Origin of the sequence: Nonomuraea deserti (assembly GCF_004348685.1) — a bacterium.
GTDB lineage: Bacteria > Actinomycetota > Actinomycetes > Streptosporangiales > Streptosporangiaceae > Nonomuraea > Nonomuraea deserti.
In genome coordinates, this window is record NZ_SMKO01000050.1 from 1 (window position 1) to 51,740 (window position 51,740).

49 protein-coding genes are annotated in these 51,740 nt (G+C 71.4%); 25 read left to right on the forward strand and 24 right to left on the reverse strand.

Annotated features, from left to right (window positions below; translation table 11 throughout):
* The 5 genes from E1292_RS19915 to murQ all read right to left on the reverse strand — a co-directional run.
* The coding region (locus tag E1292_RS19915) for a non-ribosomal peptide synthetase (protein ID WP_220446951.1) at positions 1 to 1,878 on the reverse strand (1,878 nt) is incomplete at its 3' end.
* A 32-nt stretch (positions 1,879 to 1,910) separates the two neighbouring features.
* Positions 1,911 to 2,114, reverse strand: a complete 204-nt coding sequence (locus tag E1292_RS19920) for an MbtH family protein (RefSeq protein ID WP_132596735.1) — start codon at positions 2,112 to 2,114, stop codon at positions 1,911 to 1,913.
* A gap of 2 nt (positions 2,115 to 2,116) precedes the next feature.
* On the reverse strand, positions 2,117 to 3,418 hold the full coding sequence (locus E1292_RS19925) for an MFS transporter (RefSeq protein ID WP_165974639.1): 1,302 nt from the start codon (positions 3,416 to 3,418) through the stop codon (positions 2,117 to 2,119).
* A 195-nt stretch (positions 3,419 to 3,613) separates the two neighbouring features.
* Positions 3,614 to 4,720: a serine hydrolase domain-containing protein gene (locus E1292_RS19930; protein WP_132596737.1), complete on the reverse strand. Its 1,107-nt coding sequence runs from the start codon at positions 4,718 to 4,720 to the stop codon at positions 3,614 to 3,616.
* A 46-nt stretch (positions 4,721 to 4,766) separates the two neighbouring features.
* Positions 4,767 to 5,666 (reverse strand): N-acetylmuramic acid 6-phosphate etherase, encoded by a 900-nt coding sequence (gene murQ, locus E1292_RS19935; protein ID WP_132596738.1) that lies wholly within the window; start codon positions 5,664 to 5,666, stop codon positions 4,767 to 4,769.
* Between the two features lie 57 nt (positions 5,667 to 5,723).
* On the opposite strand from murQ, the gene E1292_RS19940 reads away from it, so the two are divergent.
* Positions 5,724 to 6,851: an exo-beta-N-acetylmuramidase NamZ family protein gene (locus E1292_RS19940; RefSeq protein WP_132596739.1), complete on the forward strand. Its 1,128-nt coding sequence runs from the start codon at positions 5,724 to 5,726 to the stop codon at positions 6,849 to 6,851.
* 68 nt (positions 6,852 to 6,919) lie between these two features.
* On the opposite strand, the gene E1292_RS19945 is transcribed toward E1292_RS19940, so the two are convergent.
* The 8 genes from E1292_RS19945 to E1292_RS19980 all read right to left on the reverse strand — a co-directional run bounded on the left by E1292_RS19945 (position 6,920) and on the right by E1292_RS19980 (position 15,896).
* The gene (locus E1292_RS19945; protein ID WP_132596778.1) at positions 6,920 to 7,822 is read right to left on the reverse strand and encodes a GNAT family N-acetyltransferase; all 903 of its coding nucleotides are present in this window, start codon (positions 7,820 to 7,822) and stop codon (positions 6,920 to 6,922) included.
* Positions 7,822 to 8,832 (reverse strand): ABC transporter ATP-binding protein, encoded by a 1,011-nt coding sequence (locus E1292_RS19950; RefSeq protein WP_132596740.1) that lies wholly within the window; start codon positions 8,830 to 8,832, stop codon positions 7,822 to 7,824. Before E1292_RS19950 ends, E1292_RS19945 begins: the two co-directional genes overlap by 1 nt.
* On the reverse strand, positions 8,829 to 9,827 hold the full coding sequence (locus E1292_RS19955; protein ID WP_246090214.1) for an ABC transporter ATP-binding protein: 999 nt from the start codon (positions 9,825 to 9,827) through the stop codon (positions 8,829 to 8,831). Before E1292_RS19955 ends, E1292_RS19950 begins: the two co-directional genes overlap by 4 nt.
* Before the next feature lie 2 nt (positions 9,828 to 9,829).
* Complete coding sequence (locus E1292_RS19960) at positions 9,830 to 10,729, reverse strand: ABC transporter permease (protein WP_132596741.1); 900 nt, start codon at positions 10,727 to 10,729, stop codon at positions 9,830 to 9,832.
* A complete protein-coding gene (locus tag E1292_RS19965) occupies positions 10,726 to 11,736 on the reverse strand; it encodes an ABC transporter permease (RefSeq protein WP_132596742.1) in 1,011 nt (336 codons plus the stop codon). The genes E1292_RS19960 and E1292_RS19965 overlap by 4 nt, the downstream gene beginning before the upstream one ends.
* Before the next feature lie 11 nt (positions 11,737 to 11,747).
* Positions 11,748 to 13,568 carry an ABC transporter substrate-binding protein gene (locus tag E1292_RS19970; protein WP_165974640.1) on the reverse strand — a complete coding sequence of 607 codons (1,821 nt, stop codon included), beginning with the start codon at positions 13,566 to 13,568 and terminating at the stop codon, positions 11,748 to 11,750.
* Positions 13,569 to 13,729: 161 nt separating this feature from the next.
* On the reverse strand, positions 13,730 to 14,698 hold the full coding sequence (locus E1292_RS19975; RefSeq protein WP_132596743.1) for a zinc-dependent alcohol dehydrogenase family protein: 969 nt from the start codon (positions 14,696 to 14,698) through the stop codon (positions 13,730 to 13,732).
* 1 nt (position 14,699) lies between these two features.
* Positions 14,700 to 15,896 (reverse strand): M20 metallopeptidase family protein, encoded by a 1,197-nt coding sequence (locus E1292_RS19980; RefSeq protein ID WP_132596744.1) that lies wholly within the window; start codon positions 15,894 to 15,896, stop codon positions 14,700 to 14,702.
* A 110-nt stretch (positions 15,897 to 16,006) separates the two neighbouring features.
* On the opposite strand from E1292_RS19980, the gene E1292_RS19985 reads away from it, so the two are divergent.
* The 3 genes from E1292_RS19985 to E1292_RS19995 all read left to right on the forward strand — a co-directional run bounded on the left by E1292_RS19985 (position 16,007) and on the right by E1292_RS19995 (position 18,134).
* Positions 16,007 to 16,786 (forward strand): HAD-IIA family hydrolase, encoded by a 780-nt coding sequence (locus E1292_RS19985; protein ID WP_132596745.1) that lies wholly within the window; start codon positions 16,007 to 16,009, stop codon positions 16,784 to 16,786.
* 43 nt (positions 16,787 to 16,829) lie between these two features.
* The gene (locus E1292_RS19990; protein ID WP_132596746.1) at positions 16,830 to 17,453 is read left to right on the forward strand and encodes a hypothetical protein; all 624 of its coding nucleotides are present in this window, start codon (positions 16,830 to 16,832) and stop codon (positions 17,451 to 17,453) included.
* A 261-nt stretch (positions 17,454 to 17,714) separates the two neighbouring features.
* A complete protein-coding gene (locus tag E1292_RS19995) occupies positions 17,715 to 18,134 on the forward strand; it encodes a hypothetical protein (RefSeq protein WP_132596747.1) in 420 nt (139 codons plus the stop codon).
* Positions 18,135 to 18,157: 23 nt separating this feature from the next.
* On the opposite strand, the gene E1292_RS20000 is transcribed toward E1292_RS19995, so the two are convergent.
* Positions 18,158 to 18,607, reverse strand: coding sequence for an NUDIX hydrolase (locus E1292_RS20000; RefSeq protein WP_132596748.1), 450 nt, complete (start codon positions 18,605 to 18,607; stop codon positions 18,158 to 18,160).
* 77 nt (positions 18,608 to 18,684) lie between these two features.
* Here E1292_RS20000 and E1292_RS20005 point away from each other — a divergent pair, with 77 nt between their 5' ends.
* The 3 genes from E1292_RS20005 (at position 18,685) to E1292_RS20015 (ending at position 22,309) form a co-directional block, all read left to right on the forward strand.
* Positions 18,685 to 19,614: an acyl-ACP desaturase gene (locus E1292_RS20005; RefSeq protein WP_132596749.1), complete on the forward strand. Its 930-nt coding sequence runs from the start codon at positions 18,685 to 18,687 to the stop codon at positions 19,612 to 19,614.
* 85 nt (positions 19,615 to 19,699) lie between these two features.
* Positions 19,700 to 21,664, forward strand: a complete 1,965-nt coding sequence (locus E1292_RS20010) for an ABC1 kinase family protein (protein WP_132596750.1) — start codon at positions 19,700 to 19,702, stop codon at positions 21,662 to 21,664.
* A gap of 105 nt (positions 21,665 to 21,769) precedes the next feature.
* Positions 21,770 to 22,309 carry an NADPH-dependent FMN reductase gene (locus tag E1292_RS20015; RefSeq protein ID WP_165974641.1) on the forward strand — a complete coding sequence of 180 codons (540 nt, stop codon included), beginning with the start codon at positions 21,770 to 21,772 and terminating at the stop codon, positions 22,307 to 22,309.
* Between the two features lie 108 nt (positions 22,310 to 22,417).
* Here E1292_RS20015 and arfB read toward each other — a convergent pair whose 3' ends face one another.
* The gene (arfB, locus tag E1292_RS20020) at positions 22,418 to 22,828 is read right to left on the reverse strand and encodes an alternative ribosome rescue aminoacyl-tRNA hydrolase ArfB (RefSeq protein WP_132596752.1); all 411 of its coding nucleotides are present in this window, start codon (positions 22,826 to 22,828) and stop codon (positions 22,418 to 22,420) included.
* A gap of 169 nt (positions 22,829 to 22,997) precedes the next feature.
* On the opposite strand from arfB, the gene E1292_RS20025 reads away from it, so the two are divergent.
* The 3 genes from E1292_RS20025 to E1292_RS20035 all read left to right on the forward strand — a co-directional run bounded on the left by E1292_RS20025 (position 22,998) and on the right by E1292_RS20035 (position 26,034).
* Complete coding sequence (locus tag E1292_RS20025) at positions 22,998 to 23,831, forward strand: hypothetical protein (RefSeq protein WP_132596753.1); 834 nt, start codon at positions 22,998 to 23,000, stop codon at positions 23,829 to 23,831.
* Positions 23,828 to 24,418, forward strand: coding sequence for an HAD family hydrolase (locus tag E1292_RS20030; RefSeq protein ID WP_132596754.1), 591 nt, complete (start codon positions 23,828 to 23,830; stop codon positions 24,416 to 24,418). Before E1292_RS20025 ends, E1292_RS20030 begins: the two co-directional genes overlap by 4 nt.
* 65 nt (positions 24,419 to 24,483) lie before the next feature.
* A complete protein-coding gene (locus E1292_RS20035; RefSeq protein WP_132596755.1) occupies positions 24,484 to 26,034 on the forward strand; it encodes an alkaline phosphatase D family protein in 1,551 nt (516 codons plus the stop codon).
* A 248-nt stretch (positions 26,035 to 26,282) separates the two neighbouring features.
* Here E1292_RS20035 and E1292_RS20040 read toward each other — a convergent pair whose 3' ends face one another.
* Positions 26,283 to 27,662 carry an FG-GAP and VCBS repeat-containing protein gene (locus tag E1292_RS20040; protein ID WP_132596756.1) on the reverse strand — a complete coding sequence of 460 codons (1,380 nt, stop codon included), beginning with the start codon at positions 27,660 to 27,662 and terminating at the stop codon, positions 26,283 to 26,285.
* 155 nt (positions 27,663 to 27,817) lie between these two features.
* Between E1292_RS20040 and E1292_RS20045 the strand changes: the two genes are divergently transcribed.
* Entirely contained in the window at positions 27,818 to 29,050 is a 1,233-nt protein-coding gene (locus E1292_RS20045) for a cytochrome P450 (RefSeq protein ID WP_132596757.1), read from the forward strand.
* A 6-nt stretch (positions 29,051 to 29,056) separates the two neighbouring features.
* Here E1292_RS20045 and E1292_RS20050 read toward each other — a convergent pair whose 3' ends face one another.
* Complete coding sequence (locus E1292_RS20050) at positions 29,057 to 30,469, reverse strand: MFS transporter (RefSeq protein ID WP_132596758.1); 1,413 nt, start codon at positions 30,467 to 30,469, stop codon at positions 29,057 to 29,059.
* A gap of 13 nt (positions 30,470 to 30,482) precedes the next feature.
* Positions 30,483 to 31,091: a TetR/AcrR family transcriptional regulator gene (locus E1292_RS20055; RefSeq protein WP_132596759.1), complete on the reverse strand. Its 609-nt coding sequence runs from the start codon at positions 31,089 to 31,091 to the stop codon at positions 30,483 to 30,485.
* Between the two features lie 110 nt (positions 31,092 to 31,201).
* On the opposite strand from E1292_RS20055, the gene E1292_RS20060 reads away from it, so the two are divergent.
* Positions 31,202 to 32,341 (forward strand): Fic family protein, encoded by a 1,140-nt coding sequence (locus E1292_RS20060; protein ID WP_132596760.1) that lies wholly within the window; start codon positions 31,202 to 31,204, stop codon positions 32,339 to 32,341.
* Between the two features lie 9 nt (positions 32,342 to 32,350).
* Here the strand turns inward: E1292_RS20060 and E1292_RS20065 are convergent, their stop codons facing one another.
* The gene (locus E1292_RS20065; RefSeq protein ID WP_132596761.1) at positions 32,351 to 32,995 is read right to left on the reverse strand and encodes a biliverdin-producing heme oxygenase; all 645 of its coding nucleotides are present in this window, start codon (positions 32,993 to 32,995) and stop codon (positions 32,351 to 32,353) included.
* A gap of 116 nt (positions 32,996 to 33,111) precedes the next feature.
* A complete protein-coding gene (locus tag E1292_RS20070) occupies positions 33,112 to 33,891 on the reverse strand; it encodes an alpha/beta hydrolase (RefSeq protein ID WP_132596762.1) in 780 nt (259 codons plus the stop codon).
* A 159-nt stretch (positions 33,892 to 34,050) separates the two neighbouring features.
* On the opposite strand from E1292_RS20070, the gene E1292_RS20075 reads away from it, so the two are divergent.
* From E1292_RS20075 to E1292_RS20100, 6 genes are all read left to right on the forward strand, one after another.
* Positions 34,051 to 34,866, forward strand: a complete 816-nt coding sequence (locus tag E1292_RS20075) for an STAS domain-containing protein (RefSeq protein WP_246090215.1) — start codon at positions 34,051 to 34,053, stop codon at positions 34,864 to 34,866.
* Positions 34,866 to 35,231, forward strand: coding sequence for an STAS domain-containing protein (locus E1292_RS20080; protein WP_132596763.1), 366 nt, complete (start codon positions 34,866 to 34,868; stop codon positions 35,229 to 35,231). Before E1292_RS20075 ends, E1292_RS20080 begins: the two co-directional genes overlap by 1 nt.
* On the forward strand, positions 35,228 to 35,629 hold the full coding sequence (locus tag E1292_RS20085; protein WP_132596764.1) for an ATP-binding protein: 402 nt from the start codon (positions 35,228 to 35,230) through the stop codon (positions 35,627 to 35,629). The genes E1292_RS20080 and E1292_RS20085 overlap by 4 nt, the downstream gene beginning before the upstream one ends.
* 76 nt (positions 35,630 to 35,705) lie before the next feature.
* Positions 35,706 to 36,758: an ATP-binding SpoIIE family protein phosphatase gene (locus tag E1292_RS20090; RefSeq protein WP_246090217.1), complete on the forward strand. Its 1,053-nt coding sequence runs from the start codon at positions 35,706 to 35,708 to the stop codon at positions 36,756 to 36,758.
* Positions 36,755 to 38,410 carry an ATP-binding response regulator gene (locus E1292_RS20095; protein WP_132596765.1) on the forward strand — a complete coding sequence of 552 codons (1,656 nt, stop codon included), beginning with the start codon at positions 36,755 to 36,757 and terminating at the stop codon, positions 38,408 to 38,410. The genes E1292_RS20090 and E1292_RS20095 overlap by 4 nt, the downstream gene beginning before the upstream one ends.
* Entirely contained in the window at positions 38,407 to 40,005 is a 1,599-nt protein-coding gene (locus E1292_RS20100) for a fused response regulator/phosphatase (RefSeq protein ID WP_132596766.1), read from the forward strand. Before E1292_RS20095 ends, E1292_RS20100 begins: the two co-directional genes overlap by 4 nt.
* 50 nt (positions 40,006 to 40,055) lie before the next feature.
* On the opposite strand, the gene E1292_RS20105 is transcribed toward E1292_RS20100, so the two are convergent.
* Together E1292_RS20105 and E1292_RS20110 are read right to left on the reverse strand one after the other, a co-directional pair.
* Positions 40,056 to 41,087, reverse strand: a complete 1,032-nt coding sequence (locus E1292_RS20105) for an ABC transporter ATP-binding protein (RefSeq protein WP_132596767.1) — start codon at positions 41,085 to 41,087, stop codon at positions 40,056 to 40,058.
* Complete coding sequence (locus E1292_RS20110; protein ID WP_132596768.1) at positions 41,071 to 42,072, reverse strand: ABC transporter ATP-binding protein; 1,002 nt, start codon at positions 42,070 to 42,072, stop codon at positions 41,071 to 41,073. Before E1292_RS20110 ends, E1292_RS20105 begins: the two co-directional genes overlap by 17 nt.
* A 128-nt stretch (positions 42,073 to 42,200) precedes the next feature.
* Here E1292_RS20110 and E1292_RS20115 point away from each other — a divergent pair, with 128 nt between their 5' ends.
* The 7 genes from E1292_RS20115 to E1292_RS20145 are packed head-to-tail and all read left to right on the forward strand — an operon-like array spanning position 42,201 to position 49,823.
* Complete coding sequence (locus tag E1292_RS20115; RefSeq protein WP_132596769.1) at positions 42,201 to 43,409, forward strand: dipeptidase; 1,209 nt, start codon at positions 42,201 to 42,203, stop codon at positions 43,407 to 43,409.
* A complete protein-coding gene (locus tag E1292_RS20120) occupies positions 43,409 to 44,992 on the forward strand; it encodes an ABC transporter substrate-binding protein (RefSeq protein WP_132596770.1) in 1,584 nt (527 codons plus the stop codon). The genes E1292_RS20115 and E1292_RS20120 overlap by 1 nt, the downstream gene beginning before the upstream one ends.
* A 4-nt stretch (positions 44,993 to 44,996) precedes the next feature.
* Positions 44,997 to 45,950: an ABC transporter permease gene (locus tag E1292_RS20125; RefSeq protein WP_132596771.1), complete on the forward strand. Its 954-nt coding sequence runs from the start codon at positions 44,997 to 44,999 to the stop codon at positions 45,948 to 45,950.
* Positions 45,947 to 46,795, forward strand: coding sequence for an ABC transporter permease (locus E1292_RS20130; RefSeq protein WP_132596772.1), 849 nt, complete (start codon positions 45,947 to 45,949; stop codon positions 46,793 to 46,795). Before E1292_RS20125 ends, E1292_RS20130 begins: the two co-directional genes overlap by 4 nt.
* Entirely contained in the window at positions 46,792 to 47,961 is a 1,170-nt protein-coding gene (locus E1292_RS20135) for a M24 family metallopeptidase (protein ID WP_132596773.1), read from the forward strand. Before E1292_RS20130 ends, E1292_RS20135 begins: the two co-directional genes overlap by 4 nt.
* 10 nt (positions 47,962 to 47,971) lie before the next feature.
* On the forward strand, positions 47,972 to 48,811 hold the full coding sequence (locus E1292_RS20140) for an alpha/beta fold hydrolase (protein ID WP_132596774.1): 840 nt from the start codon (positions 47,972 to 47,974) through the stop codon (positions 48,809 to 48,811).
* Between the two features lie 19 nt (positions 48,812 to 48,830).
* The gene (locus E1292_RS20145) at positions 48,831 to 49,823 is read left to right on the forward strand and encodes an Lrp/AsnC family transcriptional regulator (RefSeq protein ID WP_165974642.1); all 993 of its coding nucleotides are present in this window, start codon (positions 48,831 to 48,833) and stop codon (positions 49,821 to 49,823) included.
* Here E1292_RS20145 and E1292_RS20150 read toward each other — a convergent pair.
* Entirely contained in the window at positions 49,820 to 51,181 is a 1,362-nt protein-coding gene (locus E1292_RS20150) for a phenylacetate--CoA ligase family protein (RefSeq protein ID WP_132596776.1), read from the reverse strand. The genes E1292_RS20145 and E1292_RS20150 overlap by 4 nt on opposite strands.
* A gap of 279 nt (positions 51,182 to 51,460) precedes the next feature.
* On the reverse strand, positions 51,461 to 51,740 hold a 280-nt coding region (locus E1292_RS20155; RefSeq protein WP_132596777.1), incomplete at its 5' end, for a response regulator transcription factor.

Sequence of the window (51,740 nt, forward strand, 5' to 3'; positions counted from 1 at the left end):
GTTCCCGGCACTCCCCGCACGCCCGTTCCCGGCGCCGCCCGCCGCGGCGATCTGGGAACGGGCCGCCACGGCGTTCCCTGAGCTGCTCGCCGGGCTGTCCGCGGAGCCATCCGCCACGAAGTTCCCTGAGCCGTCTGGGAGGCGGTTGCCTGAAGTACCCGCCACTCCCATGGCGCCCGGCAGACCGTTCCCGGAGGCGCCCGACGGACCGTTTCCGGGGCCGTTCGCCAGGTGGTGGCGGAGGTCCGGGACGTGGGCGGCGACCGCGGCCACCGTCGGCCCTTCGAACAGGGTTCTGACGCCCACCTCCACGCCCAGCTCCGCGTGGATCCTGCTGAGGAGCCTGGCCACCGTCAGCGAGTCGCCGCCCAGTCTGAAGAAGTCGTCGCCCACCCCCACCTCCGGCACCCCGAGGACCTCGGCGAACAGCTCGCACAGCCGCCGCTCCACCTCGTCGCGCGGCCCCTCGGAGCCGCCCGGCTCGTACGAGGGCGCGGGCAGCGCGGCCCGGTCCAGCTTGCCGGTGGCGGTCAGCGGCAACGCCTCCAGGACCACGAACGCCGACGGCACCATGAAGGAGGGCAGCGCGGCCGCAGCGTGGGCCCGCAGCGTCTCCCCGTCCACCGCGTGCCCGGGGCGCGGCACCACGTACGCGACCAGCCGCCGCTCGCCGGGCTTGTCCTCCCTGGCCACCACGCTCACCCGGCCGGCGGCCGGGTGAGCGGCCAGCACGGCGGCCACCTCGTCCGGCTCGATCCTGAACCCGCGGATCTTGACCTGTTCGTCGGCCCGCCCGACGAACTCCAGCGTTCCGGCGCGGCGCCGTACCAGGTCGCCCGTGCGGTACATGCGCTCGCCCGGCGCGCCGAACGGGTCGGCCACGAACCGTTCGGCCGTCGCCCACGGCCGCCCGAGATAGCCCAGGGCCAGCCCCTCGCCGGCCGCGTACAGCTCGCCGACCTCCCCGTCCGCCACCGGCCGCAGCCGCGCGTCCAGGACGTGCACCCGCTTGCCCCGCAGCGGCGTGCCGATGGGCACGGGCCCGTCGCCGGCGGTGATCGGGTGCGTGGTCATGAAGATCATGCCTTCGACCGGCCCGTAGCCGTTGCTCACCCGCAGTCCGGGATGGCGTTCGAGGGCGCGCCCGACGTGTACGGGGGACGGCGCCTCGCCGCCGACGATCAGGTGCCGTACGCCGGCGAGCGCGCCGGGGTACTCGTCCACGATCACGTTGAACAGGCTGCTCGACAGGTACATGCAGGTGACCTTGTGTCCGGCGGCCAGCCGCGCCATCACCATCGGGTCGGGCCGCTGCCCTGGATGCAGCACGCAGGTGCCGCCGGACAGCAGCGGCCCCCACAACTCCAGGGCGAACGCGTCCCACGACACCGGCGAGCACTGCAGCCACACCGCGTCGAAGGGCGCGTAGTCCTGGCCCGTCACCGTGGCCACGATCGCCCGGTGCGGAGCGGCGACGCCCTTGGGCCTGCCGGTGGAGCCCGAGGTGTACATCACGCAGGCCACGCCGTCGTGGCGGGCGTCGTACGGCAGGGGTTCGAGCCCTCCGGAGGTGAGGACGGCGGCGGCGCCCGCGTCGGCCACCACGGCGCGCAGCCGTTCCTCGGGGAAGTCCGGATCGAGCACCAGGTATCCGGCGCCGGCCTTCAGCACGGCCAGGAGCGCGACGACGAACTCGGCGCCGCGTTCCATGCGCACCCCGACCAGGCGGCCGGGGCGCACGCCCGGTTCCGCCGCGAGCCGCGCGGCGAGCGCCGAGGCTTGCGCGTCCAGCTCGGCGTAGGTGAGCCGCTCGCCCTCGCAGATGAGCGCCGTCCTGCCGGGGGTCCGCGCCGCTTGTTGCGCGAAGACCTCGTGCACACCGCCTGGGGATCCGTTCGGTACGCCCATCGTCACGACCTGGTGAGGCTCGCCGGGCGCATGTCCGTCCAGTGCGTCTCGATGTAGGACAGGCACGCGGCCCGCGGGCTCTCCTCCAGCACCACCCGCCAGCCCGCGGGCACGTCGATGCCGGCCGGCCAGAGCGAGTGCTGGTTCTCGTCGTTCACCAGCACCAGGTAGGAGCCGTTCTCGTCCTCGAAGGGGTTGGTGGTCATGGTCAGCCTCCCGCGGGTTGCTTCTCGAGGTCGGGGGTCAGGACGTCGATGTGGCGTACGGCGCGGCGGGCCAGCCCCCACAGGGCGGCGCCCGCCCCGAGCAGGCCGGCGATGAACAACATCGCCGCCATGCCGCTGCCTGGCCCGGTCCCGACGAGGGGCCGCAGCAGCCCGGCCAGGCCGGTGCCGGTCGCGGCCTGCGGTTCGAAGACCTGGTCGGCGAGCGGCCCGGAGAAGGCCATCGCGACCGGCGAGGAGATCTGCGAGACGAACATGACGGCGCCGAACACCCGCCCCTGCCGGTCCTTCGGCACCTTGGTCTGGATGATCGACTGCATCGAGCCGTTGACGATCGGCATGATCATCGCGCCGACGAGCATGGCCGCGGTCCAGGCGACGACGCCGTGCACGACGGCGGTCGCGATCTGCGCGCTCACGCACATGCCGACGACGCCGAGCATCATGCCGAGGACCCGGTTCTTCGGCCCGCCCCAGGCGGCCAGCAGCAGGCCGCCCGCGATGCCCCCGGCGCCGATGCCGGCGTTCACGCTGGCCAGCGCGGAGACGTCGCTGCCGGTCCTGGCCAGGATCATCGGCTGCACCACGGCGAAGCCGAAGACCATCACCAGGTTGACCGTGAAGAACACCAGGATGAGCCCGCGCAGGCTGGGCTGGGCGAACAGGTAGCGCAGCCCCTCCAGCGAGTCGGCGCCGAGGCGCTTGCGCGTCCCTGCCTCGCCGGGCTCGTCGCCGTCCATGCGCACCAGGCGTACGGTGAGCAGCGCGACCGCGAAGCTCAGCAGGTCGATCCAGAGCACCACGCCGAGGCCGCCGGTGACCACGAGCAGCCCGGCCAGCGCGGGCCCGCCCACGTCGGCGACGCTCTTGGCGGTGGCGAGCAGGCCGTTGGCCCGCTGCAGCTGCTCCTTGCCGACCAGCAGCGGCACGGCCGACGACAGGGCGGGAAACTGGAAGGCGGCGGCGGCGCCGAGCAGCGCGACGGTGACGTAGACCTGCCACAGGTGCAGGTCGCCGAGGAAATAGACGGCCGTCATGGCGGCGACGGCCACGAGCCCGCCGAGGTCGGCCAGCTGCAGGGCGGTGCGTTTGCGGAAACGGTCGACGATGGCGCCCGCGGTGGGGCTCAGCAGCATCTGGGGCAGCAGCGCGCAGAGCGACAGCGCCACCACCTGGGTGACCTGGTGGTCGACCGTCCATGCCTGGATGACCAGGGAGAAGCGGAGAACGGAATTCCCGATGAGGGTGACGACCTGGCCACACCAAACCAGGCTGAATCTACCCATTCCAGAAAATCGCTGGATAAATCGGTTCTGTTGCGACGGTTGTTTGGACGATGGAGGTCCACCCATGTGTGCCCGAGGCCCTTCTGATGAAAGGAACCCTGAGGAGGCCTACCGTTCACAGCCACCTCACCAGTACCCTCACACACCGTTTTGGGCGGAGCAATACGCTCTTTGTGGTTTTGTAATTACGTCCTGTCAAAGGTCGAGGTCAGCCGCACGGAGCGCTTCGGCGGCGACCGCATGACGCATTTCGCGGATGCCGTCGCGGCCCCGCACCGGATGCACGGCATTCGTCAGCAGCACCACCGTCAGCCGGCGATCGGGATCGACGACGAGCGAGGTGCCGGTGAAGCCCGAATGCCCGTACGCGCCGTCCAGCGGCCCCACGATGGACGGGTCGCCGAGCCGCACCCCCAGCCCGTGGCGGAAGGGGGCGCCCTCCGCGCCCTGGTCACGCGTCATCTCCGCCACGCTCTCCCGGGTCAGCATCGGGCCGCCGCCGCGCCGCAGCGCCTCGCCGAAGGCGAGCACGTCCCCGGCCGTCGCGAACACCCCCGCGTGCCCCGCCACACCGCCCAGCGCGTAGGCGGTCTCGTCGTGCACCTCCCCGCGCACACAGCCGGGCACACAGCCGGGCACACAGCCGGGCACACCGCCGGGCACACCGCGCTCCGGGTCCGGGCGCTCCGGCTTCCACTCGGTCGCGGCCACGCGCGCGGGCGACGCGGGCCGGTAGCCGGTGTCGGCCAGGCCGAGCACCTCGGTGACCCGGGCGCGGACCAGCGCGTCCAGCGGCGCGCCGCCGGCCAGCTCCGCGATCCGGCCCGCCATGACCATGCCGACGTCGCTGTAGAGGTAGGGCCCGCCGACCGGGTGGACGGTCGGCGTCTCCAGCATCGCGGCCATCCGCGCGGCGGCGTCCGCGCCGGGCAGTTCCAGGTCGATGCGGCGGGTCGGCGGCAGGCCCGCCGTGTGGGTGAGCAGGTGGCGCAGGGTGATCCGCCCGTCGCGCACGGGGATCCGGCGCGCCACGGGCTCGTCCAGGTCCAGCCGGCCCTCCTCGGCCAGCGAGAGCAGCACGACCGTGGTGAACAGCTTGCTGATCGAGGCCAGGTCGAAGATCGAGTCCCGGCGTGCCGGCGGGCGTTCCGCGGCCGGCGTCCCGTCCGCGTCCGCGTACCGTACGAGCTCGCCGGCCGCCGAGGCGGCGAACACGGAGCCGTCCACGGCGATCAGCGCGACCGCCGCCGAGCACACGCGCGGCACCCGGTCCGCCAGGATCGTGTCCAGCCGATCGTTCATCCCTGCTCCCTCATCCCCGTCGCGGCCCCGTCGTGGTGTGGCGGCGTCAGCCGCTCAGCGCGTCGCTGAGGCGCTCGCCGTGCGACTCCAGCAGCGCGCGGGCCGCCTCGGCGTCGAGCCCGTGCTGGATCATCAGCACCGCGATCTTCGCCTGGCCGCCGGCCGCGTCCAGCGCCGCCACGGCCGTCTCCTGGTCGGCTCCGGTGATGTCCTTGACCATGCGCAGCGCCCGCCCGGCGAGCTTGCTGTTCATCGCCGACATCTCGATCATCTCGTTGCCGTACGTGCGGCCGAGCCGGACCATGGAGATCGTGGAGATCATGTTCAGCACGAGCTTCTGCGCCGTCCCGGCCTTGAGACGGGTCGAGCCGGTCACCACCTCAGGCCCCACGACCACCTCGATCGCGTGCTCGGCGGCGGCCGACAGCGGCGCGTCCGCGTTGCACGACAGGGCGGCGGTGAGCGCGCCGCGGCCGGCCGCCTCCGCCAGCGCGCCCAGCACGAAAGGGGCCCGGCCGCTGGCGGAGACGCCCAGCACCGAGTCCAGCGGCCCCACCTCCAGTGCCTTGATGGCGGCGGCCCCGGCCTCAGCGTCGTCCTCCGCACCCTCGACGGACCGGGTGAGCGCCTCGGGCCCGCCGGCGATGATCCCCTGCACGAGCGAAGGATCGGTGCCGAACGTGGGCGGGCACTCGCTGGCGTCGAGCACCGCCAGCCGTCCCGACGTTCCCGCGCCGACGTACAGCAGCCGGCCACCCTCGGCCATCCGCGCCGCGATGGCGTCGATGGCGGCCGAGATGGCCGGGACGGCCGCCGCCACGGCGGCGGGCACGGCCGTGTCGGCCTGGTTCATCAGTCGGGCGATCTCCTCGGTGGGCAGCCGGTCGATCTGGCTGTAGCGGGGATCGCTCTGCTCGGTGGACAGCTCGGGTAGCGGATCAATCATGACGCTAATTTCCACCCTTTACTTCTCTCTTGTAAATATCTTTCAGACAATGGGTTCATGACGCATGTACGCACCGGAGCAGAACGGCTGGCCACGACCCCCTCGCTCGCAGGGGGAACCCGCCTCGGCCTGATCACGAACCCCACCGGAATCCTCCCCGACCTGACCCCCACCCCCGACGCGCTCATGGCCGCGGGCGCCGGCCTCACCGCCATGTTCGGACCCGAGCACGGCATGCGCGGCACCGCGCAGGCGGCCGGCAGCGAGGGCGACACGGTGGACGAGAGGACCGGGCTGCCGGTGTACGACACCCACAAGCTCTCGGGCGAGGCGCTGGACCGCGTCGTCGCCGCCTCCGGTGTGGACACCCTGGTCTTCGACGTCGCCGACGTCGGCGCCCGCTTCTACACCTACGTCTGGACCATGTACGACCTCATGGAGTCCGCCGCCCGGCTGGGGCTGAGGTTCGTGGTGCTGGACCGGCCCAACCCGCTCGGCGGCACCGTGGCGGAGGGCCCGCTGCTCGACCCGGCGTTCGCCAGCTTCGTGGGGCGGTTCCCGCTGCCCGTGCGGCACGGCAGGACCGTGGGGGAGCTGGCCTTGTTGTTCGGGTTCGACCTGGACCTGCACGTGATCGGGATGGAGGGCTGGCGGCGCGACATGACGTACCCCGAGACCGGGCTGCCCTGGGTGATGCCGTCGGTCAACATGCCGACCGTGGACACCGCGCTCGTCTACCCGGGCACCGGCCTGTTCGAGGGCACGAACTTCTCCGAGGGGCGCGGCACCACCAGGCCGTTCGAGCTGGTCGGGGCGCCGTACGTCGACGGGCGCTTCGCCCCCGCGCTGGCCGGGCTCGGCCTGCCGGGCGTGCGCTTCCGCGAGACGTGGTTCACGCCCACCTTCCACAAGCACGCCGGCACGCCCGTCCGCGGGGTCCAGCTCCACGTGCACGATCGGAACACGTTCCGGCCGGTGCTGACGGGCCTGTCGATGTTGCACGTGGCCCGCACCCTCTACCCCGGCGACCTGCGCTGGTGGGGCCCCGACCTGTTCATGGACCACCTGTGGGGCTCCGACACGCTGACCCGCACCCTGGAGGCCGGCGAGGACCCCCGCGGCCTGTGCCCGCCGCCGGCCCGCCCCGAGGGCCGGCTGCTCTACGGCGGCGCCGCGGAGGGCTGAACGCGCGCCTGCGGGGGCCGCGTCCAGCGGCCCCCCGCGGGTGTCAGGTTGTGCAGGGACGCGGGCCATCACGCCAGATCGCGCCGGTAGAGCCAGAAGACGCGTTCCGCCCGCGCGCCGACGGCACGCGAGTAGAACCGCAACGGCCCGACCCACCCGATCTGGGCTTCGGCCTGCCCGGCGGCACGCTGGTCGGCCAGGCACCTGCGCAGCAGCACCCGGCCGAGGCCCAGGCCGCGCGCGTCCGGCGCGGTGCCCGTGGGACCGAACCACGCGGGCCGCGCGCCCCAGGCGGCGAACCCCAGGACGCGCCCGTCCCGCTCGCCGTAGTGCACTCCGGCCGCGTGCGCCGCCTCCCAGGCCCAGGAGTCGTTGAAGTGCTCGCGGACGAACGCCGTGACCCGCGCGCGGTCGTCGCCGGCCGCGCGCACGGTCACGCCGTGCCGCGCCAGCCGTTCGACGTCGTCCTCCACGGACAGGTCCACGCTCAGGTCGGCCGTCATGTTCCAGGCGACGGAGTAGCGCTCGTACCCGAGGCGCTCGGCGAGGCAGGCGGCGGCGGTGTAGCGCACGTCGATGCCCGGCCAGGCGTAGCACGGCGTGTTGCCGGCGAAGCGCGCCTGCCGGGCGCCCTGCCCGGCCAGCCACTCCTCGGCCGCCCGCACCAGCGCCCGCCCGCGCCCCTGGCCCTGCGCCGAAGGGTGCACGGCCAGCAGGTCGATGTGCCCGGCCGGGGCCCCGTCGTCGGTGGCGGCGTCGGTGTCCTTGGTGGACATCGACACCATCACGACCCCGCCGTCCGTGGTCAGCGCCGTCCACTTCCGCCCGGCGGGGGGCCGCGACAGATAGCCGATCAGGCCCGCGGCCTCCGCGGTGTCCAGCGTCAGCGCCGCGGTGGCGACCTCGGCCGCCTCGGCGAGCCCGGCGGCCGACCCCGTCAACCACTGGGCGGCCCGCACGGTGTGGGCCATCACACCTCGCTCATCGGGCGGGCGATCACGCTGCGGCGCTCGGGGAAGAAGCACGCGTGCTCCTGCGGGACGCCCCCGGTCAGCTGCAGCAGCGGCCGCTCACCCTCGCACCGCTCGCCCCGGAACGGGCAGCGGCGGGCGAACAGGCAGCCCTCGTCGGCCTGGCTCTCGTCCAGCGACTCCAGCGGCTCCACCGGCTGCTCGCCCGGCCGCTCCAGGCCGTGCAGCACCGGGATGGCCGACAGCAGCGACTGCGTGTACGGGTGCACCGGGTCGGCGATGATCGTGTCCACCGGGCCGCGCTCGACGACCTGGCCGCGGTAGATGACGTACAGCTCACCGTCGTCGCCGATGTAGCGGGCGGTGGCCACGTCGTGCGTGATGAACAGCACGCTCACGCCCAGCCGCTCGCGCAGGTCCTTCAGCAGCGCCAGGATGCCCAGCCGCAGCGACACGTCGATCATCGAGACGGCCTCGTCCGCGACGAGCATCTCGGGGTCGACGGTCAGCGCCCGGGCGATGACGACCCGCTGCCGCATGCCGCCGGACAACTGGTGCGGGTAGCGCGACAACACCGAGCCCGGATCGAGCCCCACCAGCGACAGCACCTCGGCCGCCCGCTCCTCCATCCACGCCCTGGACCGCCCGGTCTGCCCGGCCCGCAGGCTGAGCGGCGCGTGCAGCGTCTGGTGGACCGTCCTGGTCGGGTTGAGCGCGGAGTAGGGGTCCTGGTGGATCAGCTGGATCTTGCGGAAGTGCGGCTGGCGCTGCTTGGGCTTGAGTGGCGACATCGGCACGTCGCCGATCACCACGTCGCCCGCGTCGTACGTCTCCAGCCCCGCGATGATGCGCCCCAGCGTCGTCTTGCCGCATCCGGACTCGCCGATGAACGAGGCCGCGCCGCCCTTCGGGATCGCGAAGTCGACGCCGCGCAGCGCCTGCACCTCACGGGCGCCGAGCACCTTGCCCCGCTGCTTGAACGTCTTGACGATGCCGGTCCCGGTGATCATGCGTGCTCCTTCACGGTCACGGCGTGGCAGGCCACCGCCCGGGGCCCTCCGGCGCCGGCGTCGACGCGGGCCTCTGGGTCCACGGTGTCGCACACGTCCATGCGCAGCGGGCAGCGCTCCCTGAACACGCAGCCCTCGGCCGGCACCGTGGCCAGCGTCGGCGGCCGTCCCGGCAGCGCCTGGGCCTCGTCGATGTCGCCGACGAGCCGGGGGATGGCCTTGATCAGGCCCTTGGTGTACGGGTGCCGCGGCGCGCCCAGCACCTCCCTGGTCGGGCCCTGCTCGACGAGCCGCCCGCCGTACATGACGGCCAGCCGGTCGGCGACCTCGGCCACCACGCCGATGTCGTGCGTGATGACGAGCGTCGTCAGACCGCGCTCCGCGTGCACCTCACGGACGATCTTCAGGATGTTCGCCTGGGTGATCATGTCGAGCGCGGTCGTCGGCTCGTCCAGCACGACCAGGTGCGCGTTGAGCACCAGCGCGAGCATGATGCCGACCCGCTGGCGCATGCCGCCGGACAGCTCGTGCTGGTGCGAGTCGAGCACCCTGGCGCCGTCCAGGCCCATCCGCCCGAGCAGCTCCCTGGCCTCGCGCACGAGACCGGGCAGGTCGTTCACGCCGTGCGAGCGGCCCAGGTCGAGCAGCTGCTTGCCGACGGTCTTGAGCGGGTTGAGGGAGTTCTGGGCGGCCTGGAAGACGTAGCCGATGTGCTTGCCGCGCGCCTTGCGCAGCTGCTCGTTCCTCAGGCCCACCACGTCGCCGAGCCCGTCGATCTCGACGCTGCCCGCCGAGATCCGGCCCGGCGGCTGCACCGCGTTCAGCAGCGACAGCGCGAGCGTGGACTTGCCCGAGCCGGACTCGCCGACGATGCCGGTGATCGTGCCGGGCTCCAGCGTCAGCCGCACGTCCCTGACCGCGGGCAGCTCGCCCGCGGGCGTCTTGTAGACGACCGTGAGGCCGTCGATGCGCACTCCCGGCGCACTCTTCGTCACGGTCACTCCTCGCGCAGCCGGGGGTTGAAGATCTCGTCCATGGCGTCGATCACGAGCACGATGGCCAGCGTCAGCAGCAGGATCGCCAGCAGCGGTCCCAGCAGGAAACCGAGCGCGCTCGGCACGGTCAGCGCGCCCGAGCGGAACACGGCCGTGTTGAGCATCTGGCCCCAGTTGTTCGACTCGTACGGCAGCACGCCCAGGAAGAAGAGCCCGACCTGCGAGTAGACGCCGCCGGTGATCGCGATGAGCATGTTCATCGCGATGTACGGGGCCATGCTCGGCAGCAGTTCCTTGCCCACGATGTGCGTGGTGGACAGCCCGAGCCCGCGCGCCGCCTCGATGAAGCCGCGCTCGCGCAGCGACAGGGTCTGCGCCCGCACGGCCCGCGCCACGCCGCCCCAGCTGAGCAGCCCCAGCACCAGGCCCATCTGCACGGCGCTGTTGAACTTCCACACCGTCGACAACACCAGCAGCAGCGGCAGGCCGGGGATGGTCAGCTTCATGTCGGTGAGCCGCATGAGCACGGTGTCCCAGCGGCCCCGCTTGAAGCCGGAGAACAGCCCGATGGCGGTGCCCAGCACGACCGTGATGACGGCGGTGACGAGAGCGGCCAGCAGGACGTACCGGGAGCCGGTGACCACCAGGGCGATCACGTCCCTGCCCTGGTCGTCGGTGCCGAGCCAGTGCTCCCAGCTCGGCGGCCTGGTGAGCATGCTGGGGTCGCGGGGCAGCGGGTCCGCGTAGAACAGCGGCCCGAACAGGCCCATGAACACGAACCCGGCCATCAGCACGACGCCCACCAGGCGGCTGGGCTTGCGCTTCATCACGCGCCACACGCCCGACCAGAAGTTGCGCCGCATGGCGGCGCTCGTCGACGTGCTCTCCAGCAGCACACTCATGCGCCGACCTCCTCCCCGCTGCGGACCCGCGGGTCGATCACGCTGTAGAACAGGTCCGCGATGATGTTGGCCACGATGATGGCCGCCGTGATCAGCAGGAACGCCCCGCCCATCAGCGCGTAGTCGCGCATGGTGATGCTGTCGAGGAGCAGCAGCCCGAGCCCCGGATAGTTGAAGATCCGCTCGATGAACACCGCGCCGCCGAGCAGCAGCCCCAGTGACAGCGCGAGGATCGTGAACAGCGGCAGGATCGCGTTGCGCGCGATGTACCTGAAGATGATCGAGCGCTTCATCCCGCGCAGCTCGGCGGCCAGGATGAAGTCGTCGCCCAGCACGGTCACCACGCTCGACTTCATCGCCAGGATCCACCCCCCGTACGCGGCCAGCGCGTACGTCACCACCGGCAGCACCGCGTGCTCGACCAGCGAGCCGATGTAGCCGGCGTTGAACCCCGGTTCGAAGAGGATGTCCACCGGGCCGTCGGCGGGCAGGATCGGGATGAGCGTCGCGAAGATCGCGCTGAGCAGCAGGCCCAGCACGTACTGCGGCACCCCGTGCAGCAGCGACCCCGAGATGGCCAGGATGTCGCCGAGCTTGCCCGTGCGCTTGATGGCCGCGTACACGCCCAGGATGATGCCGACGAGGAAGCTCAGCAGCGTGCCGGCCAGCACCGGGAGCACGGTCCACTTGGCCGCCTCGCCGAGCACCTGGGTGACCGGGGCGCCGGCGTGGGTCACCGACTGGCCCAGGTCGAAGGTGAGCAGGCCCGCCATGTAGTCGGTGTACTGCTGCCAGAGCGAGCCCGTGGGCTGGAATCCGTACAGGACGCGGGTCGCCTGTTCGGCCGCCTCGGGCGCCATGCCCTGCTCGATCAGCTTCTGCACGTTCGCGGCGACCGGGTCACCGGGAATGCTCCTGACGATGAAGAAACTGATCGTGGCGACGACCAGGATCATGACGATCCCGCGGGCCAGATGGCCCGCGAGTCGGCGTGCGATGACCGTCATAGGCTCTTTCTCTACTGCTTCTTCTTGACCAGGCCGAGCTGGATCCAGACCCCGGCCGGCAGGCGCAGCAGGTCGCTGTCCTGCTCGGGCCAGCCGGTGAAGCGGCTGGTGTTGGTGAACTGCGTGTTCACGTAGTCCCACAGCTGGATGGCGGGAAGGTCCTGGTTGGCGGCCTTGGCGAGCTGCGTCATGATCGGCTTGGCCTCTTCCGCGGAGGCCGCGTTGAGCTTGCCGGTCAGCTCACCCGGGTTGATCTTGCCGACGCCCTCGACGTCGATCTCCTCGGCGCTGCCCATCCAGTTGCCGCCCTTGCCGGGGGCGCTGTGCTTGACCTTGCCCGCGACGTTGGTCCAGCCGTTGGAGGCGCCGTAGAGGCGCTGGTAGATGTCGTACGGCGCCGGGCCGAGCGCCATCAGCCAGAAGCCGACGTCGTACTTGCCGGCCGCGATCTCCTCGAGGTAGATCGGGTAGTCGGCGACGGTGACGACCTCGGCGTCCACGCCGTTCTCGATGAGCTGGCTCTTGATGTTCTCCTGCGCGGAGATCCAGTCGGAGAAGCCGGAGGGCGCGTGCATGGTCACCTTCCACGGCGACCCGTCGGCCAGCGCCCACTTGCCGTTCTTCTTCTGCAGGCCGGCTTCCTTGAACTCCGTCTCGGCCTTGGCCACGTCGTGCGCGTACGGCTCCAGGCTCGACAGCTCCTCGCCGATCCACTCCTGGGCGGGCTTCTGGTGGATGCCGGTCGTCGTCACGGCCGCCGTGCCGCCCTCGGGCGAGGCCACCTTGGTGACCTGCTGGCGGTCGATCAGGTAGGCCAGGCCGCGCCGCACGTGCACGTTGTCGTACGGCTTCTTCGACTGGTTGAACGCCATGCCGACGGCCACCGGCGAGAAGCCCTTGATCAGGTGGGAGCCCGGGGCCTGCTTGATGCGGTTCATCACGTCGGTCGGGGCGGCGACGAAGCCGGACTGGTCGAGCTTGCCGGCGGTCAGGTAGTTCCAGATCTGCTCGTTGCCGCTGAAGTTGAGGAACTTGACCTGGTCGGGAGCGACGTTGGCGGCGTTGAAGAAGTTCTTGTTCTTCAGCAGCAGCGCCTCGCCGGGGTTGACCCGCTCCAGCGTGAACGGCCCGGCGGAGACGTCCTCCGGCGGCTTGAACGCGAGCACCTTCTGGCCGACGGCGAGGATCTCCTCGCGCGCCTTCTCGGCGGCGTCTCCGGTGCCCCTGGAGGTCTTCAGCTTCTCCCAGAAGTCGGCGGGCAGCACGCTGTTCCACACGTGGGCGGGCACGACCAGGCTGTCCATGACGCCGCGGGCGAACTTGGAGCTCGGGTTCGACATGTCCTGGGTGACCTTGACGGTCTTGTCGTCGACGACCTCCACCTCGGCCGCCGCGCCGGCCGCGCCGGGCGTGACCGCGAACGCGGTGCTGCCGGTGGTGTAGGCGATGCCGATGGAGAGTTTGACGTCCTCGGCCGTTACCGGCTTGCCGTCGGACCACTTGGCGTTCGGCTGCAGGTGCAGGGTGATCGAGGAGTTGTCCTCCGCGATATCCCACTTCGCCGCGATGCCGGGGTAGAACTGGTTGGGGTCGGTCACGTGGTTCTTGACCCAGCCCAGCTTCATCGCGTTGTAGCCCAGGTAGGAGTTACCCTTCGGGTGCCACGGGTTGGCGGGCGCGCTCGCGTCGAGGCCCGGCCTGTTGACGTCGATCGTGGTGAAAAGGCCGCCACCACCGCCCGAACCGCCTGACTTGTTGGTGGTGCCACCACTGCACGCCGCAGTCGCGGTGGCAAGGCCCAGCAACGCCACTACCGCTGCCAGTCGCTTCATTTGCCGCTCCGGAGGATGTCGAGCCTGTTGAGGATCTGTGGGAGTTGACCGGACACTACGATCGCGTCAGACCGGCGTCAATAATCTCCAGATGTTGTGAGGTTAATGTAACTTTCCTTCATCAGTGTGCGAAGTGGAGCTAAGCGCCGTCAAGTAAAACGTCAGTTCATTACCAAGACGGCAGCCCCGTTGACCTGGTCGTTCGCCAGATCGGCCAGCGCCTGGGCGGCCTCCTCCAAGGGGTAGGAAGTCGTCGTCACCCGCGGCCGATGGGCCAGCGCGAGCTCCAGATAGGCCCGCCCGTCGGCCCTGGTGTTGGCCGTCACGCTGCGCACGGTCCGCTCCTGGAAAAGGTGCCGCTCGTAGTTCAGCGGCGGCACGTCGGTCAGGTGGATCCCGGCGATGGCCAGCGTCCCGCCCCGGTCGAGCGCCTCCAGCGCCGGCGGCACCAGCGTGCCCACCGGCGCGAACAGGATGGCCGAGTCCAGCGGCTCCGGCGGCGGGCCGCCCGTCGCCGAGGCCGCTCCCAGCTCCATCGCCAGCTCGCGGGAGGCAGGGGACCTGCTGACGGCGTGCACCGTGGCCCCCTGCGCGATGGCCGCCTGCGCGGTCAGGTGGGCCGAGGCCCCGAACCCGTAGATGCCCAGCCGCCCGCCCTGCGGCAGGTCGGCGCGGGCCAGCGCCCGGTAACCGATGATCCCCGCGCACAGCAGCGGCGCCAGCCACTCGGCGGGAGGCTCGTCGGGCAGGGGATAGACGTAGGCGGACGGCGCGGCGAGATAGTCGGCGAACCCGCCGTCGGCGTCCCACCCGGTGTAGGTGGAGTGCGGGCAGAGGTTCTCCATCCCCCGGACGCAGTAACGGCACCTCCCGCAGGTGGAGCGGAGCCAGGCCACCCCGACCCGCTGGTCCGTGCCGACGACCCGGCCGACCGCCTGGTGGCCCGGCGTGGTGCGGGGCCGCCGCGGGGCCAGGTCGCCCTCCGCCAGATGCAGGTCCGTACGGCACACGCCGCACGCCTCCACCCGCACCAGCACCTCGCCGGGCCCGGGCTCGGGCACCTCCCGTTCGACGAGTTCCAGCGGCCCTGACGCCATCGGCCCCGGCCGGTTCACCACCCACGCGCGCACGTCAGCCGACCTTGGCGAGCCGCTCGTGGGCGAGGGTGGCGTAGAGCGCGGCCCCGTCCGGCAGGACCGAGTCGTCGAAGATCGCCTCGGGCGAGTGGTTGTAGGGGGCCGTGGCCGGGTCGCGGTCGGCCGGGCACGCCCCCAGGAAGACGAACGCCCCAGGCACGGAGTTCAGCACGTACGAGAAGTCCTCCGAGCCCATCACCGGCTGCGGGGAGACGAAGTAGCGGCCGGGCCCGAACAGCTCGCCGGCCGTCCTGCCCAGGAAGTCCGCCTCGCTCTCGTCGTTCACCGTCACCGGGTAGCCCATCCCGAACGACGCCTCGGCCCGCAACCCGTGGGCCGCCGCGATGCCCTCCACGACCTCCACCAGCCGCCGCTTGACCAGCGTCCTGTTCTCCTTGCTGAAGGTCCGCACCGTCGCGTCGAACCTGGCGTCGTCGGGGATGATGTTGTCCGCCGACCCGCCGTGGAAGCTGCCCACCGTCACGACCACGGGGTCGAAGACGTCGAACGTCCTGGTCACCATCGACTGCAGCGCCGCGACCATCTCGCAGCCCGCCTGGATCGGGTCAAGGGACCGGTGCGGGCTGGAGCCGTGGCCGCCCCGCCCCTTGACCGTCACGGAGAACGTGTCCGCCGCCGCCATGATCGGCCCCGGCCGCGAGGCGAACAGGCCCAGCGGCAACATCGAGGAGACCACGTGCATGCCGTAGGCCGCCACAGGGCGAGAGCCGGCCGCGTCCAGCACGCCCTCGGCGATCATGTGCTTGGCGCCGTCGTGGCCCTCCTCTCCCGGCTGGAACATGAAGACGACGTCCCCGGCCAGCTCATCGCGCCGCGCGCTCAGCAGCCGCGCCGCTCCCACCAGCATCGCGGTGTGCAGATCGTGCCCGCACGCGTGCATCCGCCCCGCCAGCCGGGAGACGTACGGCAGGTCGTTCTTCTCCGTCACGGGCAGCGCGTCCATGTCGCCGCGCAGCAGCACGGCGGGGCCCGGCCGGCCGCCCCTCAGGACCGCGGTCACGGAGCTCAGCGCCGTGCCCGCCTTGATCTCCAACGGCAGCCCGTCCAGGGCGGCCAGCACCTTCTCCTGGGTGCGGGGCAACTGGAGACCGATCTCCGGAGTGGTGTGGAGCGAGTGCCTGAGCTGAACGATTTCATCCCGCATGTCCTGCGCGGATTCGGTGAACGACATGAGGCCATTGTTCATGTCCGTGCCGTCGCGTCCAGTCGTGCCACGCTGGTGGCGGTTCGCCACACCCAGCGGGCCGGAGGCCGGCGCGCCGCCATCGGTAGGATGGGGCGGTGACCGAGCGTAAGCGGATCGACTTCTGGTTGTCCGACATGGACGGCGTGCTCGTCCACGAGGGGCGGCCGATCCCCGGTGCGGACGAGTTCATCAAACGGCTCAGCGAGTCCGGCACACCCTTCCGGGTGCTGACCAACAACTCGATCTACACGGCGCGCGACCTTTCGGTGCGGCTGAGAGCCGCGGGCCTCGAGGTGCCCCCCGCGTCCATCTGGACCTCCGCCGTGGCCACCGCGGAGTTCCTCGACGACCAGCGGGCGGGCGGCTCGGCGTACGTGATCGGCGAGGCAGGCCTGACGACGGCGCTGCACGAGGTGGGCTATGTGCTCACCGACCTCGATCCCGACTACGTCGTGCTGGGTGAGACCCGCACCTACAGCTTCACCCAGATCACCCGCGCCATCCGGCTCATCGAGGGCGGCGCGCGCTTCATCGCCACCAACCCCGACGCGATCGGCCCCTCCACCGAGGGTTCCCTGCCGGCCTGCGGCGCCGTGGCTGCCATGATCACCAAGGCCACGGGCGTCGCCCCCTACTTCGTCGGCAAGCCCAATCCCCGCATGATGCGCAGCGCGCTCAACGCCATCGGCGGCCACAGCGAGACCACCGCGATGATCGGCGACCGCATGGACACCGACATCGTGTGCGGCATGGAGGCGGGGCTCTACACGATCCTGGTCCTCACCGGCGTCACCGCGCGCGACCAGGTCGAGCGGTTCCCCTACCGCCCGTCCCTGGTGGTCGACTCGGTGGCCGACCTCATCGATCTCATCTGAACCTGACGTTCGCTGACAGGTACGCCTGGCAGGCTCACATGTCATGACCCGCATTTATCTGGAGACCGGCCCGAAGAAGGTGTTCGCCTGCTCGCTCGACTGGCCCGGCTGGTGCCGGATCGCCAAGGGCGAGGAGGCGGCGCTCGACCGGCTCGGCGACTACGCGCCCCGCTACCGCGTGGTGGCCGCGCGGGCCGGGCTGGAGTTCGCGCCCGGCGACATGGTGGTGGCAGGGCGCGTGCCGGGCAGCGACATGACCGACTTCGGGGTGCCGTACGCGGTGCCCGACCTCGACCTGGAGCCGCTGCCCGGTCCTGAGGCGGAGCGCGGCGTCGCCCTGCTGCGGGCGGCCTGGGGCCTGTTCGACGAGACCGCCGCCGCCTCGCCGGATGAGCTGCGCAAGGGCCCGCGGGGCGGCGGGCGCGACCTCACGAAGATCGTCGATCACGTGGAGAACGCCGAGCGCGCCTTCGCCAGGAAGGTGGGCGTGCGGCACCGGCCGTACCGATCCCGCGACGACCGCGACGCGATGCGCGAGGAACTGGCGGAGGTCCTGTCCCGCCCGTGGGAGCCGCCCCAGACGACGGGCTGGCCGCCCCGCTACGCGCTGCGCCGCATCGCCTGGCACGTCATCGACCACCTCTGGGAGATCGAGGACCGGCGCTGAACCCGGGGGAGAAAGTTTCCCCCGGACTTTTCTCCCACGCCCGGTCGGGAGAGCGGGCGGCCTCGCCCCGATCGCCGGGCTTTCCAGGTCGCGACGGGTGACGGCCCCGTCTGACGGCCCGCGTGGCGGGGGAGGAAATCACACCCGGCCGTTACGGTGAACACCGGACCCGGCTACTCGCTGCGACCATATGATGACAGAAACGCGGCCGCCGGTGCTGGCGGCCGCGTTCCCATCCGGTCATGGCAGAGGTAGGCGTGCGTGGACATGCGGGCGGAGATTCTCGACCTGAAACTCCGTGTCGAAGAGCTTGAGACGGGCGTCCGGCACGGGGTCGTGGCGATCGGGCGCCCCGGGGAGCCCGACCGCCAGGCGGAGTTCCTGCGCGAGATCGGCGACCGGACCAGGAGCCTGCGGGCGGACGTCGCGGCGGTGCAGTCCGCGCTCGCGGACGGCAGGGTCGAGATGGTCGAGCAGTTCGCGGCCGTCGAGACAGAGGTCGCGGCCATCCGGCGGGAGGTGAGCGCCTGGCCGTTCGGCCCTGGGGCGGGTGAGGGCATGGTCGCCGACGAGTTCGCGGCCGTCCGGGCGGGGCTGGAGCAGGAGTTCAACTCCCTGCGGTCCGAGATGACCGATCTCGGCATCAAGCTCGACCGCCTGCTGAAGCGGGAGAACGACTGAAGGCGTCCGGTGCCCGCCGCGGGTCACGCGTCCTGGCCGATGAGCCGGGGGAGCTGGGTGATGGCGGACGACAGGTAGTCCGCCACCGCCTCGGGCACCAGGTGGCGCGTGGTGATCTCCTCGCGGTCCAGCGGCACCCGCACCACCTCGTACACCCCGCGCGACGGATCCTCGAACTCCGGCCCGTGCCGCAGCCCGGGGTCCATCGACGCCAGCCGGCAGCCGAAGACGTGCTGGGTCTTGACCGCGTTCTTCCACGCGTACGACACGGTGACCAGCGGCGTCACCCCGAAGACCGTGGCGCCGAGTTCCTCGAGCAGTTCGCGGCGCAGCGTGTCGACCAGCGAGCCGTCCTCCGGCTCGACGTGGCCGCCCGGCACCGACCAGTAGACGTCGCGGCCCGGCACCGTGCGCCGGAAGAGCACCAGCCGCTCGTCGTCGTCGAGAAGGACGCCCCGGACACTCGGTCGCATACGACCACCCTATTTGACCGGTATGTCCTTCGGGTAGCCTAACCTACGGTACCGTAACCTGAAGGAGAAGATCTTTTATGGCGATGTCTCAGACGGAGCTGCTGCACGAGCTCGAGCCCGTGGTGGCGCAGGAGCTCGACCGCCACGAGAAAATGGCCAAAGAGTGGTTCCCGCACGAGTACATCCCGTGGAGCGAAGGCCGCGACTTCGACGGCATCTACGGGGGCGAGGCGTGGCAGGAAGGCGACTCCAAGATCCCCGAGGCGGCCCGCGTCTCGCTCATCGTCAACCTCCTCACCGAGGACAACCTGCCGAGCTACCACCACGAGATCGCCACCACGTTCGGCCGCGACGGCGCCTGGGGCACCTGGGTGCACCGGTGGACCGCCGAGGAGGACCGTCACGGCACCGCGCTGCGCGACTACCTCACCGTGACCCGCGCCGTCGACCCCGTCGCCCTCGAGCGGGCCCGCATGCGCCACATGGAGCACGGCTTCACCACCGAGTACGGCACCATGCTGCAGCAGCTCGCGTACGTCTCCTTCCAGGAGCTGGCCACCCGCATCTCGCACCGCAACACCGGCAGGGCCTCCGGCGATGAGGGCTGCGAGCGGCTGCTCGCCAGGATCGCCGCCGACGAGAACCTGCACATGCTCTTCTACCGCAACCTGCTCAAGGCCGCCTTCGAGCTCGACCCCAACCAGACCATGCGCTCGGTCACCGATGTCGTCACGACGTTCCAGATGCCGGGCACCGGGATGGAGGGCTTCGCCCGCAAGGCCATGATCATCGCCCACGAGGGCATCTACGACCTGCGCCTCCACCTCGACGACGTGCTCATGCCGGTGCTGAAGCAGTGGGCCGTGTTCGACAAGACCGGGCTGGACGCCGAGGGCGAGCAGGCCCGCGAGGAGCTGTCGGCGTTCCTGGCCAGGACCGACGCCACCGCCGCCAGGTTCGTCGAACGCCGGGAGGAGCGCCGCGCCCGCGCCGCCGCCCGCACATGAGCGCCCGCACATGAGCGCCCGCACATGAGCGCCCGCACATGACCCCGGCGCAGGACGCCGCCGGTCGGTGGCATGATGACGCCCCATGGATCTCCCCGCCCAGCTGCTCATCTGGCTCTTCACGTTCCTGACGGTGATCGCGCTGGCCGTGGCGGCGCAACGGCTGCTGAACGTCAGGTTCGGCATGGTCCGCACGTTCCTGGCGGCCCTGGTCGCCTTCGGGCTGGCGCAGCCGGTGCTGGAGCCGATCCTCGGGCTCATCGGACCGGTCGACGGGGAGGCCGTGCCCGGCCCGGGGGCGCTGGGGCTGCTGCTGCTCGTCATCATGTGCGTGGTGCTCATCCCCATGGTGATCCTGGTGCTGGCCGAGGCGCTGGTGCCGCCCGGCTCGGTGCCGGGCCCGCTGGAGATGTTCCGCTCCGTGCGCGGCCGGACCTCCCGGGCCAGGCGCTACTCGCAGATCACCAGGATCGCCATCAGGCACGGCCTCGGCCCCTACCTGCGGGGCCGGGGTGAGCGCCTGGAGGACCACCCGGGCAAGCTGCGGCTGGCCAGGTCGCTGCGCGAGGCGCTCGAGGACGGCGGGGTCACGTTCGTCAAGCTCGGCCAGGTCCTGTCGACCCGGCGCGACCTGCTGCCCGCGGAATTCGTCGAGGAGCTGGGGCGGCTGCAGGACCAGGTGGCGCCCGCGCCGTGGGAGCGGATCGAGCCGGTGCTCACCGCGGAGCTGGGCGGGCCGGTCGACGAGGTGTTCGCCGAGTTCGACCGGACGCCGCTGGCCGCCGCCTCCATCGGGCAGGTCCACGTCGCCCGGCTCCACGACGGTCAGAGCGTGGTGGTCAAGGTGCAGCGGCCGGGCATCGGCGCGGTCGTCGCCAAGGACCTCGACATCGTCCGGCGGCTGGCCGTCACGCTGGAGTCCAGGACCCGCTGGGGCCGCTCGCTCGGCCTGCGCGACCTGGGCGAGGGCTTCGCCACCGCCATCCGCGAGGAGCTGGACTTCCGGGTCGAGGCCGCCAACATGGCCGCCGTCACCACCTCTGGGGGCGACAGGGTCACCTACCCCGCCCCGGTCGGCGCCCTGTGCACCGAACGGGTGCTCGTCATGCAGCGCCTGTCGGGCAGGCCGGTCACCGCGGCCGCCCGCGAGCACGGCCCCGAGCTGGCCCGTGACCTGCTCGACTGCCTGCTCAGGCAGATTCTCGTCGAGGGCGTCTTCCACGCCGACCCGCATCCCGGCAATCTCATGCTGCTCGACGACGGCACGCTGGGCCTGCTCGACTTCGGCTCGGTCGGCCGGCTCGACGCCGGCGTGCGCTCCGCCCTGCAGCGTTTCCTGCTGGCCATGAACCGGCAGGATCCCCTGGGCGTGACCGACGCGCTGCTGGAGGTCGTGCCCAGGCCCGAGGACATCGACGAGGCCGCGCTCGAACGCGCGCTCGGCCAGTTCATGGCCAGGCACCTGGCCGGCGGCATGGACAGCGCCCAGATGTTCACCGACCTGTTCAGGATCGTCTCCGCGTACGGGCTGTCGATCCCGCCCGAGGTGGCCGCCGTCTTCCGCGCCCTGGCCACTCTGGAGGGCACGCTCGTCCGCCTCTCGCCCGGCTTCGACCTCATCGGCGAGGCCCGCGCGTTCGCCGGCCGCTACCTCGCCGAGCAGGTGAGCCCCGAGACGATCAAGGAGTCCGTCGCCCAGGAACTGGCCGCGCTGGTGCCGATGCTGCGCCGCCTGCCGCGCCGTGTGGAGCGCATCGCCAGCGCGGCCGAGCACGGCAGGTTCAGCGTGAACGTGCGCCTGCTCGCCGACGACCGCGACCGCGCCTACCTCACCGGCCTGCTGCACCAGGTGCTGCTCACGGTGCTCGGCGCGACGGCCGGGATCATGGCGGTCATCCTCCTCGGCATCGACGGCGGGCCCGCCGCGCTGGGCACGACGTCGCTGTTCCAGCTCATCGGCTACAACCTGCTGGTGATCTCGGCCATCCTCGTGCTGCGCGTGCTCGCGCTGATCTTCCGCCGTCCCCGCGCCTCGGACGAGCGCCTGTGAGCCCTCGCCGGTAAAGCCTGTGGGGCTCTTGACCGAGGGATGGTCTTGGACATCCAAGGCATCGGGCAGTTTCCCGGTAACACCGGAACCCCTTGGGAGCAGAGGGTGAAAATCATCGGGATTGCGGCCAGCCTCAACAGGGGGTCCTTTATCAACCGGCTGCTCGTCGCCGCGGGCGCCGAGCTGCCCCGCGGCATCACCTTCGAGGAGTGGCGCGGGCTGGGCGAGATCCCGCCGTACACCCGAGGTCCCGTTCCCGCGCCGGCCGGCGCGCTGGCCCGCCTGGTCGCCTCCGGTGACGCCGTGCTGCTGACCGCGCCCGAGCACAGCCTGCTGCCCTCCGAGCTGACGTACGCGCTGGACTGGATGGCGGCCCGCGACGGCCTGTCCGGCAGGCACGTCGCGGTCATGAGCGCGAGTGCCCGCGCCTGCGGCGCCATGTGGGCCCAGGCGGAGCTCTACAAGCGGCTCCAGAGCGCCGGAGCGGTCGTCATGGGCGCCGAGCTGGTGATCTCCCCCGCCTGCCCCCATTTCGACGAGTACGGCCGCCTCAGGCCTGCCGCCCTGCGGGACCAGGTGCGCGCGGTGCTCCGGCAGCTGTGCCCCGCCGGGATCCTCGAACCCGTGCTCTCGCTGTCGCCCTGAGCGCCACACCCCGGCGTCGCCGCTGCGGCCACCGGTGGGGGTCACGGCCCGGGACGGGAGCAGGTCCTCCTGCTGACGCTCGTGCGGAGTCGACGGACGAACCAGAACTCAAGGCGGGTCGCGGCGCAGGCGCTTGACGTCGGAGCGGTGCTTCTTGGCGGTGATGCGCCGCTCGACGGCGCCGCGGCTCGGCTTGGTCGGGCGGCGGCGCTTGGGCGGCGGGGCGATGGCCTCGCGCAGGCGCTGGGCCAGGCGGTGCCGCGCGGCCTCCCTGTTGCGCAGCTGCGAGCGGTATTCGGAGGCGGCGATCGTGATCGTGTCGGCGCCCAGCCGGCCGCGGGCCCGCTCCTTGAGCGCCGGCGGCAGCGCGGTGCTCGCGGCCAGGTCGAAGGTCAGCTCCACGCGGCTGTCCGTGGTGTTGACGCCCTGGCCGCCCGGGCCTGACGAGCGCGAGAAGCGCCAGACGAGCTCGGCGTCGGGAATGACGACCGAGTCGTTGACGACCAGCGGGCCGGGCATGCGTGAAACTCCTGTTCGACGTCTCAGTGAAGTGTCACCGTATCCGGGCGACCTATGCCGGTCGCAACGGCATTTCCCACCCGTACGGGGCGGACCACCGGCTTGACGGCGGGATGCAAGCGGCGTATGCCAATATCGCGCATCAAACGATCACGGGTGGGGAGGCGCCGTGGCGGCCATCGTCGGCGTGCACGGAATCGGCAAGTACAACTACTACATGGACGCCGGACGGTCCGCGGCCGGGGCGGCGGAGGCCATGCGCCGCAAGTGGGACCGCTACCTGCACGCGACGCTCGGCGCGGAATCCGCGGCCTACTTCGCCGAGATCGCCTACTTCGCCCACCACCTGCACCACGGCGGGCCCGACGACGGGGGCGACGACGCCGCGCCGACATCCGTCGCGGCGGTGGAGACCCAGACCCAGGAGGTGCTCGCCGGCTGGGCCAGGAACATGGGCCTCGGCGAGCACATCACCGGAGCGCTCAAATCGGTCACCGGCTGGCTGCTCGACAGGCTGGACGGCAGGTCGGCGGCGTTCGCGAAGCTGTTCGCGCCCGAGGTGGCAACTTACCTCACCGACCAGGCGAAGCGGGAGAGCTGCCGGCAGGTCGTGGCCGACGTCATCCGGCGCAACCGGCCCAGGGTGGTGATCGCGCACTCGCTCGGCAGCGTCGTCGCGTACGAGACGCTCTGGGCGCACCCCGAGCTCGAGATCGACCTGCTGGTCACCCTCGGCAGCCCGCTCGGCATGCGCCACGTCGTCTTCGAACGCCTCTTGCCCGCCCCCATCAACGGCCGCGGCGAGCGGCCCGAGAACGTCGGGCGCTGGGTGAACATCGCCGACAAGGACGACATCGCCGCCATCCCGCCCGCGCTGCGTGAGAGCTTCACCGGCGTCGACGCCGAGGAACTGGTCAACCTCGACTGGATCGACTTCCACACGGCCGAGAAATACCTCGGCTGCCCGGCGCTCGACCCGCATCTGCGACCATTCCTGGCATGACGTGGATCGTGTTCGACTATGGCGGTGTCCTGTCCCTGCCCCAGCCCGAGTCCGACGCGGGCGCCATGGCGCGGGCCGCGGGGGCCGACCCCGAGATGTTCAACCGCGGTTACTGGGAGCACCGCCTCGCGTTCGACCGGGGGAGCCTGACGCCGTTCACCTACTGGTCGGCGGTGCTCGGCAGGCCCGTCACCCACTCCGAGGCCGCTCGGCTGGTCGCCATGGACATCGCGAGCTGGGCCCATCCCGATGAGGGCACGGTCGCCGTCCTGGGGGAGCTGATCGAGGCGGGCCGCGACGTGGCGCTGCTGTCCAACGCGCCCGTCTGCGTCGGCGACGGCCTGGACGAGCTGCCCTGGATCGCGGCGATCGGGCGGCGCTTCTACAGCGGCAGGATGGGCCTGGTCAAACCCGACAAGGAGATCTACGACGAGGTGGCCCGCGAGCTCGACGCCGACCCGGCCGAGATCGTCTTCATCGACGACCGGCTGGAGAACGTCCAGGGCGCCGAGCGGGCCGGCATGACCGGCGTGCACTTCACCGGCGCCGCCGCGCTGAGGGCGACGCTGCGCGGACAGGACGACTGATGCTGTTCATCCGTCCTTGACTCCGCGGTCACGGCCGGGTCAGCACGGGCGGACATACCTGGAACGTGGACCGCAGAGCCTTCCTGACAGCGGCGACAGCCGGCCTCCTCCCGCAGACCGTCAGCCGGCCGGCCCTCGCCTCCCCGGCCAGAACCCTCAGATCCGATCCGTTCACGCTGGGCGTCGCCTCCGGCGACCCGACGACCGACGGCTTCGTCCTGTGGACCAGGCTGGCCGTCGCCCCGCTGAACGGCGACGGGCGCGGCGGCATGCCCTCCCGCGACGTGGACGTCGCCTGGCAGGTGTCGGCCGACGAACGGTTCGCCACGATCGTCAGATCCGGCACCGCCACCGCCAGGGCGCGCAACGCCCACAGCGTCCACGTCGAGCTGAAAGGGCTGGAGCCGGGACGCGACTACTACTACCGGTTCAGGAGCGAGGGCCGGCTCTCACCGGCCGGCCGTACCAGGACCACGCCCGAAGGGGAGACGCCGCTCACGTTCGCGGTGGCCGCGTGCGCCCACTACGAGCACGGCTACTACACCGCCTACCGCCGCCTGGCGCAGGAGGAGCCGGACCTGGTCGTCTTCCTCGGCGACTACATGTACGAGTACGGCCCCAGCGGCTACACCGCGCTGACCGGCCGCGTACGCACCCACACGCCGGGCAAGTGCCGCACGCTCGCCGACTACCGGCTGCGGCACGCGCAGTACAAGAGCGACCGCGACCTGCAGGCAGCGCACGCGGCGGCGCCGTGGCTGGTGGCGTTCGACGACCACGAGGTGGAGAACAACTGGGCCGGTCCGGCCTCCAGCTCGGGAGCGCGGGACTTCGCCCGGCGCCGGCGTGAGGCGTTCAGGGCGTACTACGAGAACATGCCGTTGCGCCGCGCCAGCCTCCAGGGAGCGGTGCTGCGGGTGAACCGGCGGGTCTCGTGGGGCAGGCTGGCCCGCTTCCACCTGCTGGACACCCGGCAGTTCCGCGACGACCAGGCGTGCGAGGACGGGGTGCGGGCCGGGTGCGACGAGCGGCTGGCGGACGGCCGCACGCTCCTCGGGCCCGGCCAGTGGCGCTGGCTGGAGAGCGGGCTGCACGACTCCGCCACCCGGTGGAACCTGCTCGGGCAGCAGATCATGATGGCGCACCGCGACCACAAGATCGGCCCCGGACGCGAGGTGAACCTGGACTCGTGGGACGGCTACGCGGCCGAGCGCACGCGGCTGCTGGAGTCGCTGGCCCGCACCTCCAACCCGGTGGTGCTGACGGGGGACGCGCACATGCACCACCTGGCCGACCTCAAGACGGACTTCGACGACCCGGACTCGCCGGTGGTGGCCAGGGAACTGGTGGCGTCGTCGATCGCGAGCGACGGGGACGGGTACCGGGACCGCACGTGGATCGCGGAGGCCCTCCAGGAGAATCCACATATTTCCTACATCGACCAGCGGCGCGGGTATGTGATGGCACGACTGACCCGTGATGAGATGTCCGTTGAATTCCGGACACTGGACTACATTTCCCGCCGAGGGGCCCGCGCCAAAACCTCCCACCGCCTCACCCTCCCAGCCGCCCCGGCCACCGCAGCCGCCGCCCAGGCCGCCGCCCCTCCCAGCTGACCACCAACGCGAACCCACGCCCGCCGCCCGAACCCCGCCCCTTGGGAGGCGCCGAGCCCGCCGCGCGAAGTGTCGCACCCTCGCGCGGGAACGCTGCACCCACCGTGCGGTGGCGCGGCGCCCCGTACCCGCCGCGGTGATGTCGCGCTTCGTGCCTGCCGTGCGGTGATGTCGCGCTTAGCGCCCGCCGTGCGGAGAGCGCGCTTCGCGCCTGCAGCGTGGTGGTGTGGCGTCCCGTTCTGCCGGTGTCAGCCGAAGGTGTAGCCGTACAGGCCGGAGCCCTCGCTGAGCGGGCGCACCTTGCCCAGCCGCAGGCCGGGTCGGCGCGAGCCGGGCGCGTACATGACGAGGCCCTGGCCGGGTGCGGCCACCACGAGCGCGTACACCGGGCGCCGCCGGGTCAGCTGCCGGTAGCCGTCACCCCACCCGGGCAGCGCGGTCACCGAGGCGCCGAAGTCGCGCCCCTTCCCCTTGACCAGCAGGTTCCCCTTCCGCGTGAGCCCGCCCGCCGCACGTCCCGCCAGCACCTGGACGGCCTTCTCCCCGGGTACGCCGATGGCCAGGTCGTCCCTGCCGTCGCCGTTGAAGTCCCCGGCCGTCAGCGAGGCGCCGAGCCGGTCGTAGTAGCGGGGCTTGCCGTCGAGGGTGTTCTGCGACCACGCCTCGGTCCGGTCGGTACGCAGCCCGCGGCGCGAGCCGTACAGCACGTCCACGGTGCCGTCGCCGTAGTCCATGGCCCGCTGGTTCGCGCTGAGCCCTTCGCCGGGTACGCCGACGGCCAGGTCGTCCTTGCCGTCGCCGTTGAAGTCGCCGGTGGCGAGCGAGGCCCCGAACCCGTCCCATTTCTCCGCGACGCCTTTGATGCCAGGTGTGCTCTGCGTGAGCAGCCGGGCCCGCTTCGCGCGTACGTCGATGACGGTGGCCGAGCCCTGCCCGTCCTCGGTCAGGGTGTCGGCGGGCGCTCCCACGGCCAGCTCGTCCTTGCCGTCCCCGTCGAAGTCGCCGGTGGTCAGCGCCGCGCCCCACTGGTCGGTGACGCGCGCCGCCTGGCGTACCCACCGCGTCTTCTGCGTGATCTGGTACGGCTTGCGCCCCTTCATCCAGTACACCGTCACGGCCCCGCCCGACCGGTGGCTGGGCGAGCCGACGGCCAGGTCGTCCTTGCCGTCCCCGTCGAGGTCGCCCGCGGCGAGGGCCGCGCCGAACCGGTCGCTGGACGGCTTGGGAGGCGCCAGTCGCCGGCCGGTGACCAGCCCTTCGGGGGAGCCGTCGTAGATCTGCACGACCCCGTTCCCGTCGCCGCCGGGCACGCGTTCACCGGCGAACTCCTCCGACACCCCCACGGCAAGGTCGGCGCACCGGTCGCCGTTGAAGTCGCCGACGGCCAGCGCGGAGCCGAACGCGTCACCCGGTTCGGCGTCGTCCTGGACGAGCTTGGCCGTCTCGCCCGAGCCGTACATCACGGACACGGAGCCGGCTCTGGAGGCGTCGTAGGGGGCGGCCACGGCGAGGTCGGGCCGCCCGTCGGCGTCGAAGTCGAGCGGCTGACCGCCGCACGACCGGGCGGTGGCGGGGGCCGTACCTGCGGCGAGGGGAAGAACCAGGCAGGCGGCGAGCACAGCGTTCATACCGGAAGTAATGACCAGGCAGGTCGAACCACGCCTGAACGGCACGAGAACGGGCCAGGAGGGCAGGATGCACATCGCCCGCCGCCCGCGAGGAGCCCTGTGAGCGCGGGGTTTCCCGTGTCGGGACCGGCGCGGGACCGTGCCAGGATAGTCGGGTGGACGACATCGACCTCGCCGATCTGGATTTCTGGCGCAAGCCGCTCAAGGAGCGCAACGAGGCGTTCGCCCGGCTCCGCCAACTGGAGCTCCCGGTGTTCTTCCCGGAGAAGAAGGTCCCGCTCCTCCGCTCGGGCAAGGGTTTCTACGCCCTCGTACGCCACGCGGACGTGGTCGAGGCCAGCCGTAACGCCAAGGTGTTCTCCAGCGAGCCCGCCGTCACCAACCCGGAGCCGCCCGGCTGGGTGAAACAGGTGTTCGGGGAGTCGATGGTCAACATGGACGATCCGCGCCACGCCCGCCTGCGCAGGATCGTCACCCGCTCGTTCAGCCCGAAGATGCTGGCCGGCCTGCAGAGCGACATCGACGCCGCCTGCGCCCGCATCGTCGACGACGTCATCAAGGACGGCCCGCGCGACTTCGTCTCCCAGGTCGCCGCCCGGCTGCCGATCCACGTCATCTGCGACATGCTCGACATCCCGCAGGAGTTGCGGGCCAAGGTCCACCAGCACGTCGACATCTCCACCGCCTACACCGGCGTGCGACCCAGCCTGGCCCGCAGCGTCCAGATGGCCGGCCAGAACATGCTGGCCCTGCTCGCCCTGCAGCGCATGGTCATCAAGCTCGGCCACGAGCGTGTCGCCGACCCCAAGGGCGACCTCGTCTCCCTCCTGGTCAACGCCAACCCCGACGGGGAGAAGCTGACCGACAAGGAGCTCGGCTCGTTCTTCGCGCTGCTCCTGGTCGCGGGCAACGAGACGGCCCGCAACACGATGGCCCACGGCATCAAGCTGCTCACCGACAACCCGGCGCAGCGCGAGCTGCTGGTGAGCGACTTCGACGCGCACATCAACGGCGCCATCGAGGAGATGGTCCGCTACGTGTCGCCGATCATGCAGTTCCGGCGCACGGTCACCGAGGACTACACGCTGCGCGGCCTGGAGCTGAAGAAGGGCGACAAGGTCGTGCTGTTCTACGGCTCGGCCAACCGCGACGAGTCGGTCTTCTCCGACCCCGACACGTTCGACATCACCCGCGACGCCAAGCCGCACGTCGGCTTCGGCGGGCCCGGGCCGCACTTCTGCCTCGGCGCCAACCTGGCCAGGCAGGAGCTGCGGACGATGTTCCGCGAGCTGCTGACCAGGCTGCCCGGCATCCGCTCGGTCGGCGAGCCCGAGCTGCTCCTGTCGAACTTCGACAACAGCGTGCGCAGCCAGGCGTTCACCCTCTAGCCGTCGCTAGTCGTCGGACACGAGGACGTTCGACCTGATGGTGAAGAACGTGATCAGCGCCGCCACCACCATCATGCCGGCGCTGATCAGCATCGCCATCCTGAAGCCCGCGTCGAACACCGGCGGGTTCTCGAACGCGTCGCCGACCAGGCCGACGACCGGCGGCACCGCGGCCACCGCGAACAGGCTGCCGGTGCGGGCCACCGCGTTGTTGACGCCGCTGGCCGTGCCCGCGTGGCGGTCCTCGACCGTGGCCAGCACGGTCGCGGTCAGCGGCGCGACCGCGCCCGACAGTCCCAGCCCGAAGACGAAGACGGCGGGCAGCACCTGGAGCGGATAGGACGCGCCGAAGCCGATGGTGCTCATCCACAGGAAACCGGCGCCCGCCAGCAGGATCCCGCCCGTCATCGGCCAGCGCGGACCGATCCGTTTGGCCAGCTCACCGGCCCGGCCCGACAGCAACATCATCAGGATCGTCGTGGGCAGCATCGCCAGCCCGGCGGCGATGGGGGAGAAGCCGGAGACGACCTGGAGCTGCACCACGAGCAGGAAGAACACCACGCCCATGGCCGCGTACATGATCAGCGTGACCACGTTGACGGCCGTGAACACGCGGTCGCGGAAGATGTCGACGGGCACCAGCGCGTCCGGCGACCTGCGCACCTCGATCGCCACGAACGCGGCCCCCAGCAGCAGCCCGGCGAGCAGCGGCGCCGGCGCGCCCTCCTGGATCAGCCCGTAGGTGATTCCGGCCAGCGCCAGCGCCGCGAGGACCGAGCCCAGCACGTCGAAGCGCCCCGCGGCCTGCTCGTCCTTGCTCTCGGGCACGTGCCGCAGGGCGACGAAGACGATGAGCGCCGCGAACGGCAGGTTGATCAGGAACGCCCACCGCCACCCGGCGGTCTGCACCAGCCACCCGCCGAGCAGGGGCCCGATGGCGCTGGCCACCCCGCCGAGCCCCGACCACGTGCCCACGGCGCGCGGCCGGTCGTGCCGGACGAACGACGCCTGGATGATCGCCAGCGAGCCGGGCGTGAGCAGCGCGCCGCCGATGCCCTGCAGCGCTCTGGCCCCGATCAGGAACTCGATGCTCGGCGACAGCCCGCACAGCGCGGAGGCCACGGCGAACCACACGACGCCGATGACGAAGAGCGTGCGCCGGCCGTAGCGGTCACCGAGCGAGCCGCCGAGCAGGATCAGCCCGGCGAGGGTGAGCGTGTAGGCGTTGATCGTCCACTGCAGCCCCGCCATGCCCGCCTCGAGCTCCCTGCCGAGATAGGGCAGCGCGACGTTGACCACGGTGCTGTCGAGCAGCGCCAGGCCCGAGCCCAGCACCGTCGCGAACAGGATCCAGCGGCCGCGCGCCGACCTGAGCTCGACATGGTCGCCGGCATGCAGCTCGTCGGGCCCGGATGTCATGGGCCCAATCCTGTCACCGCCGCCCGGCTTCGCTCCCGAGGGCCCGCAGCACGAACGCGGAAACCAGCTCGGCGGCCGCCTCCACCGTCACGTCGCCGCTGATCAGCGGCACCCGCTCCGCGCCGATGACCGCGAGCACCATCCGCGCCGTGGCAGGCACGTCGAGCACCTGGAAGTCCCCGGACGCCTGGCCGCCGTCGAGGATGTCGACGAGGACGCGCTGCATGGGCGCGACGTGCTCGGCCAGCCGCTGGTAGGCGTCGGGGCCGAGGGCCGCGCTGAGGTCGGCGGCCCCCGGATGCGGATGCGCGAGCAGCCCGGCCAGCTGGAGGCGTACGAACGCCCGCAACCGGTCGGCGGGCGAGGCGCCGGCGGGCAGCTCCCGCTCGTAGCTGTCGATGAAGTAGCGGGTCACCCGCTCGGTGAACGCCAGCAGCAGCGCGGTCTTGTCAGGAAAATAGTTGTAGAGGACGGTGCGCGTGATGCCGGCCTCGCCGGCCACGTCGGTCATGGAGATGGCGTCGATGCCCTGCTCCCTGGACAGCCGCGAGACCGCCTGCAGGATGCGGTCGCGCGTCTGGGCGCGGTGCTCGCCGATCGTGGCGGCGGAGATGCGGGGCATATGCCCATGGTACGGCGTACGGGCGATCTCGCCTGCAGAACATATCGGACATATTTAATCGAATCAATCGCTCTTTTGCCTAAATGATTCGACCGTGATTTTATGGCCTCATGCTGTACGGCGCACCGGTCCTCGACCCCGCCGACAAAGCGGTGCTCGCCGAGGTCGAGGACATGCGGCAGGATCTGCGCTTCCGCCTGGCCGAGACCCATCGATGGGACGGCCAGCTTCGCAGGCAGCTCCAGGCGCGGGCGATCCAGGGCTCCAACTCCATCGAGGGCTACCGGGCCGGGGTGGAGGACATCCAGTCGATCATGGCGGGGGAAGAACCTCTGGAAACCTCCGCCTCCGTCGCCAAGGAGATCGCCGGCTACCAGCAGGCGCTGACCTACATCGCGTTGCTGTCGCGCCCGCCCGCGTTCCGCTTCGACGTGGGCGTGCTCAACGCGCTCAACTTCATGATGATCGGCCACCATCGGCACAAGACGCCCGGTGTCATCAGGCCGGGGAGCATCTTCATCCGCGACTCGGAGTCCGGCACGGTCGTCTACGAAGGGCCGGACGTCGAAGTGGTGCCAGGGCTTCTCGGCGAGCTCGTGACGTGGCTCAACGAGGGTGACCTCGAGGCGCCGAGCTACGTGCGGGCCGCGATGGCCCACCTCAACCTGGTGAAGATCCATCCGTGGCGCGACGGCAACGGCCGCATGTCTCGTGCCCTGCAGACCCTCGTGCTGGGCAGGGACCGGATCACCACCCCCGAGTTCGCCTCCATCGAGGAATGGCTGGGGCAGCAGCGCACGACGGTCGACTACTACGACGTGCTCGGCGTCGTCGGCGGGCGCCGATGGAGCCCGCACGATGACACCCTTCCCTGGGTGCGGTTCTGCCTGAAAGCGCATCACATGCAGGCGCAACGCGTCCGGCGCCGGCTCGCAGAGGCGGGCGAGATCTGGACCCTGCTGGAGGAGCGGGTCGGCGCAGACGGGCTCAACACGCGGTGCGTCTCGGCGTTGTACGAAGCGTTCGTGAACAGGCGCCTGCGCCGCAGCCGCTATCAGGCCGACGAGGATCTGAGCCAGGGCCAGGCCGCCCGCGACCTTCGAGACCTGGCCGCCAAGGGCTGGCTGCGGCCCTACGGTGAGACGAAGGGCCGCTATTACGAGGCCGGTCCCCGGATGGCGGAGATCAAGGCCGACTTCGCCGGTCGCGCCGCCCCGCTGCGCGACCCCTATCGCGAGGAAGCCGGCTAGAGCCGCCGGTCAGGCGGCGGCCCGGACGGTGTGGAAGAGCTCGGCGAGCACCGCGGTGTTGAGCCGGTAGGCGAGCTTGACCTCGCTGATGATGCGCCGGCGCTCGCTCTCGTCGAGCTCCAGCGCGTCGAGCCGGGACCGGTATTCGGCCTTGAACCGGGGCAGGCTGCCCAGCTCGTCGAAGACGTAGAAGTCGACGCCCCCGCCCTTGGCGTAGCCGTAGATCTTCTGCAGTTCCATCCGGATGAACTGTCCGCCGGACAGGTCGCCCAGGTAGCGGGTGTAGTGGTGGGCGATGTAGCCGCCCGGCCAGCCCGCTGTCTCGCGGATGCGCGCCACGAGGGCTCCGGTGGACGCGGACGGCGCGATCCGGTCGCGCCAGCCCGGCCCGTAGACGGTGGCCAGATCGCGTTCGAGAGCGGGCTCGCGGTAGAGCTCGGGGAAGACGAAGTGGCCGGCCACCGGGTGCTCGGCCAGTTCCCGTGACACCCCGTCGAGCGCGGTGTAGGCGAAGTAGTGCTGGGCGACCATCTCGCCGTATTCGTGCTCGCTCAACCGGCCGGCCATGAGCTCGGTGAGATAGCCCTCCGACTCGGCCGACTCGTGGTCGGCCCAGGTGGCGTTTCTCAAGCTCTCGGAGAACGACGTCGTCACAGCCCACCTCAACTCCGCTGGTGTTTCATGACGAAGTGTCACAAACGGCGCCCGCCGGCGTCAAGCTGATGACGACACCATGTCATCAAAGCTCTCCCTACCCCGGAAAGCCCCGGTCAACCGGTGACCTGCTCCGACCGCCCCAGCACGATCAGGGTCAGGTTGCGCAGCGACGCGCTGCCGGGCGCGAAGTAGTCACTGTGCCCGCCAGGGCCCGCCTCGAACACGCGGGCGCCGAAAGCGGTGCTCATGGGGTCGGTGCCGAACCCCAGCGGGCCGAGCTTGGTCTTGGGTACGAACCTGATCCAGTCGTTCGCCCCGAGCCCCGCCCACACGCGCGGCCGGGCGGGCGCACCGTGCGACGCCAGGACGGACCCCCGGCGGGGCGGAGCGGTCAGCGCGGCGGCCGACGGCGCGTCGACGCCGGGGCTGCCGAAGACGGCCAGGTCGGAGACCGGCAGGCCGGGCATGGCCGTGGCGCACACCGCCGAGCCGTAGCTGTGGCACAGCAGCGTCACCGGGGCGTCCGTGCGCCCGCGCAACTCCGCGACGGTGCGGCGCAGCTCACGGGCCCCTTCGCCGGCCGCGTCGTCGGAGATCACGTCCAGGCTCAGCGTGGGCGGAGCGTCGTAGCCCAGCCACGCCACCACCGCCAGCCGCTCGTGCGGCGCCAGCAGGGCGGCCTCGGCCTGCAGCGCCCGCGCCGCGCCGCCGGGCCGCTCCGGGCCGTCGTCGAACGTCCTCACCGTGGTGTCCGCACCCGGCACGATGACCGCCACCCGGCCGGCCGTCTTCAGGTCTCCGTAGATCTTCACCAGCCGCCCGCCCTGCGGCGCCGGCAACAGCAGGAACGCGCCGGTCGCGACAAGCCCGGCCAGGGCGAGGTTTCTGAACATGCCGCGACGTTATGGAGGCCGCCGGGTAATCCGCGTCCCCGCACGGTTTGAACCTGCGCGTAGTACTCGGGGGTGACTCTGGGCAGGGAAGGTGTACCGGGATGCCGGAAGAGCCCATCGAGAGTCCCCTCTGGAGAGACCTTGTCCAGTCATGCAGACGTGGAACGGCGACTGGGAGAGCTGCTCCGCACCCATGAGGAGCAGGTCATCAGCCGGTGGACGCAGTCGGCCGACGCGCCGCGCGACGAGCTGACGGAGCTCTACCGCGCCATCCTCCGCGCCATCGAGGAGGGCGGGCGCGACCTCGCCGACCTGCGCGGCCTGCTCGCCGAGCTGTCCCGGTCGCGGGCCCGCGCCGGCTACTCGCCCGCCGAGACCTCCAAGGCCGTCTTCGGCCTGAAGGGGGCCCTGTACGAGATCGTGGTCGCCCACGCCGACGACGAGGTGCTGCGCGGATTCATCCGGTTCGCCCGCCTCATCGACGACCTCGGCCTGTTCACGTTCGAGGCGTACGCGGAGGCCCGCGAGAAGATCATCATGGATCAGGCCGAGCAGCTTCTCGAGCTGTCCACCCCGGTGGTCAAGCTCTGGGAGGGCATCGTGGCCGTGCCGCTGATCGGCACGCTCGACTCCGCCCGCACCCAGGTCGTCATGGAGAAGCTGCTGGAGACGCTGGTCGAGACCGGTGCCGAGCACGCGGTCATCGACATCACCGGCGTCCCCGCCGTCGACACCCAGGTCGCCCAGCACCTGCTCAAGACCGTGTTCGCGGCGCGGCTCATGGGCGCGGAATGCGTCATCTCCGGCATCCGCCCGCAGATCGCGCACACCATCGTCACGCTCGGCATCGAGTTCGGCGACATCGTGACCAAGTCGTCGCTGGCGGACGCGCTCGCCCACGCCTTCAGACGCAGCGGCGTGCAGGTGAGCGGCGGGCCGGCCACGCGCGTCACCGTACGGGCGGAGCAGGCGTAGTGGAGCGGGTGCCCATTCTCAAGCTCGGCGACCTGCTGATCGTCTCCATCCAGGTCGATCTGGACGACCAGACCGTGCTCGCCCTGAAGGAGGACCTGGCCGAGGTGGTCGTCGCGCGCGGGGCCAGAGGGGTGATCATCGACATCTCCGCCGTCGAGATCGTCGACTCGTTCACCGGGCGGATGCTGGCCACGATCGCCGAGATGTGCCGCATGCTCGACGCGCACGCCGTGGTCGTCGGCATGCGGCCGGCCGTGGCGATCACGCTCGTGGAGCTCGGCCTCTCGCTCGGCGGCGTCCGTACGGCGCTCAACCTGGAGAAAGGGGTTGCGCTGCTGGACCACGTCAGGGGCGCGGTGCCGTGAACGCCGAGCGGGAGGCGGCCATCGCGAGCAGCGCCGACGTCGTGGCGGTCCGCCGGCTCGTCAGGAGCGCCGCCATCGAGGTGGGGCTCTCCCTCATCGACCAGACCAAGATCATTACGGCCGCCAGCGAGCTGGCGCGCAACGCGCTGGTCTACGCGGGGCGGGGAGAGGTACGCGTCCACGTCGTCGAGAACGGGTCCAGACGCGGGCTCAAGCTGGTCGTCAGCGACGAAGGGCCGGGCATTTCGGACGTCGAGCGGGCGCTCACCGATGGCTGGACCACCGGCACAGGCCTGGGGCTGGGGCTCGGCGGGTCACGCCGGCTGGTCGACGAGTTCGACCTGCTCTCGGAACCGGGAAAAGGCACGTCGGTGACGGTGACGAAATGGGCCCGGTGACGAGACGGGCCCGGGCATGGGCTCGAAGATGGGCCCGGGGATGGGCCCGGGGATGGGCCCGGGGATGAGCCCGGGGATGAGCCCGGAGATGGGCCCGGAGATGGGCCCGGAGATGAGCCCGGAGATGAGCCACGTGACCAGCCGGCGGATGGAGGCCTGGATCCGCGCCGAAGACCCCAGCTCGGTGGGCGCGGTTCGCCGGCGGGCCGTCCAGCTGGCGGAGCGGGCCGGGTTCGACGCGACGCTGGTCGGGCAGGTGGCGGTGGCCGTCAGCGAGGCGGTGTCCAACCTCGTCAAGCACGCCGTCGAGGGCAGCGTCATGGTCCGCCTCCATCCCGAGGCCCCCGCCACGGTGGAGCTCATCGCCCTCGACACGGGGCCGGGCATGGCCGACATCGCCCGCGCCCTGCGGGACGGCTACTCCTCCTCCGGGACGCTCGGCATCGGCATGGGCGCGATCGCCCGCATCGCCACCGGCTACGACGTGCACTCCCTGCCCGGCAGGGGCACCGTGCTCGCCATGTACTTCACCGCCGGCCGGCGGCCCGCCCCGCCGGCGTCGGCCAGCGGCCTGACCCGGCCCATCGGCGACGAGGAGGTGTGCGGCGACTCTTTCGCCATCTCCACGACGGACGCCGCCACCACCGTCATGGTCTGCGACGGGCTGGGCCACGGCCACATCGCGGCGCAGGCCTCCCAGCTGGCCGTCGAGCTGTTCCTGCAGGTGTGCGAGCGGGAGCCGCTGGCCATCGTGGACCACCTGCACCGCAAGATGGGCGTCACCAGGGGAGGGGCGGTCGCGGTCGCGCGCCTCTCCGGCCGCGCGGTGACCTACGCGGGGCTCGGCAACGTCTCCGGGTGGGTCGCGCACGCCCAGGGACGGCAGGGCATGGTGTCGGTGCCGGGCATCGCCGGCCACCGGGGGGCGCGGCTGCGGCAGCGCAGGTACGAGCTGCCCGGCAACGCCACCGTGATCATGCACTCCGACGGGCTGTCGGAACGCTGGGACCCGGCGCACGTACCCGGACTGTTCGCCCGCACCCCCGCGGTGATCGCCGCGTGCCTGCTGCGCGAGGCCGGCACCAGGCGCGACGACGTGTGCGTGGTGGCGGCGAGGCGGGGCCCGTGAAGGCGGCCGAGCTCATCCGCGTCCGGCTCGACGCCGGGCAGGACGTGTTCGTGCTGCGCCGCCTCGGCCGCGCGGCCGCCGAGCTGGCCGGGCTCGAGCCGCAGGACCAGGTCCGGGTGGCGACGGCGCTCAGCGAGGTCGGCAGGGAGGTCTACGGCCCCGGCGCGGCGGCGGTGATCGCGCTGGGCGACGACGAGCTGCTGATCACCCTGAACCACGAGAAACGATCCGGCCTGGCCGGGTCCGAGGGGGTCAGGCTGGCGGGCCGGCTGGTCGACCAGGTCGAGCTCGACGACGGGCACGTCACGCTCGCCAAGCGGTTGCGGCCGCGGCCTCGGCGCGGCCGGATCGCCGACATCCGCATGGGGCTGGCCCGGCTCGCACCCGTCTCCGTCCTCGACGAGCTACGGGACCAGAACAGGGAGCTGGCCGCGACCCTGGATGACGTGCGGCGGCTCAACGCCGAGCTGCAGGAGACCAACACGGGCGTGCTGGCGATGTACAACCAGCTTTCGGCCGAGCTGGAGGAGACCAACAGGGGAGTGGTCGCCCTCTACGCGGAGCTGGATGAGAAGTCCAGCCAGCTCCGCGAGGCCACCGAGGCGCGGAACCGCTTCTGGGCCACCGTCAGCCACGAGCTGCGCACCCCGCTCCACTCGGTCATCGGCCTGGTCCGGCTGCTGACCGGGCCTGGAGGAGACCCGCTGACCGACGAGCAGGCCCACCAGATCGAGCTCATCGGCAACTCGACCCGGACCCTGCTGCATCTCGTCAGCGAGCTGCTCGACATGGCCAAGGCCGAGTCGGGCCGCCTCGACCCGCACCCCACCACGGTCAGCCTGACGGACGTGGCCGAGCACCTGCACGTGACGATGCGCCCGACGCGCGAGCGGGGCGGCGTCGAGCTGCGCCACCACGTGGCGCCCGAGGCCGCCACGCTGCACGTGGACGAGGGCATGCTCGTCACGATCCTGCGCAACCTGCTGTCCAACGCGTTGAAGTTCACGGAGAGCGGCGAGGTGCGGCTGGAGGCCCGCGCGGACGACGACAGGGGCGAAGCCGTCATCACGGTGGCCGACACCGGCATCGGCATCCCGCCCGAGCAGCTGAAGCGCGTCTTCGAGGACTTCTACCAGGTGCCGGGCTCCTTCCAGGTCGGGGCCAGGGGCACCGGCCTGGGCCTGCCGTACGCGCGCAGGCTGGCCGAGGCGCTCGGCGGTACGCTGGAGCTGTCCAGCACGCAGGGCGAGGGCACCACCGCCACGCTCAGGCTGCCGCACCACGGCGGCCCGCCCGAGGCCGAGCGGGTGCTCGTCGCCGACGACGACGAGGTGTTCCGCGCGGCCGCCCGCCGCATGTTGCACGGCTTCGCCGCCCACGTCGACGAGGCCGCCGACGGCGCCGCCGCTCTCGAGGCGATGGCCGCCGAGCCGCCCGACGTGATCCTCGTCGACCTGCTCATGCCGCGCGTCGACGGCCACGCGCTGCTCCATCGGATGGCCGAGGACGACCGGCTGAGCCGGATCCCCGTGGTTGTGGTGACCGTGGAGCCGCAGCACGCGCCGGAGGGACGAGCGGTACTGTCCAAGCACGGGTTGCGCAGAGATCAGCTGATCCAGGCCATCCGCCAGGCCAGAGGGGGCGAAGCGTGACGCAGCCGGGAACCGTCGCCGCGGCGGACACTCAGCCGGGAACCGTCCTCGTGGTCGACGACACACCCACCAAGCGCTACATCCTCGCGAGATGGCTGCGCAGGGCCGGGCACAGCGTCGTCGAGGCGAGCAGTGGCGAGGAGGCGCTGCGGAAGCTGGCCGGCCAGCAGATCGACCTGGTCGTCCTCGACGTACGGCTGCCCGACATGACCGGGTTCGAGGTGTGCGAGCGGATCAAGGCCGATCCGGCCACCGCGTCGATCCCCGTCGTCCAGGTGTCGGCCAACGCCATCACCGTGGCCGACCGGGCCGAAGGGCTGGAGCGCGGCGCCGACGCGTACCTGATCGAGCCGATCGAGCCCGCCGAGTTCGCCGCCACCGTGCGGGCCATGCTGCGCTACTACCGGGCGCGGTGGCGGGCCGAGCTCATGGCCGGGCGGCTGGCCCGGCTGGCCGGCGTGACGCTCTCGATGAACGAGGCGGAGACGTTCGACCAGGTGCTCGCGGTGGCCGCCGAGGGCACGGCCGACCTGCTCGGCCGTTTCTGCGTCGCCCTGGCGCTGCTGCCGGAGGGCTGGACCCGGCGTTACTGCGCCCGGCCGGGCGAGCAGGCCACCTCCCACACGGCCGGTCCCGACGTGCTCGACCGGCTCTCCCGGATGGCGCCGGAGGGGGCCGCGCAGGCCCAGGTGTTCACGGTCGAGGCCGCCGGCCTGCGCGCTCTCCTGCCCGGCGTGAGCGCGGAAGGCCCCAGCACCGGCGTGCTCTGCCGGACGAGGAAGTCGAGGTCCCCCATCTACCTCGGCGTGGTGACCGGCCCGCCGCTCGACGCCGACGAGGTCAACCTGCTGCGCCAGGTGGGCCAGCAACTGGCGCTGGCCGTCGACGCGCTGCGCGCCTACACCGAGGAGCACGCGATCGCGCTCACCCTGCAGCGCAGCCTGCTGCCCACCGGCATCCCCCACGTGCCCGGCCTGCAGGTGGCCATGCGCTACCAGCCGGCCGTGGACAACGTCGAGGTCGGCGGCGACTTCTACGAGGTGCTGCCGATCGACCACCGGGTGCTGGTGGCGATCGGCGACGTGGAGGGACACTCGCTGCACGCCGCGACCGTGATGGCGGAGATCCGCCACGCCATGCGCGCCACGCTCATCACCCAGGTCGACCTGAGCGCCTCGCTCGACCTGCTCAACCGGATGATGCGGCGCTATCACCCGCGCGTGACCGCCACGGTCTGCATGGTGCTCATCGACCCGGCCACGGGTGAGGTCGAGGTGGCCAACGCCGGTCACGTCCCGCCGCTGCTCGCCGGGCCCGGCTCCGCCTACCACAGCCTGGGCAACCTGCTGCTGGGCGTCATGCCGGAGCGCTACGAGGTCGATCGGCTGAAGCTGCCGCCGGGCGGCACGATGCTGCTGTTCACCGACGGGCTCGTGGAGGATCGTGACACCCCGCTCGACGACAGCCTGGAGGTCGCCAGGCGGCTGGCGGAGACCGTCGACGACGATCTGGAACAGTTCGCCGACCGCGTCCTGGGGGCGTTCGGCGTGCGCGAGGACGACGTCGCGCTGGTCGTCCTGCGCCGTGAGCCGTGAGCCGGAGGTCGTGAGCTGGGGGCGTCGCGCCGGCGCCGCGGGGCGTGGCGTCAGGACGGCCGCTCGGCGTAGTGGCAGGCGGCGTCGTGGCCGTCCCCGGAGACGGGCTCGAGCGCGGGCTCCCGCTCGGCGCACCGGTCGGTGGCCTTCCAGCAGCGGGTGTGGAAGCGGCAGCCGGGCGGCGGCGCCACGGGGCTCGGCGGGTCGCCGGCCAGCATGATGCGCGAGCGGCCCCGCAGCCGTGGTTTGGCCGCGGGGGCCGCCGACAGGAGCGCCATCGTGTACGGATGCGCGGGGCTGCCGTACACCTCGGCCGCCGGCCCGGTCTCCGCCAGCCGGCCCAGGTACATCACGGCCACCCGGTGCGACACGTGCCGCACCACGGCCAGGTCGTGGGCGATGAACACGAGCGCCACCCCGAGCGTGCGCTGCAGCTCGGCGAACAGGTTGACCACCTGCGCCTGCACCGACATGTCCAGCGCCGAGACCGGCTCGTCGCACACGATCACGTCCGGCTCGGTGGCCAGCGCGCGGGCGATGCCGATGCGCTGCCGCTGGCCGCCGGAGAACTCGTGCGGGTAGCGGTTCATCCGCTCGGGCTGCAGGCCCACCAGCGACAGCAGCTCTCCCACCCGGTCCCGCAGGGCGCGGGCGTCCGCGCACAGCCGGTGCACGCGCAGCGGCTCGGCCACGATGTCGAGCACGGTCATGCGGGGGTTGAGCGAGGTGAGCGGGTCCTGGAAGACCATCTGGACGCGGCGGCGGATGTCGCGGGGCACGCCGCCGCGGGTGAAGAACGGCCGGTCGCGGAAGGCCACCTCGCCCTGGTCGGGGCGTTCGAGGCCGACGAGCATGCGGGCCAGGGTGGACTTGCCGCAGCCGGACTCGCCGACGATGCCCAGCGTCTCCCCGGCCCGCAGCTCCAGGTCCACGCCCGCGACCGCGCGTACGGCCCCGCCGCGCGAGAGGATCCCGCCGCGGTAGGTCTTGTGCAGCCCGGTGGCACGCAGCACCGGCTCGCCGGGCCCAGCACCGCCGGGGCGAGCGACGGGTCCGGCGGCGGGTTCAGGCGGGGGCGCCATCGAGCATCTCCTTCACGTGGTGGCAGGCGGCGTACCGGCCGGTGCCGCTTTCCAGGGGTACGAGCGCCGGGCGCGTGCTCGCGCACACGTCGCTCGCCCGGCCGCAGCGGGGCGCGAACGAGCACCCGGGCGGTGTGGTCGCGGGGCTGGGCGGCGCGCCGGGGATGGCGCGCAGCTCCGACGCCGGCCTGTCCAGGTCGGGCACGGCGGCGAGCAGCGCGGCCGTGTACGGGTGGGCGGGCAGGTCGTACAGTTCCTCGGCCTGGCCGCTTTCCACGAGCCGGCCCGCGTACATCACCGCGACGCGGTCGCTCACCTCCGCCGCCACCCCCAGGTCGTGGGTGATCAGCAGGACGGCGGTGCCCAGCTCGCGCCGCAGCCGGTCGATCAGCTCCAGGATCTGCGCCTGTACGGTCACGTCGAGCGCGGTGGTCGGCTCGTCCGCGATGATCAGGTCGGGTTCGAGCGCCACCGCCATGGCCACGAGGATGCGTTGCCGCATGCCTCCGGAGAACTGGTGGGGGTAGTCGCCGATCCGCGTGGCCGCCGCCGGGATGCCCACCAGGTCGAGCAGCTCGACCGAGCGTGCCCTCGCCTCCTTGCGCGACAGGCCCCGGTGGACGCGGAAGAGCTCCCCGATCTGGTCCCCGACGCTGAGCACCGGGTTGAGCGCCGACAGGGCGTCCTGGAAGACCAGCGTCATCGCGCTGCCGCGCAGGGCCCGGCGCTCCTCGGCGGACATGGTGAGCAGGTCACGGCCGCCGAGGCGGGCGACCGCCGAGCGCACCTCGACGCCGGGCTGGTCGAGCAGCCCCATGACGGCCTTGGCGGTGACGGATTTTCCCGATCCCGACTCGCCGAGCAGCGCCAGCGTCTGGCCGCGCTCGATGGTCAGGTCCACCCCGCGCACCGCGTGGATCTCCCGTCCGCGCGCGGTGAACGTGACGTGGAGGTCGCGGATCTCCAGAACCGGTGACTCGCTCACCGCGCCCCTTCCTCGCTGTGCCGAATGATGGCGTCTGATCTTCCTCTGACGCCGAAATCCACCATCGATGTTGTCTTATGCGCCTGATCCTGGCAAACTTCCGGCAATCGGACAAGAGGGGATACCAAGTGCTGGAAGCCGCGAAGAGCTACAAGGGCTACCGTTCCTACGAATACCTGGAGGCGGGCACCGACTACCGCGAGTTCGACCTGGCGCCCGAGCTCGGCCGGGTCCCCGCGTACCAGGGGCCCGAGCTCACCATCGAGCAGTCCGAACGCGTCCGCCGCCTGCTGACCGACAACCTGGTCGTCTCCCTGCACGACCACCCCTCGGTCTTCCCCGACGACATCCGCCAGACCGTCGACTACAACCGCACCGCCCGCCACCACACCGGGTACGCGGGCCTGGCCCGCTCCGGCATGACCGTCGTCTTCGACAACCTCATGGACGGCACCTGCTGCATCACCAGCCAGGCCGGCTGGAAGTGGAACGACGTCGTCGCCGACATCGGCATGCGCCTGTCAGACCTCGCCCACCAGGACTACGTCATCAAGGTCGAGCGCCTGGCCGACGTGCACGAGGCGCACGCCAGCGGCCGCATCGGCCTCGTGCTCGCCCTCGAGGCCGCCACCATGATCGAGAACGAGGTCGACAGGATCGACATGCTGTACGGCTTCGGCGTACGGCAGATGGGCATCGCCTACAGCGAGGCCAACACCCTGGGCAGCGGCCTGAAGGAGCGCGGCGACGGCGGCCTGACCCTGTTCGGTGAGAAGGCCGTGCGCCGCATGAACAAGCTGGGCATCGCCATCGACGTCTCCCATTCCGGCGACCAGACCTCGCTCGACACGATCCGCCACTCCACCAGGCCGATCCTCATCACCCACGCCGGAGCCCGCGCGGTCTGGCCGACCAACCGCATGAAGCCCGACTCCGTCATCAAGGCCGCCGCCGAGCGCGGCGGCGTGATCGGCCTGGAGGCGGCCCCGCACACGACGCTGTCGCCCGGCCACCCCCGCCACAGCCTTGAGTCGGTCATGGACCACTTCACGTACTGTGTGGACCTGGTCGGCATCGACCACGTGGCGTTCGGCCCCGACACGCTGTTCGGTGACCACGTGGGCCTGCACGACACGTTCGCCGAGCACCTGTCGCTCAACGAGGCGCACGCCGGCATCGCCTACGAGAAGGTGCCGTACGTCGACGGCCTGGAGAACCCCGCCGAGTGCTTCTGGAACATCATCGCCTGGCTGGTCACCCGCGGTTACTCCGACGAGGAGATCACCAAGGTGGTCGGCGGCAACGTCATGCGCGTGCTGGAAGAGGTCTGGATCTGATGAGACGTGCCACCGTCCTGGGCGCGCTGGCCGCCCTGTCCGTCGCGCTGACCGCCGCCTGCGCCCCGAGCGTGCCCGGCTCGTCGCAGTCCACCGGCTCGTCCGGCGAGCCCGCCGAAGCCGGCCGGCTGACCATCGGCACCACCGCCGACGTGGTCAACTACAACCCGCTGGTCGGCAACAGCCGTACGGACTCCTGGGTCACCAGCCTGATGTACCCGCACCTGACCCAGATGGACGGGGCCGGCAAGCGCGTCCCGTACCTGGCGACCGAGTGGTCCTACTCCGACGGCGGCAAGACCGCCACGGTCAAGCTGCGCGACGACATGAAGTGGTCGGACGGCAAGCCGGTCACCGCCGACGACGTGGTGTTCTCGGTGACGGCGGTGCAGAAGGAGAAGTTCGGCGTGGTCGCCGGGCTCATCACGGCGCTGGACAAGGCAAAGGCCGTCTCGCCCACCGAGGTCGAGTTCGCCCTCAGCCGTCCCGACGGCACGTTCCTGGACAATGTCGGCTTCTGGCTGCCGATCGTGCCCAAGCACGTGTTCGGCAAGGCGCCCAGCGTGCAGAAGTTCGCCAACGACTCCGACTGGGTGAGCGCGGGCCCGTTCAAGCTGACGAAGGCCGAGCGCGGCCAGCGTTACGTCATGGAGCGCGTCGACGACTTCGGCCCCGGCAAGCCGGCGATCAAGGAGGTCGTCTTCCGGGTCTTCCCCGACGTGAACACCGAGGTGCTCGCCCTGCGCAACGGCGAGATCGACCTCATCGGCAACGTGCTGCCGCCCGCCACCGCCGCCGAGCTGAAGAACGACCCCAAGGTCAAGCTCCAGCAGATCCCGTCGCTGGGCTGGGCGCACCTGCAGTACAACACCAAGCGCAAGCCGCTGGACGACGTCCGCGTCCGCAGGGCGCTCGCGCACGCCGTCGACTACGAGGCGATCAGGAACATCGCGCTCAAGGGCTTCGCCAAGTCCTCCAACTCCAGCGTGCTCACCCCCTCGCTGCCCGACTACGCCGACCCGGCGTCGAAGGAGTACGCCTTCGACCCGGAGCAGTCCAAGAAACTGCTGGCCGAGGCTGGTGTGACCAACCTGAGCCTGAACATGATCTACGACCAGGCCGACCCGAACATCGCCCGCTGGGCCCCCATGGTCCGCGACGCGGCGAAGAAGGCCGGGATCACGATCAAGCTGCAGGGCCTGGAGCGCAACACGTACCTGGACAAGACCGCCAAGCGGGACTTCGACATCTACGCCGGCTCGTGGGCGGTCATGGACAACCCGCCCGCCAACCTGGGCCTGGCCTTCAAGACCGGCGGGTTCATCAACTACGCCCAGGTCAGCGACCCCAAGCTGGACGACCTGATCGACCAGGCGCAGCGGGCGCTCACCCAGGAGGAGGCGAAGCAGCCCATCCAGGAGGCCGCCAGGATCATCCACGACCAGGTCTACGACAACGTCCTGTACGTGGAGACGTTCAACATCGCCCACTCCACGAAGTGGACCGGGTTCAAGCCGATGCCGAGCGAGCTGCTGTCCATCCTGAACCCGCTCTCCCTCGCCGCGGCGAAGCCGGCGGGCTGATCCCATGCGGTTCATCGGCATCCGGCTGGCGCGCGGCCTGCTCACCCTCTGGTTCGCGGTCACGGTGACGTTCTTCCTGGTGCGCCTGCTGCCCGGCGACCCGGTGCTGGCCGTGGCCGACCCGAACATGACCGAGGAACTGCGCAGGAAGCTGCTCGCCGACTTCGGCCTGGACCAGCCGCTCGGCGTTCAGTACCTCAACTATCTCGGGCAGCTCCTGCAGGGCAACCTGGGCATGTCGTTCCGGCAGTCGGTCCCGGTGACCACCGTGCTCATGGAACGGCTGCCGTGGACGCTGATCCTGACGATCTCGGCCATGGCGGTGACGATCGCGCTGGGCATCCCGCTCGGCGTGCTCGCCGCCACCCGGGCCAAGGGCTGGATGGACCGCGTGATCCAGCTCACCGGCGTCACCGCGCAGTCGTTGTTCGTGCCGAGCGTCGGCATCCTCCTCATGTACGTGCTGGGCGTCTGGCTCGGCTGGTTCCCCATCGGCGGCGCGGTCGACCTCGACGCCACCGGCTTCGCCGCCACCCTCAGCATGCTGCACCACCTGGTGCTGCCGTGCCTGTCGCTGGTGCTCATCCAGCTCGGCGGCTACGTCCTGACGATGCGCACCACGCTCATCGACGCCCTCGGCGAGGACTACGTGTCGCTCGCCAAGGCGAAGGGGGTCAAGCCGGGCAAGGTCGTGTGGAAGCACGCCCTGCGCAACGCGCTGCTGCCGACCACCACGATCGCCGGCCTCCAGCTCGGCACCCTGGTCGGCGGCGCGGTGCTGACCGAGACGATCTACGCCTACCCGGGCATCGGCCGGGCCGTCTACGAGGCGGTCGGCCAGCTCGACTTCCCCGTCCTGCAGGGCGCGTTCGTGCTGCTCGCCGCCGCCGTCGTGGTGGCCAACCTGATCACTGACGTGGCCTACGGAATCCTCGACCCCAGGGTGCGTACCTCATGACGACGGTCGAGCTCACCCCCCGTCAGCGGACCTGGTCCGCCTTCCGCCGCAACCCGCTCGGCATGGGGAGCGGAGCCCTGCTCGTCCTGCTGGCCCTGGTCGCGATCTTCGCGCCGCTGCTCGCGCCCTTCCCCGAGGGGTACGGCGCCGACACCTCGCAGCCGCCGTCGGCCGCGCACTGGTTCGGCACCGACGACATCGGGCAGGACGTGTTCGCCCAGGTGGTGTGGGGCACGCGCGTCAGCATGGCGGTCGGCCTCAGCGCGTCCGTGCTGGCCATCGTCATCGGGCTGCTGATCGGCGTCAGCGCCGCCTACTTCAGGCGGCTCGACACGCCGCTCGGCGTGCTGGTGGACCTGTCCCTGTCGCTGCCCGTGCTGCCGCTGATGATCCTGGTCGCGGCGCTGGCCGGGCCGAGCGTGCGCACGCTCGCCGTGGTCATCGCGCTGTTCAGCTGGCCGGAGGTGGCCCGCGTGGTGCGCTCGCAGGCGCTGGCGATCGTGCCCATGCCGTTCGTGTCGGCGGCCAAGGTCGTCGGCGGCTCATCGTGGTGGATCGTCCGCAAGCACCTGCTGCCCGGCGTGATCCCCGTCGTCGGCGTGTCGGTCGTGCTGACCACCTCCCGCGCCGTGCTCGCCGAGGCGGGGCTCTCCTTCCTCGGCCTGGGCGACCCGAACAGCTGGTCGTGGGGCACGATCCTGCACAAGGCGCAGCAGTCGGGCTCCCTGGCCTCCGCCTGGTGGACCACCCTGTTCCCGTCGGCGGCGATCCTGCTGCTGGTGCTGTCCACGACCCTGCTCTCCGTGGCCTACAACGACGCTCGCAACCACAGGAGCGACACATGACCTTCTCCCAGAAGCTGCCCGACGGCTTCTACGCCTGCGCGCTCGGCCGGGTCCGAGCCGAGATGTCCGCCGAGGGCCTGGCGGCGCTGCTGCTCGACGACCCGCTCGACGTCGCCTACCTGACCGGCTTCCACCACTTCCCGAACGAGCGCCCGGTCGCCTGCTGGCTGCCGCTCGACGGCGATCCCGTGCTGCTCGTCCCCGACCTGGAGCGGGAGTACGCCCAGGACCAGGGGGCGCGAGCCGAGATCGTCGCCTATCCGGAGTTCCCCGGCGTCAGGTCGCCGTTCGCGGTGCTGGCCGGGCACGTGAAGGCGCCGGACCAGGCCGCGTACGCGCCCTCGACCAGCGTCGCCCGGGCCCAGGCGCTGGCCCGGGCGTTCCCCGGCACCCGGTGGACGGACTCGAACGCGGTCGGCCGCGTACGGCTGCGCAAGCTGCCCGAGGAGATCGCCCTGCACGAGGAGGCCGCCCGCATCGCCGACGCGATGATCGAGGCCGGCGTCGAGCTGGTCAGGGCGGCCGTCGAGGCCGGCGGCGACCTGCCCGCGGAGACGGAGCTGGCCTCCCACGTCATCTCCCACGGCAGCGCCCTCATGTACGCCAGGCACACGGACGTCGTCGTCGTGCCCATGCTCACCGGCGGCCTCGTCTACGGCGGGCCCAACTCGGCCCAGCCGCACCGGCTGCCCGGCGGCGACCGGCTGCGCCAGGGGGAGACGTTCATGCTCTCGCTCGGTTGCGCCGTCGGCGGCCGGTTCGTGGAGAGCGAGCGCACGTTCGTGATCGGCGAGCCGACGACGCGGCAGGCCCGCTACTACGAGACCGTCCGCGAGGCGCAGGAGACCGGCACCGAGGCGCTCGTCGCGGGCGTCTCCTGCGAGGAGGCCAACCGCCGCTGCCTGCAGGTCATCGAGGAGGCCGGGCTGGCCGAGCACATCCGCCACCGGCAGGGGCACGGCATCGGGCTCGGCTTCCACGAGCCGCCGTGGCTCTCGGACGGCGACGCCACCGAGCTGGCCCCCGGCATGATCCTGTCCAGCGAGCCCGGCGTCTACGTGCCGGGCCACGCCGGCTACCGCATCTCGGACACCGTCCTGGTCACCGAGACGGGCCCGCGCCGGCTCACGGCGTACCCGCGCGAGCTCACCGACGTCATCATCTGAAAGGGACACCGTGTTCGTCGACATCAACGACAACCCGCTGAACGTCGAGATCCTCGGCGACGGCGAGCAGACGATCATCGCCCACCACGGCGCCCCGGGCCTCGGCTCGCTCGCCGAGCCCGAGGCCAGCTTCGGGCGGCTCGCCGACGAGTACCGCGTCGTCGTGTTCGACGCCAGGGGCTCGGGCAGGAGCGGCCAGGCGGGCCCGTTCAGCCACGAGCAGTGGGTCGCCGACGTCGAGGGCCTGCGCCGCTGGCTCGGCGCCGAGCAGGTGATCATCGCCGGCGGTTCGTACGGCGGCTTCATCGCCATGGAGTACGCCGCCCGCCACCCCGGCAGGGTGAGCGCCGCCGTGCTCCGCGACACCTCGGCCGACAACGCCAACCAGGAGCTGGCCACCCGCAACGCCGCCGCCTCGTCCCGGGTGCGCATCGACCCGGCCAAGCTCGACCGGATCATGTCCGGCACCGTGCGCGACGACGACGACCTGCGCGACTGCTGGCGGGAGATCCTGCCGCTCTACGACCACGACTACGACCCGGCCAAGGTGGAGCAGCGGGTGGCCGCCACGCCGTACCACTATCAGACGCACAACTACGCGTTCGCCGTGAACCAGCCCAACTACGACATCAAGCATCTCCTGCCCGGCATCACCGCCCCGGCCCTGATCACCGTCGGCAGGCACGACTGGATCACGCCGGTCGAGTGCAGCGAGACCATCGCCGCGCTCATCCCCGACGCCGAGCTGCGCGTCTTCGAACGATCGGGGCACTCGCCGCAGGTCGAGGAGGCCGAGCTGTGGGAGGCGACCGTCCGCGACTTCCTCCGCAAGGTGCGCGAACGGTCCTGAACGCGCGATGATGCCCCCGATGGATGATCTCGACGACCTCGACCGCAAGATCCTCGCCGCGCTGCACGTGAACGGCAGGGCCAGCTGGACCGACATCGCCCAGCTGCTCGGCATCTCCACCACCACGGTGGCGCGGCGGGCCCAGCAGCTGTTCGCGGCGGGGCTGGCCCGCGTGGCGGTGCTGCCGCACCTGGAGTGCGACGGCCCCGTCAACACCTTCATCGTGCGGCTCACCTGCGCGCCCGGCAGCCAGCTCAGGGTCGCCGGGCTCCTCGCGGCCAACCCCGACATCCGCTACGTCACCATCGTCACCGGCGGCTACGACCTCGTCTTCGAGCTGGTCGCGCCCAAGGACCGCGACCTCTACTCGATGCTGGTCGAGTTCGTGCACGCCATCCCCGGCGCCCAGCAGAGCAGCGCCGAGCTGGTGCTGCACACGTACAAGGTCAGCTACGACTGGAGCGTTCCGGTACTGGGGGAGCAGGCGGCGTCGTTCGCGGTGCCGCCGCGCGCCCGGACGTGCGGGCGGAGCCATCTCGACGACGTCGACCGCGAGGTGCTGGCCGTGATGCGGGAGGACGGGCGGGCCAGCCTCCAGTCCGTCGGGCGGCGCCTGGGCATCAGCGAGAGCACCGCCAGGCGGCGGCTGGAGAGCATGCTGGAATGCGGCTGCGCCACGGTGGCCACATTCATCCCCGCCGCCGCCCTCGGCTACGAGGCCGAGATCCTCTTCTGGCTGTCGGTCGAGCCCAGCATGCAGGACAGCGTGGCCGAGCGGCTGTCCGGCGAGCGCGGCGTGCGGATGATCGCCTCCATGCTGGGGCAGGCCTCGCTCATGTGCGAGGTGATCGTGCCGACCACCGCCGACATCCACCGCTTCACCTCCTGCACGCTGGCCTCGATCCCCGGCATCCACTCCTGGACGGCCGGCGTGCAGGTGCTGACCGTCAAACGCGGCTTCCTCATGGTGCCGTGGGCCGAAGACCGGATCGCGGCCGCGCTGGCCACCTAACGGGCGTAGCGGTGCTTCGCGCCCGGCGGGAAATACTCAGGATCGCCCGACTCGCGCAGCCGGATGAACGGCGCCTGCCGGACAGCGGGCACGTAGGTGGCGAACTCGCTGTTCAGGCGGAGCAACTGGGCCAGGATCGACTCGCCCGCCGCCCGGGCGATCTCCTCCGTCGGCTTCTCGCCCGGCATCAGCTCCACCGTCACCGTCAGATGCCGGTCGCGGTCGGCGTCCTCGCTCACCTCCAGCACGAACTTGCCCGTCACCCGGCCGCTGATCGCGGGCTGCTCCAGGCCGATCGCGATGTTCTCGGGGAAGACGTTGGCGCCGTAGTAGGAGACGGTGAAGTGGCTGCGGCCGAACACGTACACGAACGGGCGCTCGGGGCCGCGCGCCGCCGGCTCGAAACCGTGCCGGCGGACGAAGGCCAGCATCTCGTCGTACGTGACCAGCCCGCCCTCGTCGGCGATGTGATAGCGGATCAGCGGGACCCCGTTGTCGCCCGAGAACAGCAGGGTGCCCTGGTGCTCCTCGAAGAAGCGCACCTCGGGGTCGTACTGGACGAGGGTCGGCAACCGCGACTCGCGGAAGAGCTCCCTGGCGGCGGCGGGATGGGCGGACAGGAACCGGCGAATCTCGACCGACAGCGGGGTCTCGTTGCCCAGCACGCCCGCGTCGGCGGTGCCGTACAGGGAGGCGATGCCGCGTACCGGGTCCTCCATCCCCGCCCGTCCGGCGACCAGCGTGCGCCACTCCTCGCTGAACACCTCGCCCGCCGTGACGAGCTTGACGTTCCAGCGGTGCCACGGAAGGTCCTCCGTGTCGATGACGTTCTTGAGGAACGGCGGGTAGCCGAGCAGCACGACCTGGTCGAAGTGGGGGGCGAGCTCCGGCAGGACGCGCAGGATCTCCCTCCGGTCGGTGCCGGGGGCGACCACGGTGATCGGGTAGCCGCGCGCGGCCAGGTGGCGACAGCAGTCGACCGTGAACAGGCCGCCCACCCAGGTGCCCAGGGCGAAGCACACGACGGCCAGGGTGCGGCGTTCATGAGCGGCGAAGGAGCCGCTGAAGACCTCCTCGAAACGGGCGGCGATCACCTGCTCGTCGGCCACCGACCTCGGCCAGAACGACGGCTCGCCGGTGGAGCCGGACGACACCGCCACGATGTCCCCGATCACGCCGTCCCTGCACAGGTCGGGGAGCGGATGGCGACGCGTGTAGGTCTCCTTGGCCGTCATCGGCAACCGCACAAAGTCCTGAAACGTACGGATTTTCTCGGGGTCGATGGAGTTCTCCGCCAGAAAGGCGCGATAGGCGGGAACGCTCGCCGCCACCTGCTGGAAGAGCGCAACCGGGTCCATCAGCCGACTCTACGGCGAACCCGCCCCCAACGAAACGCCCCACATGCGGCTCCCGGCGCCTGGTCCTGCCCGGTTCCTTGCGCACGGCACCCCGCGTCGTCGTTCGGGTGGAGGGCTTCCCACGTCTTGTCACCTACGCTCGGTCACCTGCACCCGGATCCCTGCACCCGGCCTCCCGCGCTCGGTTCACGCTTCCAGATCCGGGTGGGTCGGCTACCACTGCCCGGTTTCTCCGAGCACGTCCGTGGCTTGCGCGGGTCTGCGCGGTCGCGTGGGCGCTCATTCGCCGGGGCGGACCAGCCCCGTCTCGTAGGCGAAGACGATCGCCTGGGCCCGGTCGCGCAGCCCGAGCTTCATCAGCACCCGCCCCACATGCGTCTTGACCGTCTGCTCGGCCACGAACAGCCTGCCGGCGATCTCCTGGTTGGACAGCGCCTGGGCGACCAGGGCGAGCACCTCCGTCTCCCGTTCGGTCAGCTCGTCCAGCCGCCGCCCGCCCGGCACCGGTCGTGGACCGCCGAGCCGGGCGAACTCGTGGATGAGCCGCTTGGTGATCGAC

What these genes read in the sequence shown, in the direction of transcription:
- E1292_RS20105 (WP_132596767.1), bottom strand. Translation starts at nt 41,087, where the DNA reads ATGGCGCCCCCGCCTGAACCCGCCGCCGGACCCGTCGCTCGCCCCGGC.
- E1292_RS20055 (WP_132596759.1), bottom strand. Translation starts at nt 31,091, where the DNA reads ATGCCCCGCATCTCCGCCGCCACGATCGGCGAGCACCGCGCCCAGACG.
- E1292_RS19980 (WP_132596744.1), bottom strand. Translation starts at nt 15,896, where the DNA reads ATGTCGTTCACCGAATCCGCGCAGGACATGCGGGATGAAATCGTTCAG.
- E1292_RS20120 (WP_132596770.1), top strand. Translation starts at nt 43,409, where the DNA reads ATGAGACGTGCCACCGTCCTGGGCGCGCTGGCCGCCCTGTCCGTCGCG.
- E1292_RS19965 (WP_132596742.1), bottom strand. Translation starts at nt 11,736, where the DNA reads ATGACGGTCATCGCACGCCGACTCGCGGGCCATCTGGCCCGCGGGATC.
- E1292_RS20145 (WP_165974642.1), top strand. Translation starts at nt 48,831, where the DNA reads ATGGATGATCTCGACGACCTCGACCGCAAGATCCTCGCCGCGCTGCAC.
- E1292_RS19950 (WP_132596740.1), bottom strand. Translation starts at nt 8,832, where the DNA reads ATGATCACCGGGACCGGCATCGTCAAGACGTTCAAGCAGCGGGGCAAG.
- E1292_RS20050 (WP_132596758.1), bottom strand. Translation starts at nt 30,469, where the DNA reads ATGACATCCGGGCCCGACGAGCTGCATGCCGGCGACCATGTCGAGCTC.
- E1292_RS19920 (WP_132596735.1), bottom strand. Translation starts at nt 2,114, where the DNA reads ATGACCACCAACCCCTTCGAGGACGAGAACGGCTCCTACCTGGTGCTG.
- E1292_RS20150 (WP_132596776.1), bottom strand. Translation starts at nt 51,181, where the DNA reads ATGGACCCGGTTGCGCTCTTCCAGCAGGTGGCGGCGAGCGTTCCCGCC.
- E1292_RS19945 (WP_132596778.1), bottom strand. Translation starts at nt 7,822, where the DNA reads ATGGCCCACACCGTGCGGGCCGCCCAGTGGTTGACGGGGTCGGCCGCC.
- E1292_RS19925 (WP_165974639.1), bottom strand. Translation starts at nt 3,418, where the DNA reads ATGGGTAGATTCAGCCTGGTTTGGTGTGGCCAGGTCGTCACCCTCATC.
- E1292_RS20010 (WP_132596750.1), top strand. Translation starts at nt 19,700, where the DNA reads ATGGATCTCCCCGCCCAGCTGCTCATCTGGCTCTTCACGTTCCTGACG.
- E1292_RS20060 (WP_132596760.1), top strand. Translation starts at nt 31,202, where the DNA reads ATGCTGTACGGCGCACCGGTCCTCGACCCCGCCGACAAAGCGGTGCTC.
- arfB (WP_132596752.1), bottom strand. Translation starts at nt 22,828, where the DNA reads ATGCCCGGCCCGCTGGTCGTCAACGACTCGGTCGTCATTCCCGACGCC.
- murQ (WP_132596738.1), bottom strand. Translation starts at nt 5,666, where the DNA reads ATGATTGATCCGCTACCCGAGCTGTCCACCGAGCAGAGCGATCCCCGC.
- E1292_RS20000 (WP_132596748.1), bottom strand. Translation starts at nt 18,607, where the DNA reads ATGCGACCGAGTGTCCGGGGCGTCCTTCTCGACGACGACGAGCGGCTG.
- E1292_RS20005 (WP_132596749.1), top strand. Translation starts at nt 18,685, where the DNA reads ATGGCGATGTCTCAGACGGAGCTGCTGCACGAGCTCGAGCCCGTGGTG.
- E1292_RS19970 (WP_165974640.1), bottom strand. Translation starts at nt 13,568, where the DNA reads ATGAAGCGACTGGCAGCGGTAGTGGCGTTGCTGGGCCTTGCCACCGCG.
- E1292_RS20090 (WP_246090217.1), top strand. Translation starts at nt 35,706, where the DNA reads ATGAGCCCGGAGATGGGCCCGGAGATGGGCCCGGAGATGAGCCCGGAG.
- E1292_RS20135 (WP_132596773.1), top strand. Translation starts at nt 46,792, where the DNA reads ATGACCTTCTCCCAGAAGCTGCCCGACGGCTTCTACGCCTGCGCGCTC.
- E1292_RS20070 (WP_132596762.1), bottom strand. Translation starts at nt 33,891, where the DNA reads ATGTTCAGAAACCTCGCCCTGGCCGGGCTTGTCGCGACCGGCGCGTTC.
- E1292_RS20125 (WP_132596771.1), top strand. Translation starts at nt 44,997, where the DNA reads ATGCGGTTCATCGGCATCCGGCTGGCGCGCGGCCTGCTCACCCTCTGG.
- E1292_RS19940 (WP_132596739.1), top strand. Translation starts at nt 5,724, where the DNA reads ATGACGCATGTACGCACCGGAGCAGAACGGCTGGCCACGACCCCCTCG.
- E1292_RS20030 (WP_132596754.1), top strand. Translation starts at nt 23,828, where the DNA reads ATGACGTGGATCGTGTTCGACTATGGCGGTGTCCTGTCCCTGCCCCAG.
- E1292_RS19960 (WP_132596741.1), bottom strand. Translation starts at nt 10,729, where the DNA reads ATGAGTGTGCTGCTGGAGAGCACGTCGACGAGCGCCGCCATGCGGCGC.
- E1292_RS19930 (WP_132596737.1), bottom strand. Translation starts at nt 4,720, where the DNA reads ATGAACGATCGGCTGGACACGATCCTGGCGGACCGGGTGCCGCGCGTG.
- E1292_RS19990 (WP_132596746.1), top strand. Translation starts at nt 16,830, where the DNA reads ATGACCCGCATTTATCTGGAGACCGGCCCGAAGAAGGTGTTCGCCTGC.
- E1292_RS20130 (WP_132596772.1), top strand. Translation starts at nt 45,947, where the DNA reads ATGACGACGGTCGAGCTCACCCCCCGTCAGCGGACCTGGTCCGCCTTC.
- E1292_RS20040 (WP_132596756.1), bottom strand. Translation starts at nt 27,662, where the DNA reads ATGAACGCTGTGCTCGCCGCCTGCCTGGTTCTTCCCCTCGCCGCAGGT.